The sequence below is a fragment of the Collinsella sp. TF11-5AC genome, assembly GCF_003436775.1.
Lineage (GTDB): Bacteria > Actinomycetota > Coriobacteriia > Coriobacteriales > Coriobacteriaceae > Collinsella.
Window position 1 is genome coordinate 1 of record NZ_QSQO01000012.1, and the last position, 57,671, is coordinate 57,671.

Annotated in this window: 51 protein-coding genes and 1 pseudogene (1 of these 52 running past the window's edge); 31 read left to right on the top strand and 21 right to left on the bottom strand. The window is 58.0% G+C overall.

The window, feature by feature from the left end; all coding sequences use genetic code 11:
• Positions 1-84 precede the first annotated feature (84 nt).
• The 6 genes from DXD16_RS06475 to DXD16_RS06495 all read right to left on the bottom strand — a co-directional run bounded on the left by DXD16_RS06475 (position 85) and on the right by DXD16_RS06495 (position 8,300).
• Positions 85-1,038, bottom strand: coding sequence for a tRNA-dihydrouridine synthase (locus DXD16_RS06475; protein ID WP_117655565.1), 954 nt, complete (start codon positions 1,036-1,038; stop codon positions 85-87).
• A gap of 110 nt (positions 1,039-1,148) precedes the next feature.
• Positions 1,149-1,304, bottom strand: coding sequence for a hypothetical protein (locus tag DXD16_RS10375; protein WP_199408140.1), 156 nt, complete (start codon positions 1,302-1,304; stop codon positions 1,149-1,151).
• 30 nt (positions 1,305-1,334) lie between these two features.
• On the bottom strand, positions 1,335-4,097 hold the full coding sequence (mgtA, locus tag DXD16_RS06480; RefSeq protein ID WP_117655566.1) for a magnesium-translocating P-type ATPase: 2,763 nt from the start codon (positions 4,095-4,097) through the stop codon (positions 1,335-1,337).
• Positions 4,098-4,369: 272 nt separating this feature from the next.
• Positions 4,370-4,852: a winged helix-turn-helix domain-containing protein gene (locus tag DXD16_RS06485; RefSeq protein ID WP_117655524.1), complete on the bottom strand. Its 483-nt coding sequence runs from the start codon at positions 4,850-4,852 to the stop codon at positions 4,370-4,372.
• A 9-nt stretch (positions 4,853-4,861) separates the two neighbouring features.
• A complete protein-coding gene (locus tag DXD16_RS06490) occupies positions 4,862-7,306 on the bottom strand; it encodes an HAD-IC family P-type ATPase (protein WP_117655525.1) in 2,445 nt (814 codons plus the stop codon).
• 112 nt (positions 7,307-7,418) lie between these two features.
• Entirely contained in the window at positions 7,419-8,300 is an 882-nt protein-coding gene (locus DXD16_RS06495; protein WP_117655526.1) for a LysR family transcriptional regulator, read from the bottom strand.
• A 138-nt stretch (positions 8,301-8,438) separates the two neighbouring features.
• Between DXD16_RS06495 and DXD16_RS06500 the strand changes: the two genes are divergently transcribed.
• From DXD16_RS06500 to DXD16_RS06520, 5 genes are all read left to right on the top strand, one after another.
• A complete protein-coding gene (locus tag DXD16_RS06500) occupies positions 8,439-9,458 on the top strand; it encodes an aldo/keto reductase (protein WP_117655527.1) in 1,020 nt (339 codons plus the stop codon).
• A gap of 4 nt (positions 9,459-9,462) precedes the next feature.
• Positions 9,463-9,696, top strand: coding sequence for a hypothetical protein (locus tag DXD16_RS06505; protein ID WP_117655528.1), 234 nt, complete (start codon positions 9,463-9,465; stop codon positions 9,694-9,696).
• A gap of 63 nt (positions 9,697-9,759) precedes the next feature.
• Complete coding sequence (locus tag DXD16_RS06510) at positions 9,760-10,233, top strand: flavodoxin (protein ID WP_117655529.1); 474 nt, start codon at positions 9,760-9,762, stop codon at positions 10,231-10,233.
• 466 nt (positions 10,234-10,699) lie between these two features.
• Positions 10,700-11,227: a DUF3592 domain-containing protein gene (locus DXD16_RS06515; RefSeq protein ID WP_117655530.1), complete on the top strand. Its 528-nt coding sequence runs from the start codon at positions 10,700-10,702 to the stop codon at positions 11,225-11,227.
• A 63-nt stretch (positions 11,228-11,290) separates the two neighbouring features.
• On the top strand, positions 11,291-12,424 hold the full coding sequence (locus DXD16_RS06520; protein ID WP_117655531.1) for a hypothetical protein: 1,134 nt from the start codon (positions 11,291-11,293) through the stop codon (positions 12,422-12,424).
• A gap of 91 nt (positions 12,425-12,515) precedes the next feature.
• On the opposite strand, the gene DXD16_RS06525 is transcribed toward DXD16_RS06520, so the two are convergent.
• From DXD16_RS06525 to DXD16_RS06535, 3 genes are all read right to left on the bottom strand, one after another.
• Positions 12,516-13,781: an MFS transporter gene (locus tag DXD16_RS06525; protein ID WP_117655532.1), complete on the bottom strand. Its 1,266-nt coding sequence runs from the start codon at positions 13,779-13,781 to the stop codon at positions 12,516-12,518.
• A gap of 11 nt (positions 13,782-13,792) precedes the next feature.
• Positions 13,793-14,857, bottom strand: coding sequence for an ornithine carbamoyltransferase (locus tag DXD16_RS06530; RefSeq protein ID WP_117635843.1), 1,065 nt, complete (start codon positions 14,855-14,857; stop codon positions 13,793-13,795).
• Positions 14,858-14,978: 121 nt separating this feature from the next.
• The gene (locus tag DXD16_RS06535) at positions 14,979-16,217 is read right to left on the bottom strand and encodes an agmatine/peptidylarginine deiminase (protein WP_117655533.1); all 1,239 of its coding nucleotides are present in this window, start codon (positions 16,215-16,217) and stop codon (positions 14,979-14,981) included.
• 239 nt (positions 16,218-16,456) lie between these two features.
• Between DXD16_RS06535 and DXD16_RS06540 the strand changes: the two genes are divergently transcribed.
• Positions 16,457-17,020, top strand: a complete 564-nt coding sequence (locus DXD16_RS06540) for a TetR/AcrR family transcriptional regulator (RefSeq protein ID WP_117563584.1) — start codon at positions 16,457-16,459, stop codon at positions 17,018-17,020.
• A 202-nt stretch (positions 17,021-17,222) separates the two neighbouring features.
• On the opposite strand, the gene DXD16_RS06545 is transcribed toward DXD16_RS06540, so the two are convergent.
• From DXD16_RS06545 to DXD16_RS06570, 6 genes are all read right to left on the bottom strand, one after another.
• A complete protein-coding gene (locus DXD16_RS06545) occupies positions 17,223-18,503 on the bottom strand; it encodes an MFS transporter (RefSeq protein ID WP_117655534.1) in 1,281 nt (426 codons plus the stop codon).
• A 159-nt stretch (positions 18,504-18,662) separates the two neighbouring features.
• Positions 18,663-21,914 carry an ABC transporter ATP-binding protein/permease gene (locus DXD16_RS06550; RefSeq protein ID WP_117655535.1) on the bottom strand — a complete coding sequence of 1,084 codons (3,252 nt, stop codon included), beginning with the start codon at positions 21,912-21,914 and terminating at the stop codon, positions 18,663-18,665.
• Positions 21,915-22,135: 221 nt separating this feature from the next.
• On the bottom strand, positions 22,136-23,827 hold the full coding sequence (locus DXD16_RS06555) for an FAD-dependent oxidoreductase (RefSeq protein WP_117655536.1): 1,692 nt from the start codon (positions 23,825-23,827) through the stop codon (positions 22,136-22,138).
• A gap of 226 nt (positions 23,828-24,053) precedes the next feature.
• The gene (locus DXD16_RS06560) at positions 24,054-25,016 is read right to left on the bottom strand and encodes a redoxin domain-containing protein (protein WP_117655537.1); all 963 of its coding nucleotides are present in this window, start codon (positions 25,014-25,016) and stop codon (positions 24,054-24,056) included.
• A 35-nt stretch (positions 25,017-25,051) separates the two neighbouring features.
• Complete coding sequence (locus DXD16_RS06565; RefSeq protein ID WP_117655538.1) at positions 25,052-25,963, bottom strand: 4Fe-4S binding protein; 912 nt, start codon at positions 25,961-25,963, stop codon at positions 25,052-25,054.
• A complete protein-coding gene (locus tag DXD16_RS06570) occupies positions 25,956-26,102 on the bottom strand; it encodes a CD1871A family CXXC motif-containing protein (protein ID WP_199408149.1) in 147 nt (48 codons plus the stop codon). Before DXD16_RS06570 ends, DXD16_RS06565 begins: the two co-directional genes overlap by 8 nt.
• Before the next feature lie 89 nt (positions 26,103-26,191).
• Between DXD16_RS06570 and DXD16_RS06575 the strand changes: the two genes are divergently transcribed.
• Complete coding sequence (locus tag DXD16_RS06575; protein ID WP_117655540.1) at positions 26,192-26,866, top strand: response regulator transcription factor; 675 nt, start codon at positions 26,192-26,194, stop codon at positions 26,864-26,866.
• Positions 26,863-28,038 (top strand): cell wall metabolism sensor histidine kinase WalK, encoded by a 1,176-nt coding sequence (locus DXD16_RS06580; RefSeq protein ID WP_117655541.1) that lies wholly within the window; start codon positions 26,863-26,865, stop codon positions 28,036-28,038. The genes DXD16_RS06575 and DXD16_RS06580 overlap by 4 nt, the downstream gene beginning before the upstream one ends.
• Before the next feature lie 97 nt (positions 28,039-28,135).
• On the opposite strand, the gene guaA is transcribed toward DXD16_RS06580, so the two are convergent.
• Positions 28,136-29,116 (bottom strand): glutamine-hydrolyzing GMP synthase, encoded by a 981-nt coding sequence (gene guaA, locus DXD16_RS06585; RefSeq protein WP_117655542.1) that lies wholly within the window; start codon positions 29,114-29,116, stop codon positions 28,136-28,138.
• Positions 29,117-29,413: 297 nt separating this feature from the next.
• On the opposite strand from guaA, the gene DXD16_RS10380 reads away from it, so the two are divergent.
• Positions 29,414-30,418, top strand: coding sequence for a helix-turn-helix transcriptional regulator (locus DXD16_RS10380; protein ID WP_199408144.1), 1,005 nt, complete (start codon positions 29,414-29,416; stop codon positions 30,416-30,418).
• 155 nt (positions 30,419-30,573) lie between these two features.
• Complete coding sequence (locus DXD16_RS06595) at positions 30,574-34,941, top strand: hypothetical protein (protein WP_147326461.1); 4,368 nt, start codon at positions 30,574-30,576, stop codon at positions 34,939-34,941.
• Positions 34,942-35,031: 90 nt separating this feature from the next.
• Here DXD16_RS06595 and DXD16_RS06600 read toward each other — a convergent pair whose 3' ends face one another.
• The gene (locus DXD16_RS06600) at positions 35,032-35,274 is read right to left on the bottom strand and encodes a hypothetical protein (protein ID WP_147326462.1); all 243 of its coding nucleotides are present in this window, start codon (positions 35,272-35,274) and stop codon (positions 35,032-35,034) included.
• A 145-nt stretch (positions 35,275-35,419) separates the two neighbouring features.
• Here DXD16_RS06600 and DXD16_RS06605 point away from each other — a divergent pair, with 145 nt between their 5' ends.
• The 4 genes from DXD16_RS06605 (at position 35,420) to DXD16_RS06620 (ending at position 42,580) form a co-directional block, all read left to right on the top strand.
• Positions 35,420-36,802, top strand: coding sequence for an ATP-binding protein (locus DXD16_RS06605; RefSeq protein WP_117655545.1), 1,383 nt, complete (start codon positions 35,420-35,422; stop codon positions 36,800-36,802).
• Between the two features lie 152 nt (positions 36,803-36,954).
• Complete coding sequence (locus DXD16_RS06610; protein WP_117655546.1) at positions 36,955-38,952, top strand: type IIA DNA topoisomerase subunit B; 1,998 nt, start codon at positions 36,955-36,957, stop codon at positions 38,950-38,952.
• Positions 38,953-38,997: 45 nt separating this feature from the next.
• Complete coding sequence (locus DXD16_RS06615) at positions 38,998-41,238, top strand: DNA gyrase subunit A (RefSeq protein ID WP_117655547.1); 2,241 nt, start codon at positions 38,998-39,000, stop codon at positions 41,236-41,238.
• 247 nt (positions 41,239-41,485) lie between these two features.
• Entirely contained in the window at positions 41,486-42,580 is a 1,095-nt protein-coding gene (locus DXD16_RS06620; protein WP_117655548.1) for an ATP-binding protein, read from the top strand.
• Between the two features lie 108 nt (positions 42,581-42,688).
• Here the strand turns inward: DXD16_RS06620 and DXD16_RS06625 are convergent, their stop codons facing one another.
• Both DXD16_RS06625 and DXD16_RS06630 read right to left on the bottom strand, forming a co-directional pair.
• Positions 42,689-43,219, bottom strand: coding sequence for a flavodoxin family protein (locus tag DXD16_RS06625; RefSeq protein WP_117655549.1), 531 nt, complete (start codon positions 43,217-43,219; stop codon positions 42,689-42,691).
• 204 nt (positions 43,220-43,423) lie between these two features.
• Positions 43,424-43,978: a TetR/AcrR family transcriptional regulator gene (locus DXD16_RS06630; protein WP_117655550.1), complete on the bottom strand. Its 555-nt coding sequence runs from the start codon at positions 43,976-43,978 to the stop codon at positions 43,424-43,426.
• A 143-nt stretch (positions 43,979-44,121) separates the two neighbouring features.
• Here DXD16_RS06630 and DXD16_RS06635 point away from each other — a divergent pair, with 143 nt between their 5' ends.
• The 3 genes from DXD16_RS06635 to DXD16_RS06645 are packed head-to-tail and all read left to right on the top strand — an operon-like array spanning position 44,122 to position 46,628.
• Positions 44,122-45,087, top strand: coding sequence for a hypothetical protein (locus DXD16_RS06635; protein ID WP_199408145.1), 966 nt, complete (start codon positions 44,122-44,124; stop codon positions 45,085-45,087).
• A gap of 3 nt (positions 45,088-45,090) precedes the next feature.
• Complete coding sequence (locus DXD16_RS06640; protein ID WP_117655551.1) at positions 45,091-45,789, top strand: hypothetical protein; 699 nt, start codon at positions 45,091-45,093, stop codon at positions 45,787-45,789.
• Entirely contained in the window at positions 45,777-46,628 is an 852-nt protein-coding gene (locus DXD16_RS06645) for an NAD-dependent protein deacetylase, SIR2 family (protein WP_117655552.1), read from the top strand. The genes DXD16_RS06640 and DXD16_RS06645 overlap by 13 nt, the downstream gene beginning before the upstream one ends.
• Before the next feature lie 28 nt (positions 46,629-46,656).
• On the opposite strand, the gene DXD16_RS06650 is transcribed toward DXD16_RS06645, so the two are convergent.
• Entirely contained in the window at positions 46,657-47,007 is a 351-nt protein-coding gene (locus DXD16_RS06650; RefSeq protein ID WP_117655553.1) for a TetR/AcrR family transcriptional regulator, read from the bottom strand.
• Positions 47,008-47,150: 143 nt separating this feature from the next.
• On the opposite strand from DXD16_RS06650, the gene DXD16_RS06655 reads away from it, so the two are divergent.
• The 5 genes and pseudogenes from DXD16_RS06655 to DXD16_RS06680 all read left to right on the top strand — a co-directional run bounded on the left by DXD16_RS06655 (position 47,151) and on the right by DXD16_RS06680 (position 50,215).
• On the top strand, positions 47,151-47,351 hold the full coding sequence (locus DXD16_RS06655) for a hypothetical protein (RefSeq protein WP_117655554.1): 201 nt from the start codon (positions 47,151-47,153) through the stop codon (positions 47,349-47,351).
• Positions 47,348-48,024, top strand: a pseudogene (locus DXD16_RS10530) (radical SAM mobile pair protein A). The gene DXD16_RS06655 and the pseudogene DXD16_RS10530 overlap by 4 nt, the downstream one beginning before the upstream one ends.
• Positions 48,012-48,920 carry a radical SAM mobile pair protein B gene (locus tag DXD16_RS06665; RefSeq protein WP_055252675.1) on the top strand — a complete coding sequence of 303 codons (909 nt, stop codon included), beginning with the start codon at positions 48,012-48,014 and terminating at the stop codon, positions 48,918-48,920. Before DXD16_RS10530 ends, DXD16_RS06665 begins: the two are co-directional and overlap by 13 nt.
• Positions 48,921-49,165: 245 nt before the next feature.
• Positions 49,166-49,402, top strand: coding sequence for a hypothetical protein (locus DXD16_RS06670; RefSeq protein ID WP_147326463.1), 237 nt, complete (start codon positions 49,166-49,168; stop codon positions 49,400-49,402).
• 393 nt (positions 49,403-49,795) lie between these two features.
• Positions 49,796-50,215 carry a YjdF family protein gene (locus tag DXD16_RS06680; protein WP_117655556.1) on the top strand — a complete coding sequence of 140 codons (420 nt, stop codon included), beginning with the start codon at positions 49,796-49,798 and terminating at the stop codon, positions 50,213-50,215.
• A gap of 208 nt (positions 50,216-50,423) precedes the next feature.
• On the opposite strand, the gene DXD16_RS06685 is transcribed toward DXD16_RS06680, so the two are convergent.
• Entirely contained in the window at positions 50,424-50,873 is a 450-nt protein-coding gene (locus DXD16_RS06685) for a hypothetical protein (protein WP_117655557.1), read from the bottom strand.
• A gap of 562 nt (positions 50,874-51,435) precedes the next feature.
• On the opposite strand from DXD16_RS06685, the gene DXD16_RS06690 reads away from it, so the two are divergent.
• From DXD16_RS06690 to DXD16_RS06730, 9 genes are all read left to right on the top strand, one after another.
• Positions 51,436-52,065: a class I SAM-dependent methyltransferase gene (locus DXD16_RS06690; RefSeq protein ID WP_117655558.1), complete on the top strand. Its 630-nt coding sequence runs from the start codon at positions 51,436-51,438 to the stop codon at positions 52,063-52,065.
• Positions 52,052-52,657, top strand: a complete 606-nt coding sequence (locus DXD16_RS06695; RefSeq protein WP_117655559.1) for a class I SAM-dependent methyltransferase — start codon at positions 52,052-52,054, stop codon at positions 52,655-52,657. The genes DXD16_RS06690 and DXD16_RS06695 overlap by 14 nt, the downstream gene beginning before the upstream one ends.
• 114 nt (positions 52,658-52,771) lie before the next feature.
• Complete coding sequence (locus tag DXD16_RS06700; RefSeq protein ID WP_117655560.1) at positions 52,772-53,602, top strand: class I SAM-dependent methyltransferase; 831 nt, start codon at positions 52,772-52,774, stop codon at positions 53,600-53,602.
• Between the two features lie 232 nt (positions 53,603-53,834).
• Entirely contained in the window at positions 53,835-54,113 is a 279-nt protein-coding gene (locus DXD16_RS10210) for a hypothetical protein (protein ID WP_129583900.1), read from the top strand.
• Positions 54,114-54,226: 113 nt separating this feature from the next.
• Positions 54,227-55,189, top strand: coding sequence for an Abi family protein (locus DXD16_RS06705; protein ID WP_075844146.1), 963 nt, complete (start codon positions 54,227-54,229; stop codon positions 55,187-55,189).
• Between the two features lie 503 nt (positions 55,190-55,692).
• The gene (locus tag DXD16_RS06710; protein WP_042433139.1) at positions 55,693-56,112 is read left to right on the top strand and encodes a YjdF family protein; all 420 of its coding nucleotides are present in this window, start codon (positions 55,693-55,695) and stop codon (positions 56,110-56,112) included.
• A gap of 738 nt (positions 56,113-56,850) precedes the next feature.
• Positions 56,851-57,069: a helix-turn-helix domain-containing protein gene (locus tag DXD16_RS06715; RefSeq protein ID WP_075844147.1), complete on the top strand. Its 219-nt coding sequence runs from the start codon at positions 56,851-56,853 to the stop codon at positions 57,067-57,069.
• A gap of 78 nt (positions 57,070-57,147) precedes the next feature.
• The gene (locus DXD16_RS06725; RefSeq protein WP_042433145.1) at positions 57,148-57,396 is read left to right on the top strand and encodes an AlpA family transcriptional regulator; all 249 of its coding nucleotides are present in this window, start codon (positions 57,148-57,150) and stop codon (positions 57,394-57,396) included.
• A gap of 5 nt (positions 57,397-57,401) precedes the next feature.
• Positions 57,402-57,671, top strand: the 5' portion of a protein-coding gene (locus DXD16_RS06730) for a hypothetical protein (protein WP_117655561.1). The gene runs 246 nt beyond the window's last position; only the first 270 of its 516 coding nucleotides appear in the window; it begins with the start codon at positions 57,402-57,404; its stop codon lies off the right edge, out of view.

Genomic DNA, 57,671 nt, shown 5'->3' on the forward strand with positions numbered 1-57,671 from the left:
CCCGAGACGGTCCCGGGCTGACAATTTCGACTGTAATGGACGTTCTTAAATGACTAGTCGTTAAAGAACGTCCCCAATGACTGGCTAGCCGTCGAAGCGGGCTATGGGCGCGAGCGGCTGCTCGCGAAAGACGCGCTCGACAGCGGCGCGGTATTCATCGACCTTTTTGGTCTTGCGTACGAGCTTGTGAACGGTCGCGGGATCGGCGAAGGCGCATTTGGCGTAGAACCACCACTCCTTCATGCGGAAGACCGCGTTGCCGCCGATCTCGTCCGCATAGGCCGCAAACAGCGTGTCGTGGAAACGCTGCAGCTCGGCTGCCGTGGCAGCGGGACCGCCGTTGACCATGCGAGCCAGAGCGGGGTTCGCAAGCAGGCCGCGTCCCAGCATTACATGGCGCGTGCCGGGATAGGCCTCCACCAGCGCGTCCATATCCTCAAGATCGAAAATGTCGCCGTTATAGGCCACGGGGAACGGCGCACGCTCCAGCGTCTCGCCGTAAAACTCCTTGCGCGGTGATCCCGTATAGCGGTCCTTTTGCACGCGCGGATGCACGATCAGCTCTGCCAGCGGCATGCGGCAATAGAGGTCGAGTACGCGCTCGTATTCGTCGTCGCTTTCCAACCCCAGCCTGGTCTTGACCGACACCGGCAGCGGCGAGTGCTCGCACACGTCGCTCAAGAACACCTCGAGCTCGTCGAGATTGCGCAAGAAACCCGAACCCTTGCCCTTGGCGACAACCGTTCCCGAAGGACAACCCAAGTTGAGATTGACCTCGCGATAACCCATGTCGGCGAGCACCTGTGCCGCCCACACAAACTCGTCCGCGTTCTTGGACATCAGCTGAGGCACCACGTTAAGCCCCTGGTTATTGGCGGGATCGACCTCTTTAAACGTCTTACCGCCAAAGCGGTTCCCCACGCGCGGCGGCGGCAAGAACGGCGTGTAATAGCAATCGAGCGCACCGAAGCACTCCGCGTGCACGCGACGGAACACATGCCCAGTAATCCCCTCCATAGGGGCCAACGATAGAATCATCAACATCTACTCTCAGATCAATGCGGCAAAGGGACAGTCCCTTTGTCACATCTACAAATCATCATTCGAGTGTTTATTTTGGCACAGCAACGCAAGCGGCCCCATGCACGTTATTCGTCCTTCGGCAGCGGCTTCATGCTCCAAAAGACGACGTTCATAATGACGACGATGATGAGCACCACGCCGTTGGCCACCCAAAAGCCCATATTCAGGCCGAGCCACTCCGAGGTGCCAAACAGGTCAATCCAAATCTGCGTCCAATTCATGCGAACGCTCCTCTCATGTCAAATCCCCTGTTACAGCAACTCGCCATAGCGCCTGACATAGGCCTTCTTAAGGCTTGTTGCCAACGCCATATACAGCAAGATGCACGGGATCAGGAACAGGAAGTACTCAACGGGCAGGGCACCCAGGCCCAACGTAGGCCCAAGCGGGCTAAACGGAATCGCCGTGAGCAGCGCGATGCCCGTCATCGTGAGCAGCATCACCGGCGCCGAGGCACGGCTCTGAATAAACGGCAGCTTGGGCGTGCGGATCATATGAATGACCAACGTCTGACTCCACATGGACTCGACAAACCAACCGGCCTGGAACAGCGCGATGTATGCCAGCTGCATCTGCTCCAGCGCAGCGCCCGAGTAAACGTGCGCAAGATCGTTAAACAGCACGCCGTGGCTCACAAACAGCGGACAGAAGACAAAATACATAAAGATATAGGTCATAAAGTCAAAGATGGAGCTGGTAGGCCCGATCCAGATCATGAACCTGCCGACACTCGACGCATCCCAGGTACGCGGCACGCGCAGGAACTCCTCGTCCACGTTATCCCAGGGAATCGCCAGGCAGCTGCAGTCATAAATCAAGTTGAGCAGAATCAGCTGGATGCTCATCATGGGCAAAAACGGCAGCAGGGCAGACGCGGCAAGCACGCTAAACATGTTGCCGAAGTTTGAGCTCGCGGTCATCTTGATGTACTTGATCATGTTGGCGTAGGTCTTACGCCCCTCGACGATGCCTTCCTCGAGCACTATCAGGTCCTTCTCAAGCAAGATGATGTCCGCCGACTCCTTGGCAACGTCGACGGCGGTATCGACCGAGATGCCGATATCGGACGACTTCATGGCCGAGGCATCGTTGATGCCGTCACCCATGTAGCCCACAACATGCCCGTTGTCGCGCAGGACGGAGACGACACGCGCCTTTTGGTCGGGCGTGAGCTTGGCAAACACCTGCACGTCCTCGGCACGACGAGCGAGCTCCGCATCATCCATGGTGGCAATGTCGCTACCCAGCAGCATGTTGTTGACCTGCAGCCCCACCTGCTTGCAGATGGTGCGCGTGACCTTCTCGTTGTCGCCGGTCAAAATCTTGGTGACGACACCATGGTTGCGCAGCGCCTCGATGGCATCGGCCGTCGACTCTTTGGGCGGATCCAAAAACGCCAGATAGCCGATCAGGACCATATCGCACTCGTCCTCGGCGCTAAAGGCACCGGCCGGCGAAGGATTGGACTTTTGCGCAATCGCCAACACACGAAAACCGTCGTCGTTTAAATCGGCGACCGTTGCCAGGATACGCTTGCGCACCTCGTCGTCCAGCACGCGAACCGCGCCATCGATCTCGGCGTGCGAGCACACCGAGAGCATTTCCTCGACAGCGCCCTTGGTGACCATCTGAGTCTTACCGCTGCGGTCGCGCACCACGGTGGTAAGGCGACGGCGCGTAAAATCAAACGGCACCTCGTCGACCTTTACATATGCCTCCGAAAGGTCGGTGAGACTCGGGTCGTTGTGCTCCTCTTCCTCGGTGCACTTGATAATCGCCAGGTCCATGAGGTTCTTGTAACCCGTCTGGAAATAACTGTTGAGATAGGCATGGCGCAGAACGCGCGAATCCTCCTGTCCATTGATATTCCAGTGATATTCCAGCACCACCTGGTCCTGTGTCAGCGTGCCGGTCTTATCCGTACACAGCACATCCATGGCGCCAAAGTTCTGAATCGAGTTGAGGTTCTTGACGATGGTCTGCTTTTTGCTCATGGCAACTGCGCCCTTGGCAAGACACGTGGTGACGATCATGGGCAGCATCTCGGGCGTGAGGCCCACGGCGATGCTGATGGCAAAGAGGCCGGCATCGAGCCAATCGTCCTTGGTAACGCCGTTAATCAAAAAGACGAACGGAACCATCACCATCATAAAGCGGATGAGCACCCACGAGACGCCATTGACGCCTTTGGAAAAGCTGGTCTCCACGGCGTCATCCGAAAGGCTCGACGCCATGGAGCCAAACAGGGTCTGCTCGCCCACGCTAAAGACGACTGCGGTCGCGCTGCCCGAGATCACGCTGCTGCCCATAAGGGCGATATTCTCGAACGACGTTGCCGAGTCGGATTCTGCGCAGGTCGCGGGCACCTTCTCGACAGGCTCGCTCTCGCCCGTCAGGCTGGCCTGGCTCACAAAGAGATCCTTTGCCTCGATGATCCTCACGTCTGCGGGGATCATGTCGCCAGCGGAAAGGTGCACGATGTCGCCGACCACCACGTCGTCGATGGGAATCTCCTTTTTGGGAGCATCCTTTCGAGTGGCCGTCACGGTCGTCGTGATCATGTCGAGCAGCTTTTCGGCCGCGTTGCCGCTACGCGCCTCCTGGATATAGCGCAACGTGCCCGAAAGCACCACCATCGTGGTGATGATAATCACGGTCAGCGGATCGAAATCTTCCGGCGTGCTTCCCATAAGCGAAAGGGAGGGAAACACCATGTCCGTTGCCGCCGAGATAATGGCCAGGAAAAACAGGATTGCCGTAAAGGGGTTGACGAAGGCATCTGCGAGCCTGCGGGCTAGCGACTTTTTCTTGCCGCGCGTGACCACGTTGCGCCCGTTGTCCGCCTCGCTGTGTGCGACCTCGTCGCGGTCCAGGCCACCCAAGTTGGACCCGACCCATGCCAAAGCATCGGTCAGCGGAATGGTCGCCGCATACTGAATGCGCCCCTCCGCACGATGTCGAATCAAATCGTGCCGCGCTTGAGCCGTCGATGCCGCGCGGTGCATGGTTAACATCTTCACTTATTACGCTCCGTTCTATCGATTGCGTGCAGAGCAACTTAGCTGCGGCGGTCCTTAACAAGATGGGCCCGCGGCGGCGCACATCGCCCTGCGCTTCCGGTACTGTCACTGCCGCTCAAGGTCCTCACCTCTCCTTCGCGTCTGCGACTGTTCACAGAATAGAAAAGCCGCAAGACCCAGCACATGGCTGGTTTCTTGCGGCTTTCTTGCGATTCGGCAAGGATTGTTCTGCTGCCTTCAATCGGCAGCGGCAATAGGCCAAAGCGTCATTCGGCCATCTTGTAGCCCACGCCCCACACGGTTAACAGATAGCGCGGGTTATCGGGCTCGGGCTCAATCTTCTTTCGTATCTTTCGGACAAAGGCCATGATGTTGCTGTCGTCGAGCAAATACTCGTCCCGCCACACGGCCCGATAGATTTCTTCTTTGCTAAAGACCGTGCCCCGATTGGTGGCCAAAAAGGCAAGGATGTCAAACTCCTTGGGTGTGAGCGAGACGGGCGCCCCCAGGACTTTCACGGTGCGCGAAGCCAGGTCAATCGACAGCCCATCGATAACGATGGGTTCTGTGCCCGAACCGGGCTGCGAGCCCGCGAGCATCAGTTCAACGGACGTGAGCCTGCCCGACGCGATATCGGCAAATATGGGCGCAAGCTCAAGGGCGGCGGCACTACCGGACGAGAACAGCGCACCGCTGAGCTCGGCGGCCTCGGCGGGCGTGATCGCTATGTTGGTTCTGTTCGTTCGCATAGAACCACCCTAGAACAAGCTGCTCGCACGGGACAGATAGACCCGCTTGATGACCGAAACGACAACAAGGTACAGCACGCTGAGCAGCGCGACGACGCCCAAATACCACGCCGGTAAAGCGGCGAGGCCGATCAGCCGCACCGCCGGGCCAAGTGCGAGCAAGGCAGACACGACAAGCATGACGCCAACCATCATCACGAGCAGACGGCGCGGACGGTCCGCCCCGCGAGCGCATCGTGTTCGCAAGACCAAAAGCACCAGAGACTCGGTCCATGCGCACTCCAGCAGCCAACCGGCTTGGAACGTGGCGATAAAGGCCGCCCTACCCGCGGCATCCAGTGCCATAAAAGATGCGCCGCATACAGCAGGGCACACGCCAAAGAACAAGATGGCAAATGTGATGATGTCAAATGCCGAGCTTGCAAAACCAAAATGGAGCATAAAGCCGCCCAAGCCCTTGCCCGACCATGCCTTGGGGCGAGAAATCTCCTCGACGTCAACGTTATCCCACGACAGCGCCAGGCAGGTCGCGTCGTAAAGCAGGTTGAGCAGAAGCAGCTGAGTGGCGGTCGCCGGCACAAAGGGCAAAAAGATGCTGGCGGCAGCCACCGAGCAGATATTGCCAAAGTTAGAACTTGACGCGATGCGGATGTACTTGGAGGCATTGGCGAACGAGGCCCTGCCCTCGCGCACGCCCTCGGCAACGACGTCCAGGTCGCGCTCGAGCAGCACGAGGTCGGCGACCTTCTTGGACTCGGCGGCGGCAGAATCCACGACGATGCCGACGTCTGCCGCCGTGAGCGCCGGCACGTCATTCACGCCGTCGCCGATATAGCCGACGGTATGGCCCGAAAGCCGGATGAGCCCTACGATACGCGCCTTTTGCGCGGGCGTGAGTTCGGCAAAGACGCGAGTGCGTCCCACCTGGATAAGCGCCTCGGACTCCTCCATGGCATCGAGCGTGGCGCCCGTGATGACATTACTGGCGGGAATCCCAAGGCGCGCACAGGTAGAACGAGCGACCGATGCCGAGTCACCGGTCAGTACGCGTACCTCGACAGACAGATCGGACAGCGAGCGAACGGCAGCGCGGGCACTGGTCTTTGGCCGGTCGAAGAAGCCCAGAAAACCGCACAGCACCAGGCCGTCCCAGCCTGCCGCCGTCGTACTGTAGGCGACAGCGAGCACTTTGATGCCATCGGCACGCATGTCCTCGGCAACCTCGTACGCACTCCGGCGCCCTTCTTCGTTCATGGGAACGAGCTCGCCTTTAAAGTTCGCCCAGGCGCAATGCGCGCAAACGCTCTCGACCTCGCCTTTAACAATGGTCAGGTGACTATCGGGACGAGCCGGCAGCCCCAAGCACCCAAGTGCCTCCGGCGTAGCGTCGAGCTTGACGCCTGACGCTTTGGTAACGTGGTCAAAGGGATCGGACGCATGCAGGATAAATGCACGGCCAAGATCTTTGGCAGCAAGGCAAAGCTCGGGTGCGGCACACGCATCGGCAATAGCCCGGTTAAGTTGATTGGCGGCAACTCCCTGATTCGCACTCTCGAGATACGCTAAGTTGAGGGTCTGCTCGCTCTCGTTGCCCAGGATATCGGTGTAGTACTCCAGCACCGCGGCGTCTTCGGTCAGCGTACCCGTCTTGTCTACGCACACCACGTCCATGGAGCCCAGCGACTCCATAGCGTCGACGTTTTTAACGATGACCCGTTTGCTTTTGAGGCGGCGGGCGCTGCCCGACAGACAGACGCTCGTAACCACCGGAAGCATTTCGGGAACCAGACCCACGGCCGTTCCCAAAGCAAACAGCAGCGCTTGCGTCCAGTCGCCCAGCACGACGCCGCGAATCATGATGACAAACGGCAGCACGATCAGCATGCACTTGACCAAAGCCGCGCAAATGCTCTGGGCCCCGGCATTAAACTGCGTGGCAGGGCAGACGCGCCGACGCGGCACGGCCTCCTCCTTGTCGGCACTCGCAAGAACGGTTGCCGAGGCCTTGCCGTCAACAATCGTCGTCCCCGCGCGAACGGCATCGCCCTCACGCTTGGCAGTCTGGCCGCTCTCGCCCGTAAGTGATGACTCGGAAACAAGAATGTGATTGCCCTTGGCAAGAACCGCATCGACCGGACAGAGCATGCCGGCGTACAGGCGAATCACATCGCCGGGTGCAAGCCGGTCGGCATCGACTTGGACCCAGCATGCGTCGACACGTTTCCAAACGGCCGCATGGCTCGCCTTTAACATATGGCGATCAAAGCTGCGCTTGGCCTCATTTTCGTAGAACAGGCGCACCAAGCCGCCGGCCAGCCACATTACAAACAGCACGGCAGGCGCAAACACCCCCGTCTGGCCCTGCGCCTGCGGAACGACATCGACCAAAAAAGCCAAACCGGCCAGCGCAAGCAGCAAGGACGAGAACGGGTTGAAGAATGATTTTCTAATCATCGAAGCCTCTTTCTAGCGTAGCTTCGATTGTATCCGAGGTGTATATCGGCACCCCCGACCCAGACCTTGCGACTTCCTTGCTTTTACATGTGACAAAGGGACAGTCCCTTTGTCACATCCCATTCAAGCGGTTCAGGAACTCTTCGCAGGCGCGGGAACGCAGGCGATATTTTTTCCATACCAGATACGATGCAATGGTAAGCGGCGGCTCAAATGGGACAAAACGCAAATCGCTGCCTTCATCTATCTGCAGCAAGCTTCCAATGCTAACCGCACACGCAGCACCCGAACGCACCAGATGTGACGCGTTGCCGATCAGATCGAAATGCCCCACGATGTTGAGTTCATCGACGCTAAGGACGCCGCTCGACCACACTTCCAGGTCCAGCGCTCGATTCGAGGTGCGCGAACTCACCAGCAGCGGCATCTTCGCCACGTCCGTAGGCGTCAGCACGTCAAGCTCGCCCCATGGACCGCTCGCGGCGACAACGGCACCGACTCGATCCGCCTCGGGCATACGAATCCATTCGTATTTCTCGACGTTAACAGGCTCCAACAACAGCGCAAAGTCGAGCAGGCCACGCTCCAAGCGCTCCTCTACCGCATCGGCATTACCGGTATAGAGTTCTATCGTCACTCCTGGATGATCCCGATGCAGCTCCGCAAAGATATCGAGCACCGGCCGCATCGATTTGGTTTCACCGGCGCCAATGCGGACAACGCCCGCAATGCCGAGCTCCCGATCCGCCAACTCCAGCTCGGTCTGCTCCACCAGCGAGACGATTTCCTCGGCGCGCTGGCGCAGTCGCATGCCATCGCTCGTAAGCACACATGATCGATTGGTGCGCTCAAAAAGCTCGACGCCCAGCTCGCGCTCAAGATCGGCAATCTGACGTGACAGCGTAGGCTGCGTCACGTGTAGCACGTTTGCCGCCTCGGTCATGTTTTCCTCACGCGCCACCGCCAAAAAGTAACGTAAAGTCCGTAGCTCCATTGCACCCTCAACTCAGACAAGGTATTCCACTCGCCAGCCATTTGGTATTCGTATACCTAGCTAGTCGATATGAGCAATATACATTATTAACCTATCAACGTACGCTATAGCCATCCCCTCAAAGATAAGGAGAACACCATGCAGTACACCACCCTTGGACATTCCGGCATCAAAGTCTCTAAACTCTGCCTGGGAGGCATGAGCTTTGGCGAGGCCAGCCCCGACTTTCACCAATGGACCATCGGACCCGACGATACGCGCGCCGTCATCAAACGCGCACTCGACACCGGAATCAACTTTATCGATACCGCGAACTGCTACAGCTTTGGCACGAGCGAAGAGTACATTGGCGCCGCCCTGCGCAATCTGGGAATCGCTCGCGAGAGCGTCGTGCTAGCTAGCAAGGTTCACTTCAACGAAGGCGGCCTTTCCGCCGACGCCATCAAACGTGAGATCGAAGGCTCGCTCAAGCGCTTGGGCACCGATTACCTGGATCTTTACATCATCCACCGCTTCGATTACGACGTCCCCATGGAAGAGACCATGGAAGCGCTCAACGATCTGGTGCGCGAGGGCAAGGTCCGCGCGCTCGGCGCCAGCGCTATGTATGCCTACCAGCTGCACAACCTGCAGATCGTCGCACGCGACCACGGATGGACGCCCTTTACGAGCATGCAGTGCCACTACAACCTGCTGTACCGAGAGGACGAGCGGGAGATGATTCCGGTATGCCGCCAGTTCGACATGGCCCTTACGCCATACAGCCCCCTGGCGTCGGGACACCTCTGCCGCCCCACGTGGGAAAGCTCGAGCACACGTGGCACCACCGACACGACCATGGCCAATAAGTATGACCATAACCGCGCCATCGACATGCCCGTCGTCGAGCGTGTGGCCAAGGTTGCCGCCGATCATGACGTGTCGATGCCGCAGATTGCGCTGGCGTGGCACTGGGCGCGTGGAGTCGAGGCGCCCATCGTGGGTTGCTCCAAGCCCGAGCGAGTCGACGACGCCGTAGCTGCGCTCGACATAACGCTCTCCCCCGCCGAGATCGACTTCCTCGAGGAGCTTTATCAACCGCATGCGCTCGTTGGTCCCAAGGCCCGTCCCGGCGAAAAGCCGCTTGCCGGCACCACCAAGGTCAAAACCACAAAGTGATGCCATGGACGACAACATCATCGACGGCCTACGCGACGCCGGCTGCAACGAAGAGTTTATCGAGCTGTACGGTACTGCCGCCAGCGACTGCGCGCGCATTTGCCTACTAAAACGGCATCGCCGCGAATTGCTCAACGATATACACGCGGGGCAACAGAAGCTCGAATGCCTTGACTATCTCATCTATCGGCTACGCAGTGCCTCGACCGGATGCTGTTCAAGCCGCTCAAGATTGTGAGCATGAGGCAGCGCCGAATAGCAACTCGGCACAACCACAACCGTAGCAACAAAAGGAGTTCCAATGGCAAAAACACTTGTAGCATATTTCAGCGCATCGGGAACCACGATGGACATTGCGAGTCGCTTGGCTCGCATGACGGACAGCGACCTGTTCGCCATTGTGCCCGCCGATCCATACACAAGCGCCGATCTTGACTGGCGTGACAAGCAGAGCCGCAGCACGCTCGAGGCAGCCGACCCCTCCTGCCACCCTGCCATAACCTCTAAAGTCGAGCACATCGAAGACTACGACACCATCTTTTTGGGATTTCCCATCTGGTGGTACGTGGCGCCGGCGATCATCAACACGTTCCTTGAGTCTTACGACCTGACGGGCAAAACGGTCGTCCTGTTTGCCACCTCGGGCGGAAGCGGAATGGGCAAAACGGCGTCGGTCCTTAGGGCAAGCGCTCCAGGCGCAAAGATCGTTGACGGCGGCATTCTCAACAACGCAAGCAACGCCGACATCGAGAAGTTCGCGGCAAGGTACCTCTAACGCGCCAAAGACCTAAGCGGACAATCTACTCCAGGACAGAGGAGCTCGCCCGACGCTCCCAACGAAGAAACGCACGGGTTTACGCTCCAGTTGCCGCTCGCGAACGCCGCCCATATTTCGAGGTCTAATACTTTTCCCGAGAAGTGAACGGCTGTATTTGGACCCCCGAAGCATTGACTTTTTTAGGCGTCAAAACCGCAGGATTTGACTAGTAAAACCGCGGGAAATTGCACGCCAAAAGTGTCGATGCTTCGGGGGTCCGTTTTCACTCGTTCACTTCTCGGGAAAAGTATTAGACCTCGATTTCCGCAGTCCCCAATGTGACAAAGGGACTGTCCCTTTGTCACATTCCAACGAGCGCCCAGGCGGAGAGCGATGAGAATTCAAACTCCCTGCAGCAGCTCATCGATGGCGGGATTCTCTATACTGGGTCACATATGACGGTATCGCGCCAAAGGAGAACGCCATGGCCACGTCACAGATATCCCTGCTTGCGCTCATCTTGGTTGGGGGCATCGGCATCCTGTTTATAGGAGCGAGCATGCTCATGAAGGCCGCCGCCCGCAAGAAAGCCAAGGCCTGTACCGCCGTGACCATGGGGACGGTCATCGACCATCGCTTGATGGGTGAAGGCAGAATGCATCCCGTTTTGGAATACACCGTCGACGGCACGCAATACCTCGCGACAAAACAATTCCGCGGCATAAAGACCAAAAGCTTGTCGGGACTCCCCATCCGCACACAAGCCGCCGCCCACGAAGACCCCAAGGGCTGGCTGCACGTACAGACGGGGCCCATCGCCCGCCTAGACACCCTTGCAGAGCAGCTTTGGCCCCTCGGCAGTCAAATGACCGTACACTACAACCCCAGCAACCCAGGCAAAAGCTATGTCGAACGCCCCATCGTGGGCAACTTTGCCACGCTGATGTTTAACATCGCAGGCTTCTTGCTCATCGCGATGAGCATCTTGCTCTATGTTCTTATCCAGCGCTAGCTCAAACTGATGCGCCCCGCGCCCTATGCGCCGCAACGACCGTTACGACACCAAGGATTGACTATGGCAACACTTTCCGAACAAGAACGTAAGCGCATCCAGCGATACTGCATCTGCCCCAAGGTTGCCGGCGCGGCGCTTGCCATGGCATTCGTGCTGCCCTTATCGATTATTCCTTTCGAAATGATCGACGACATCGTCTTCCATCACGAAGGCTTCCAAGAGACGGGAATGATGACCGCCTTGGTGCTCACCGCCATCGAGCTCGTCATATTCTGTTATTGCGCTCTCGCCCCGCGCTTTGGCATGCGTGGCAAGCAGTGGAAGGAAATGCAGTACCGGCTCGCCGTCGAGCAGAGCGAGAAAGACCGCTCGGCACAGATCGCAGGCGTTGTTGGTACGCAGGCCGCCGCGCGCCTGCTCAGGAACAGTGACAACGAGACCGCGCGCAACCTAGGCGGCGCGGCAGAGGTCGCCGCTGCCGTAGGCGCCGTCGCCACCGCGGCAGATGTGCTTGCCGAGAGCTTCGCCAACGCAAAGGCCGTGGCAGAGGCCTGTGGCGTGCCTATCCCCCGTGCAAAAAAGTGGGTCGTCGCGCTTGTGACGCTGCCCCTCGCAATCGTGTGCGGCGCCTATATCCCGCAGCTGGCGCAGGGAAACATCGAGATGCAGGAGAATGCCGCGGCTGCAGCCGAGCAGATCTCCATCGCCCGTAAGGCGCTGGAGCCCTCATGCGAGTACGTGTCTGCCGATGACCCCTACGAGCGATATCAAGATTACGGCTATCACGTCCGCGGCTATCTGCACGACGGCGACTCCGATGCCCAAAAGACCTATACGTACCTGGATTTTGACAACAAGGGAACGCTCACGGAAGTGAGCTACGCGGCAGAGATCGACCCCGACGCGAGCCTCGAGGACAACCTCGCCCGTATCGAGCTCGACCTTGACGAGCTTTCCTCTGTTGTCCAAACCATAGACATCAAGACCGCAAGCCCCGAGCTCCTAGCACCGCAGAAGCTCCCCGAAGAGTTTAGGCAGGCTTTTTTGAGCGGTTCGCTCTACGAGAGAATCTCTATCAGGACGAGTGACGACCCCGTCAAAACGTATTACTCGTTTGATACGGATCCCGAGGATGAGTTTGACGAGTACACCCATCCAAGTATACGCATCACGTTGATGGGCAAAACGAGCTAGGCGCAGAATGTGACAAAGGGCACCGACATTAGTCGATGCCCTAAGGTTACTGCATGTTAAGTCCTACAGCGTATATCTAAGACGAATCGAATTATTCATCCCAGGAGAGATTCTTGCCAGTCTTCTTTGCCAGCAGCAAAAACAGACCGATGATGACGTTGCATGCAATGCAGAAGATGAAGACGCCCTGGAAGGAGCCAACGAGCTCGTATACCTTCATCATGACGGGCATGCCAAAGGCACCGACGATATAGCCCACGGAGCAGATGAGTGCGAAGATGCGACCAAAGTCACGGGAGCCAAAGACGTCCATCACCAAAACGGTCAGAGCGGTGCCGGCAATGACGTACATGACGTCGTTAACACCGGCAGCAAGAATGCTGAGCGTCGAGTTGCCGCTGCTCATCATGAGCATGACAAAGGAGAGAATCGAGACGGCGAGCCAGCTCAGAATGGCCTTGGTGCTGCCAAACTTATCGCAAGTGGTACCGACGATCGGGTTGAGGAACAGGTCGAACAGCGATGCGGCGGAAACCATGAAGCCACCCACCATGGGGCTAAAGCCGACCTCGGCGGCATAGGTGGGGAACAGTTGGTTCATGCAGCAAGTAAGCTGAACGAGGCAGAGGAAGCCGATGCAGAAAAAGAATGCAGGCGACTTAATAGCGCGTGCGTAGCTAACGCCACGTGCACTATCCTCGGTCGTTTCCTCGGTCTCAGCGACCGTCTCGCCTTCGACATAGCCATAGGGCAGCATGCCCTTGTCCTGGGGCTTATAGCGGATAATCAGGATGGAAGCGGGAAGAATGAGCACGGCGGAGACGCCAGCGAGCACCAGATAACCAGTCCTCCAGCCAGCAGCCTCAATGACAGAGGTGATGACGGGGCTCATGATGAGCATGTAAATCGAGTTCACTGCCCAAGCGAGGCCAATTGCCAGGCCGCCAGATTTTTTGAACCACTGGTCAATAACATCGGACATGGCGACGCCGGTAGTGAAGGCGAAGCAAACGCCAATCAAGGCGCCAGCTGCGATGAACATCCAGACTTCGGTGTAGAAGGCCATGCCTACGCCAGCGGCGAGCAGAATAAGCTCGACGACGGGGAGCCAAAACTTGCCAACAACCTTGGGGATGAGTTTTCCGACAAACGGAAGAGCTGCCGCAAGACCAATGAGCGTTGCAGTGAAGTAATACGAGAAGATGGAGTAGTCAAATCCGAACTCCTCGCACACGGGCGCGACGAAGGAGCCAGCGATTACGCTATAGGATCCGGTCGTACCGGCAGACATGAGGCCGAGCGCAATCACGAGAACCCATGCGTAAACCTTGCTGCTCTTTAACTTTGCACTTTCCATTGATACAGCTCCTAGAGACCCAGAAGGGCGCACATAACGGCCTTGATGGTGTGCTGACGGTTCTCTGCCTCACGAAAGATGACCGACGCGTTGGCCTCAAAGCACTCGTCCGCAATCTCAAAGCCCTCGGTGATGATTTCACGATGCAGGTCGTTCTTGCACTGGTCGAGCAACATCTTGCCAACGCGGTGATTTGCGTTGTGAACAGAGGGGAGCTCGTGCATGCAGAAGATGTCGGGGTTGTTGGTGCGCTTGCACAGCTCACTGGTGACGCGATAGGGGTACAGGGACTCGGCGTCGCCAAGCCAAGAGTTGTAGTCATCGGGGTCCAGAACCTCATCGCCGCACTCGGGGTTGATGTAGCGCCACTCCTCGGTAACGATTACGTCGACACCGTCCAGAGCATCAAGGTCAGAGGTGATGGTGAAGGTCCTGTTGGGCGCGTACTTGGCGTAGCAGGCCTCGACCTCCTCGATCATTTCCTTGCACATCTGGTGACGGAGGTCGTCGGGGCCGATGGCGAGGAAGTCCATGTCGAGCATCGCGCACAGACGGCCATACCACACGGGGGCACCGGCGCAGTTGCCAACGAAGGCCATCTTCTTGCCACGGCTCGTGCGCAGGCCACCCCACTGCTCCTCCATCGTGAGAGCGTCTGCGAGCATCTGGGTCGGGTGATCGCCGAGAGTGAGGGCATTGATGACTGGAATATCGACCAAGTCGGCGACATCATAGAGGAACTGCTCGTCCTTTTGTGCACGATAGACAATGAGATCATACATGCCGTTGAAGACGCGCATGGCATCCTCGATGGTCTCGCAATCACCCATGTGGGAGTTGGTCAGATAGGTGAAGCCCATGCCCAGGTCGTTGCAAGAGGTCTCAAAGGCGCAGCGAGTGCGGGTCGAGCCCCACTCAAAGTTGGCGAGAACGTTCTTGCCGGGGAAGTAGCGCTGGTCGACACCGGACTTTTTCTGGGCCTTGAGGTTCCAGGCAAGATCGATGAGGTAACGGAAATCCTCAGAGGAAAGATCGTGGATGTTGAGGTAGTCGCGACCGCGAAGGCTGTTGTTCATGCCTATTTCCTTTCAATTGTTTGATGGGTAAGTGTCGAATGTGCCCCCGAGGGAAACACGGATATCCCTCGGGGACTGTAAATGTGGCGCCTGGATCAGGCAGCGCAAGTTTAAGAACTTGCTAGCAGCTGGCGGCCACGTCCTTGGTCCAGCAGTGCACGCCGCCGCCGGACAGGTTAAGCGCGAGAGAGTCGATCATGATGACCTTGCGATCGGGGAAGCAGCTCTCAAGAACCGCCTTGGCCTGCTCATCCTTCTCCTTCACGACTTCGCTCATGCCTTCGTGGTAATAACGCTGGCCAAGAACGACGCCATTGCAGATGAGGAAGTTGCAGTAGCTTGCTGCGGCATAAAAGTGAACGGGGCCTTCGGGCCAAGGGGTGCCATCCATGAACTTGCCGCCCATTTCGTCGATGAAGCCTTTATACAGCTCGTAGTCCTCGTCGCCGGGGGCGATGACAACCTCGATCGGCTCGGCAGTGGGCATGCGGACGATTTCGAAGGGCTTGCCCTCCCAGTCCGTCTCAGCGCGCAGGATCTCGTAGGCGGCGTCGATGCGACGACGCGACTCCGCGCCCGCCTTGCTCGACGCGGCCTCCTCATCGGATACCTCGGCAAGAAGAATCTTGTTCGGGGTGATAAAGCGGCACATCTCATCGATGTGGGCGGCGAAGCTCATGCCGAAGACAGGAGTTCCATCTTCCTTCTCGTCGAGGATGCCCAGTCGATAGTCGTCGTCCTCAAGCATAGGCTGCGGCAGCCAGATAACCTTGTTGAGGTTGTAGATGCGCTTGTACTCGGCCTCCACTTCCTCTTTTGAGAACTCGGGATTGCGCTTGCGGCATTCCGTGTCCTCGATGGCGATCAGGGTGCCGTGACCGTCAAACTCGCGGTCGCCGCCCTCCGAAACCATTTCGGAATTGACGATATCGAAACACCCGAGCGCAACCGCCATGTGAACAGCTGCCCTGCGTGCGGACTGGCACTCTGGGGAGTTCTTGTCCCACACGCCGTAATAGGTCCAAGCGGGGTTGACCATATAGGAATGGCCTTCGTCGTCGACCATGATGCTGGGGCCGTTGTCGCGAACGTAGAAGTTGGAATCTTCGAACTGCGTAATCTGGATACGGTCGAAATCCACCCCTTCCTCTTTAAGGCGCGAGCAGGCTTCCTCGTAGGAGCCGGGGGTGCCACAGTTGAGGTTGACCGTAACGTCGCCATACTCAAGCAAAGCTTTAATTACGTCAACGCAGGGCTGGCGATTATCGAAGCCCTCTGCGCGAATGTAATCGGGAAGCCATGTCACATAGACGTTGGAGCGCTTCTCAAACTCGCCCGGCATACGATAGTTCTCGTACATGGTTGGTCCTTCCGTCGGGTTTCCCGCAATGCTGTCCGGCCGCGACAATAGCGGGGTTACACCAGCTATAGTACTACTATACCTACCGTTCGGTAGGTGATTTTGTATAATTGCCATTCGCCTGTCGATACCTACCGTTCACCGTTTATAGTGGTCGTGTTTGGACACGAATTGATGTTCCGTTGCCATTCTTAATAATGTTGGCAATGCGGAAGTGATTTGCAATGGAGAAGTGAAGCGTGAGCACAAAGGGAAAAATATTGGATGCAATGTATGATCTTGTGGCAGAAGTCGGTTACGACAAGGCGTCCATTGGAAAAATCTGCGACCGTGTCGGCATATCCAAGCCATCGGTGTACTACTACTTTCCCTCTAAAGAGGATATTTTCACCACGCTCTTAGATAGTATGTTTCCGACTATCGACTATCAGCGCGACTACTCGCTAATAGTCGATAGGGACGGATTCAAGGCGGCGCTTATCGAGCTCGGCAATTCGGTTATAGGTGGCTATCGTAGTGATGAAAAGCGCCGTCGCGTGCTGGCCGAGGTCAGTATTCAGGCAAATCGAATCCCTGCAGTTCAGGAACGTCAGGCAACGGCGATCAACCGAACTATGGACGCGCTTAAAGACATCCTTCTCCATGGCCTAGAAATTGGCGCGTTTTCCGATGAAACAGACGTCATGCTGTACGTGCAGATTCTTTACACCGTACTTGAGGGAGCGAGCAATACCGTTGCCCAAGATGAAGACATCGATGAAAAGGCTGTTTGGGCAGGGATCGTCGAACTCATGTTTAAATAGGCGCGTAATAACAGAGGCACCTTGGCAAGCGCGATGCGACGACTTGCGGGGTCGCGGAATGGTTCGAAACCCGTGTTCGCGATGATTGCAAAAGTTGTTGAATAGAAATTGGGGCCGATTCCAGCTATGTTGGAATCGGCCCCAATTTCGTTTTAACTTGCGGAGACAAATGACAGGGCTGAAGGGCAGTTCGTTGGTCAGGTTATTTCGCGGTAGTCTTATTGAGGAGACCGGAAACTAAAGCAAATGTCGCAATCAGAAGGTTGCAGATGATACAGAAGACGAATACTCCTTGGAAAGACCCTGCCATACCGTAAACCTTCATCATGACTGGCATTCCGAAAGCTCCGACAACATAGCCCGCTGAGCAAATAATCGAATAGATCCTTCCAAAATCGCGTGATCCGAAGAGCGAGAGGAGAATCATCGGCATTGCAGTTCCAACGATGGCGAACATGACGTCGTTTACGCCGGCCGCGATGATGGAAACGGTCTCGTTGCTTCCGCCAAAGATGAGAAGTAGGAATGAAAGAATGCTGACTCCCGTCCATGCGACCGTTGCTTTAATAGCACCGAGCTTGTCGCATGTTTTGCCTACGAAGGGATTTAGGAAAATATCGGAGAGCGAGGCCGCCGAAACCATTAGGCTTCCCACGATGGGATTGAAGCCGACCTCGCTTGCATAGGTCGGGAACAGCTGGTTCATGCAGCAGGTGAGTTGCGCCACGCAGAGCAGAAGGGCACAGAGAATAAAAGATGGCGTTTTCGCGGCATCGCGGAGCGCCATGCCCGAAGAGACATCTTCCTTTTCATCGGCGCTGTAGCTCTCATGGGTTTCGGAGGTAGTCTCTCCGTACGGAAGCATATTGCGATCAGAAGGCTTAAGGCGAATGATAAATGCGCTTGTGGGCAATATCATGGCTGCAGAAACGGCCGCAAGTACGATGTAACCCGTACGCAAGCCTTGCTGCTCGATGACCAGTGTAATGACAGGACTCAATAGCAGCGTGCAGAGAGAATTAACGCCCCACGCAAGGCCGATGGCAAGACCAGACGATTTACTGAACCATTGGTCAATGACATCGGACATGCAGACACCCGTTGTGAACGAAAAGCAGATGCCGATCACTGCGGCGGAGACGATGAACATCCAGACCTCGGTGTAGAACGCCATTGCGGCGCCGGCGGCAATAAGGACGAGTTCAACGCAAATATGCCATGGTTTGCCGATTACTTTTGGAATGAAACGACTCAAAAGCGGAAGCCCAAGCGCAAGGCCAAGAAGAATCGCGGTGAAATAGAAAGAGAAAGAAGTGTAGTCAAAGCCCAGGTCTTCACATACAGGAGCGATGAATGAGCCGGCAATGATGCTGTAGGTGCCGGTTGTTCCCGCAGACATTAAACCGAGCGCAATAACGACAATCCAAGCAAATGCGCCGCTCTCACGGGGGCGGTCCTTTTCGGCTGGTGCGATGAGAGTCATGGTTACTCCGTTTCTATCGGCAATGCAACCTATATGCCTACCGATAGGTATATAAAGATGGAGATTCTTCGTCAAGTGTTAAGCGGGGAGCGGGGACCCTTAACGTGCCGAACGGTAATTGGGCCCCCAATGTGACAAAGGGACTGTCCCTTTGTCACATTATTCGGAGCGTAGGGCTTCCACAGGGTCTTTCTTGGATGCGCTGCGAGCCGGCAGCAGGCCGGCAACGACCGTCAGCAGCACCGAAATTACAATGAGCATCAGCGCGTCTTGAACGGGCAGGCTCATCAGGTTGGGCACCTGCTTGGCCGCAAGCGCCCAGGCATTAACCGGAAAGCTCACGGCCACCACGACGACAATGGCAAAGACGCCGGCAATGAGGCCTTCGATAAAGGTCTCGGCATTAAATACGTTGGCCACGTTGCGCTTTGACGCGCCGATCGCGCGCAGGATGCCAATCTCCTTTTTGCGCTCCAGCACGCTGATGTAGGTGATGATGCCGATCATGATGGAGCTCACCACCAAACTGATACTCACGAATGCGATGAGCACCAAGCTGATAGTATTCACGATGTCGGTCACCGAGCCCATGATGATGCCCATGTAGTCGGTGTACGAGATTGCCTGCTCATCGTGGCCAGCAGCTTTGACCTGCTTGTTGTACGCATCGATGTAATCGAGCACGCGCTCCTTGGCCTCAAAGTCGCGCGGGAAAATCTTGACCGAAATGGGGTCCGCCTCGTCCGCATAGCCCAACGTGGTCAGATTGTTGTCGTAGGTGAGCTTCGACGCCTTGGCATAGCTCATCATGAGCGAGCTCAGGTCCTCGGCGTCCATGTTGAAGTGGATGGCACGAGCAAAGGCGCCCGCATCCACGCGCATGGCGCTCGCCAGGTTGGCAAAACTCGAAGACATCTGCGTCGCCATTTGGTCCATGAACCCTGCCGCACCCGCCTTGAGCTGGGTTGATACCGTCGTCGCAATCTGCTCGCTGACCGCCTTCATCACCTGATCCATAGACTGCTGCAAATACGGAGCCAGCTGCTTTTGCACATAGTCGCCCATCGCCCGCTGCAGGCGCTCGGCCAAGGCATCGCCGCCCAACGCCTTGAGCTGAGCCAGGCATTGCTGGGCTGCGGCATCATTCTCAAGATACGCCGAGAATGCGGCAGCAAGCTTTGACGCGTCCTTAAGATCTTCGGGCGACAGCGCCTTAAACTGATCAGACTGCAGAAAGCCCTCAAACAGCTGGTTGGCAAGCGTTCCTACCTGCTGCATCTGCTCGGGCGTGAGTTCCAGACCGTCAAAGATGCCCGAGAAATCTGGGGCCGGCGCTTTGGCCATGATGTCGCTGAAGTCAATGCCCTTCCCAACGCCCGAAAGGTCAAGGTCCAGCCCGGACAAGTCGATACCAGAAAGGTCTATACCGCCGGCCGCACCCGAGAGCGCCGACGAATCGAGAGAGAACGCACTCTTCAGCGCCGCTTCGTCCACACTGAACATGCTGCCCAGTTCCACGCTCTGTTTGGCCTCGCCTTGCAGTTCATCGAAAGACTTGCCCGTAAAGACATCCGTCTCGGGGTGGGCAAGCTGCTCCTGCACGATTTGCGAATCGGCAGCACGCTCCATAAGCTGGCGAGTCAGCGCATGCGTATAGGCAATGCCCGGGGACAATGCGCTCGCGTTTGCCGCCTCGTTGGGTCGCACCACGCCCACAATGCGCACGTCAATACCGTCGGCAACCTTGGCCGCCATAAAGTCGGCATCGCCAGACATGTCAGTCCACATGCCGGTCTCTTCGTTTTTGCGATAGGCATCGGACGGCGACAGCACCTTAAACGTCGTGGACAGCGCATCGTCGTAGGTAAAGTCGGTGCCGGCCTTGGGCGTCTCGACCTTGCCGTCGGCCGTCATGGCGCTGTTGACCAGGTCGTTAAGCTCATCGATATCCAGCGCACCGATGCTATAGAGGGTGTAATCGCCCACCGTGCCGCGGCTCGAAAGCACCATCACGGCCTCGTTGGCAGACGTAGGCCAATGGCCGGCAACGACATCGTACTGGCTGTCGAGCAGGCTCTGGTCGTCAATCATCTCGTTAAAGACCGAGGTCCCCATGGAATCCATGCTCACCGTTGCCGCCGAACTTGCGCCGCCGCTCATGGCCTCGGTCATGGCGTTGGGCACCAGCCGGACAGGCTTCTCATCGCCCTTGCCGGCACGATAGACAACCGGCGATACACCGTAGCCGTACTGAATGGCGTTGACCTCTTTATCGATGCCGTCGCCACCGGCATCGAGCCATGCCTTAAAGCTCGTCATGTCGTTGGACTTAACGCTTGCGAACATGTCTTTTACGGCCGTGACCACAGGGATCTTATCGGTTCCCTTATCTTTGCCACCGGTGGCGTCGGATGAATCCTCGCCCTCGGACACCTCATCATCCGTAGCCCCATGCCCGCCCATCATGGACGACAGGTCATAATCTTGTTTGGAAATCGTCAGCGGGTAGCTCGAGAGCGTGTCCTCCTCGACCTTTTTGATGTAGTCGTTTACGCCGTTGGAGAGCGCCAGGATCGCCGCAATGCCGATAATGCCAATCGAACCTGCAAAGGCCGTCATGGCCGTGCGGCCCTTCTTGGTCATGAGATTTCGGGCAGAAAGCCCAAGCGCCGTCACAAAGCTCATCGAGGTTTTGCGCGTGGGCTTGGCCTCGCGACGCGCGGCCTCGGCAGCATCAAAGGGATCTGAATCGTCGGTGACCTTGCCGTCCGCCAGGTTGACAATGCGCGTGGCGTACTTGTACGCCAGCTCGGGATTGTGCGTGACCATGATGACCAGACGGTCGCGCGCAACGTCCTTGAGCAAATCCATGACCTGGACGGACGTCGTTGAATCCAAGGCGCCGGTCGGCTCGTCAGCCAGCACAATCTCGGGGTCATTGATCAGGGCGCGGGCAATGGCCACGCGCTGCATCTGCCCGCCCGAAAGCTGGCTCGGGCGCTTGTCAACGTGCTCGCCCAGACCGACTGCCTCGAGCGCCTTGCGCGCACGTTGGCGGCGCTCGGCATGCCCCACGCCCGTGAGCGTAAGCGCCAACTCCACGTTTTCCAAAATGCTCTGATGCGGAATGAGGTTATAGCTCTGGAACACAAAGCCGATGCGATTATTGCGATAGGCATCCCAATCGCGGTCGTTGAAGTCCTTGGTCGAGATGCCGTCGATCAGCAGATCGCCCGAATCGAAATGATCGAGTCCACCGATGACGTTGAGCATCGTAGTTTTACCCGAACCCGAGGGACCCAGAATGGCTACGAACTCGTTATCGCGAAAAGACAGGCTTACGCTGTCGAGCGCTACCTGCGTAAACGACTGCGTAACGTACCTTTTGCAAATAACTCTGAGATCCAGCATGGACGGCAACCTCTCTCGCGCGGGCGCGCTCGCCCGCTCCCCCGCCGTTCACGTTCGGCGCGTTTGTCCTACTCTATCCTCATTTTTGGCCGATACCAGTGAGAAGTGTAACGAACCGCGCCAAAAAACGAACGGGACAGCACGCCGCATGGCGCACCATCCCGCATATAACATCCCCGATGCGACAAAGAGGCTGTCACTTTGTCACATTCCAATGCGCGCTACTTTTCGAGCCCGCACGGCATAACGTTAGCGCTGCCGCGGCGAGCCACAGTCACGGCTGCAAAGAAGCGATAGCCGCCCGAGAAGTTAAAACACTCAAAGCCATACTGCGCCAAAATGCGGCAAGCAATGTAGCTGCGAATGCCGCTCTGGCAAATCACGTAGACCGGCTTGGCCCGGTCGAGCTCGCCCAGGCGATTGCGCAGATCATCGACGGGAATGTTTACGAAACCATCGATATGCCCGCGCTCGTACTCCCCTTCCGTACGAACATCGAGCAGCTGCACGCTGCCATCGCGTGGCAAGTTGGGCTCATCCTCCCAATGCCACTGCGCCAGTATGCCGCGATTGAGGTTCTCGATCATAAAGCCCGCCATATTGACGGGATCCTTTGCCGATGAATACGGCGGCGCGTATGCTAGGTCCAAATCCTTAAGCCTATCGCCGCACATGCCTGCCTGGATGGCAGTCGCCAGAACGTCGATACGCTTGTCCACACCATCGATGCCCACGATTTGCGCACCCAGCAGGCGCAATCCCTGCTTCTCGAAGACAACCTTCATGGTCATGGGCGTTGCACCCGGATAATAACCCGCATGCGAACCGGGCGACAGGACCACGCTGTCGCAGTCAATTCCCGCCGCGTGTGCTGCCTTTTCGGATAGTCCCGTGCTTGCCGCCGTCAAGTCGAATACCTTGATAACCGATGAGCCCAACGATCCGCGGTAGCAGCTGTCCATGCCGGCTATGACATCGGCGACGACACGCCCCTGCTTGTTGGCGGGGCCGGCGAGCGAAATGACCGCGTCCTCGCCGGTCACCTGATGCGTGACCTGCACGGCATCGCCCACGGCATACACGTCGGCAGCAGAGGTCTCCATGCGGTCGTTGACCACAATAGCCCCCTTGATGCCCAGTTCGAGCCCCGCCTCTTGCGCCAGATGGCTCTCAGGTGCCACGCCAATGGCAAGCAGCACCATATCGGCTCCGATAGGGTCATCGCCCGCAACATGGGTGACAACGCGGCCATCAACTTCCTCAAAACCTGTCACATCGGCCTTGAGGCGCAGATCGATACCGTGCTCACGCACCTCGGTATGCAAAAGGGTCGCCATGTCGTAATCCAGGTTGTTCATAAGCTGGACGGGACGCTGCAGAAGGGTCACCTGGAGCCCCAGCTCACACAGATTCTCCGCCGTCTCGACGCCAATGAAGCCGCCGCCGATCACGACGGCACTGCTCGGTCGCCGCTCTCGAACATAGCTGTGAATACGCAGCGTGTCCTCAACGGTGCGTAGGCTAAAGATTTTATCCGAGTCGATGCCCGGCAACGCAGGGCGAATCGGCTTTGCACCCGGCGACAGGATGAGCTTGTCATACGTCTCGACAAATTCCTCGCCCGTCAGCATATTGCGAACCTCGACCGTATGCGAATCGGGATGGATGGCAAACACCTCGTGACTCGTCTTGACCGCAATGCGAAAGCGATCCCAAAAGCCCTTGGGAGACTGCAGCGTCAATGCGCTCTCTTCTTCTATCACGCCGCCAATGTAGTACGGAAGCCCACAGTTGGCATACGATACAAAACCCGTGCGCTCAAAGATGACAATTTGGGCCTGTTCGTCGAGTCTGCGCAAACGTGCCGCCGCCGATGCGCCGCCCGCGACGCCTCCAACGATAACCACCTTCATAGCTAACGCACCACCTTTCCCGTGTAGCCGCTTATGCCGCCGATATTCTTGACACTGCCATACCCAGAACGCTTAAGAAAACTCACAGCTTGGTTGCTTCGCGCACCGCTCAGGCAATGCACGAAAAGCTGCGTGCCCTTTCGACGTATACCCATGATGCTACCCCGAAGCAGAAAAAAGAGTCGCTGTTTCCAGCGACTCCCCTTCAGTTGTCTGTCCCACGGACTTACTGTTCGCTCTTCGCGAGTGCCTGATCGATCAGTTTGTTGAGCGCCTCGCGCTGCTCAGCGGAGTTGATGCCGCCCATGATCGGCTCTCCCACAATGTTACCGTTCTGGTCGATCACGTAGGTGGTCGGGAACGAGTACAGGTTGGAGGTGAACTTTCCGGCCTCGCTGTCCGACTTAAACCAGATGTTCTTATACGTCACGCCCTTCTTGGAAAGCACGTCCTTGGCATCGGCCACCTCGTCTTTGTTGCCATCGAGCGTAAAGGAATTAACGCCCACGACCTGGCCGCCCTTCTCGGCAAGCTCCTTGTTGAGCTTCTCCAGATCGCCCAGCTCTCCCACGCACGGCTTGCAGGTGGTAAACCAGAAGTTCATGACGGTGACCTTGTTCTTGGAGAACAGCTCGTCGCTGTTTACATCGTTGCCGTCCAAGTCCTTGCCCTTAAAGCTGGGGAACTTCGTCTCCCCGCTCTCGCCGTTGGTCATGCCCGCGGTCGAGGCATCAACACTCTCCCCCTCGCCGGGCGTGCTGCCACATCCGGGGAACTCCTTCTCCAGCGCCATGAGCTTGTCCTCGATCTCCTTGACCTGCTGCGCGCCGGCCTTAAGCGTCTTAAGCTCGTCAGCCGCAAACTGATCCTTGGCGCCCTCGATGGTATCGAGCAAGAAGTCACCGTAGTTCTTGCCGTCCTCAATCATGGGAGTGTCTTTGTTGGCCGCAAGGAACACCTTTTCCCATAGGGCGTTATCGCTCGCAAAGATCTCGTTTTCCTTTTGCAGCAGCTGCTGGTACAGCTTGGCCGCCTCCTCGGCGCTCGACGGCTTTTGCGCTATGAGCTCGGCAATCTGCGCATCGCCGCTCGTAGCATCCTTCGCGTCGCCCTTGGGGGCAGAGCACGCCGCGAGAGTCAGCGCCAGCACGGGCAGCATCAACAGAGCCGCAATTTTTGACAGTTTCATGGTTCCTCCGTTTATATCGAAACTTATATAGGTACCTATTTGTTTTCGCAGGCTTGCGTGGACTGCGCGGGTTTGTCGCCCGTCACACCCAGCCCGTAGCGAAAGCTAATAGCATCGACGGGGCACGCGCCCACGCATTTGCCGCAACGAATGCACTCGGCATGGTCGGGCGTACGCGTAACGTCCACGTCCATCTGGCACACCTTGGCGCACTTGCCGCACGAGACGCATTTACAATGATCGACCCGAATTCCCAGCAACGACACCTTGTTCATGAGTGCATAAAATGCGCCGAGGGGGCAAATCCATTTACAGAAGGGGCGGTAGAACAGCACGCTCAGCACCGTAACCGCAATGAGGATCGCGAGCTTCCAGGTAAAGAGCTTTCCCAGCGCGGAGCGGATTCCCACGTTCATGATGGACAGCGGAATCGCGCCCTCGAGCACGCCCTGCGGACAGATGTACTTGCAAAAGAACGGGTCACCCATGCCCACATCGTTTACCACCAAGACGGGCAGCAGCACCACGGCAAACAGCAGCACGGCATACTTGATGTACGTGAGCGGCTTGAGCTTTTTCGTGGAGAGCTTTTTGCTGGGAATCTTATGCAGAAGCTCTTGCAGCCATCCAAACGGGCACAAAAAGCCGCATACAAAACGTCCCAGCAGCACGCCGATCAGAATGAGCGTTCCGGTGACGTAATACGAAAAGCTAAACTTAGACGATCCCACCACCGACTGAAACGACCCGATGGGGCACGCACCCGAGGCCGCCGGACACGAGTAGCAGTTGAGACCCGGCACGCAGACGGCTTTGCCCGCTCCCTGGTAGATGCCGCCCTTGGCAAAGTTGGGCAGGTGAATATTGGTCGCAAGCGTCGCCGCTGCCTGAATCAATCCGCGAAATCGCGCCAAAAGATGCGATACGGTATTTTTTCTTTTAACCAATTCCGATACACTCCAAGCACAGCCTGATTGCCTTGGCCAATACGGCGTCTGCCTCGCCGCGCATGATGCCAAAGCACACCATGGCAATCCCTGCGATCAGCAAAGCCACCTGCGCCACAGGTTTAATCGCTTTGAACAATCTGACCACTCCTTTCGTTTCGCGACCCATTGGACCATACCGACTATAAAATCCGTGTTAAGCGCGAATGACTATGCAAGGAGAACGTTATGCGCATCTTGGTCGTCGAGGACGAGCGGGCACTGTGCGATGCAATCGCACGTAGCCTGCGCAACTTGGCCTATAGCGTCGACTGCTGCTACGACGGACAGCAGGCGCTCGACCTGCTCGATATCGAGACCTTCGATCTTGTGGTGCTCGACCTTAATCTCCCCCATGTCGACGGCATGACCGTACTCAGGCAACTCAGAATTACCGATTGCGAGACCAAGGTGCTCGTGCTGTCGGCCCGCGGCGAGGTCGCCGACAAGGTAGCGGGGCTCGATGCAGGCGCCAACGACTACCTCACCAAGCCGTTCCATCTTGACGAGCTGGCGGCACGTATCCGCAGCCTCACGCTCAGGCGCTTTACGCAAAGCGATGTTGTCCTGACCTGCGGATCGCTGAGCTTTGACACCAAAGCGCGCGTCGCCTCTGTGGGCGACGAGCCTCTATCCCTCACGCGCAAGGAGACCGGCATCTTGGAATATCTGATGCTCAACCAGGGGCGACCGGTAAGCCAGGAGGAGCTCATCGACCACGTATGGGATAGCAGTGTCAACAGCTTTAGCAACGCGACCCGCGTGCATATCTCGTCGCTGCGCAAAAAGCTACGCGGCGCGTTGGGGCACGACCCCATCCGCAACCGAATCGGCGAGGGCTACGTTATGGAGGACGACGAATGAAGCGGCTGTCCCTGCAGTGGCGCATCACGTTGATGACAGCCCTGCTGGTATGCTCGACCTGCGTACTTATGAATTGCCTGGTTGGCTACTCCGGCATGCGCTACATGGACTCAATCGGTACTGAAATGTCGGAGCATAGCAAGGCGGAGGCGGCCTCGCCCAACTCGTTCGACCCGACGAGCAAGGAGCTCGACGACGATCTGACCATCGTCGTGAGCGACGCCCAAGAATCGTTTGGTGCGACGAGCTGGTACATAACCGCAGCGGTGACGCTACTCGGTGGCGTGCTGGCCTACTTTGTGAGCGGGCATGCGTTGCAGCCGCTGCGTACCTTTGCAGCGCAAGTCGAGAGCGTGCGGCCCGACAACCTCGCCGACACAAAGATCAGCGAAGATGTGCCCTCTGAGCTTAGGCGTTGCAGCGCGTCGTTTAACGACATGATTGCCCGCCTTGACGAAGGTTTTTCTGCACAAAAACAGTTTACGGGCAATGCGGCGCACGAGCTGCGCACGCCGCTTGCGCTCATGCAAGCTCAGGTTGAGCTATTTTGCGCCGAGCACCCCGACGCCGATGCAGATACAGCGCGTCTGCTCGGGCTGCTGCAAGAGCAGACCGAGCGAATGACGCACATGACAAAGACCCTGCTCGAGATGAGCGAGTTGCGCAGCGTCCCCTGCAACGATGCGATTGACCTGGCGCCGATGATCGAAGAAGTGCTCACCGACCTGGCGCCCCTTGCCGAGCAAAAGGGCATCGCGCTCGCAAGCGAGGGCGACGCGCAAACGACCGGCAGCGACACGCTGATCTATCGGCTGCTGTTCAACTTGGCCGAAAACGCCATTCGCTACAGCACGCCCAACTCGACCGTGCGAATCAGCGCCCGCGTCGAGGGCGACCGTGTACTGCTACGGGTGCACGACCAGGGACAAGGCATTCCCGAGCAATACCAGACGAGCATCTTTCAGCCCTTCTTTCGCGTCGATAAATCGCGCAGCAGGGCATATGGCGGCGTGGGGCTGGGGCTTGCGCTGGTCTGGGAGATCGCCGCACTCCACGGCGGTTCCATCGAGGTCGAAGAGAGCTCAGAGAGGGGAACGACTATGCTCGTGACTCTTCCCGCGCATAACATCGAAGATGCGACAAAGGAACTGCCCCTTTGTCACATCTGTTAGTTCGCAGGATACGTGAGGCCCAAGATGCACGAAATTGGGCGAAGCGCCAGCAAAAAGCCCCCGCTTCCAAGCGGAAACGGGGGCTAGGTGAGTTAGCTTACTCCCACTCCACCGTGCCAACCGGCTTCGGCGTGAGGTCGTAGCACACGCGGCAGATACGGGGAACCTCGGCGGTGACGCGAGCGGTGATGCGCTTGAGCAACGCCCAGTCGAGCTCAGGCACCTCGGCGGTCATAACATCGACGGTGTTGATGCAGCGAATGATGCAGGGCCAATCGTAGGCGCGCTTGCCCTCGCGCACGCCGGTGGCGCGGAAGTCGGGCACGACGGCAAAATACTGCCAGATGGTCAGACCCGCCTTGTCGATCTCCTCGCGCACGATCGCGTCGGCTTCGCGCAGCGCCTCAAGACGGTCGCGGGTGATGGCACCAAGGCAGCGGACGCCCAGGCCGGGACCGGGGAACGGCTGGCGCTCGACCATGTTCTCGGGCAGGCCGAGCTCGCGACCGACCACGCGGACCTCGTCCTTGTACAGCAGTTTGACGGGCTCGCAGAGCTCAAACTGTAGGTCCTCGGGCAGACCGCCCACGTTGTGGTGAGCCTTCACGCCGTCTTGGGACTCAAGAATGTCGGGATAGATGGTGCCCTGGGCGAGGAAACTGACCTCGTCGCCAACCTTGCGGGCCTCCTCCTCGAACACGCGAATGAACTCGGCGCCGATAATCTTGCGCTTTGCCTCGGGCTCCTCGACGTCCACGAGCTTATCCAGGAAGCGATCAGTAGCGTCGACATAGACCAGGTTCGCATCCATCTGGTTCTTGAAGACGTCGACAACCTGCTCGCTCTCGCCCTTGCGCATCAGGCCGTGATTCACATGCACGCAGATAAGCTGCTTGCCGATGGCCTTGATCAGCAGTGCCGCGACAACGGAGCTGTCAACGCCGCCGGAAAGGGCCAGCAGGACTTTCTTGTCGCCGATCTGCTCGCGGATTGCAGCGATCTGCTCTTCGATGAACGCCTGGGCAAGTTCGGGAGTGGTGATTCGCACCATGTCGTCGGGACGCTTGTTGGGATCCATGCAGAGCTCCTTTTCGGTTCGATGGGAGTGCGTTGCATGTATGCAAACGCACCGTCATATGACCTCATTATATGCAGAGCAAGGTCCGTTTCCCATCGCTGCGTCAGAGCTTTTTGCAGGGGTGGCAGTTTTTCTATATTCCAAGGTCAGCTAGGCTTCGACAGCCACCTTGGGAGCATCGCCAATAGACTCTTCCTTTATACGTTCGGCATAATCGTAGGCGATACCCACAAATTCCAGTCCCGAGCAACAGGAGTACAATTGCTGCTAATGTTGCCACCTGATGGGAGATGGAAGATGGACTGCGATGGCTACCCATGCGTTCCCATGCCATTGATGTGTACCGCCTTTGTGCCGGGGCAGATTGACGCTGCGGTTGCAGGCATTTCCGACCCCGATTCGCGCGCCATTGCCACGGCAGAAGCGCTGTACTTTCGCGGACAGGCCACCCTCGCCGCCGAGACAGCACGCCCCCATCTTGACGCCACCGACCCCGCACTGCGCTATTCCGCATGCTTTATCTGCGGATATGCCAGTCTGTCGCTCAACCGTATCGCCGATGCCCGCCGTTGCCTTGCGGGCATCCTCGATACGCCAACTGACGAGGAATCACCCGCCGTCCACGCCACGCATATCCTGTTCGCCTCGGCCGCGAGCGTCCTGCTGCACTTGCCTTCCCCGTATTCCGCCGAAGAGTTTTATCCGCTTGCGGCGCATCTGCCCGAAGGCCTGCGCCTGTTCGCCAGCTACGTGATGGCGCATGCCCTGTACCTGCGCGGCGAATATGGCCGCAGTCTGGGCATGGCGGAAAACGCCCTGATCATGAAACAGGGAAGTTATCCGATCTCGGAACTGTTCCTGCACCTGGCAGCTTCCATGGCATGCATGAGCCTCAAGGACATCGACGCCGCAAAAACGCACTTCGGAGCCGCTTGGGACATTGCGCGCCCCGACGGCCTTATCGAGCTCATCGGCGAGCACCACGGCCTTTTGCAGGGGCTCATCGAGGCATGCCTAAAAACGCAATACCCTGACGACTTCGCACGCATCATCGAGATCACGTACCGCTTCAGCTACGGCTGGCGGCGCATCCACAACCCCGATTCGGGCGAGGACGTTGCCGACGATTTAACGACCACAGAGTTCACCATGGCCATGCTCGCCTGCCGCGGATGGACCAACGCTGAAATCGCACGCCATATGGGAGTATCGCCGGGCACCGTCAAAAACCGCCTATCCGGCGTATACGCAAAGCTTGGCATCGGCACACGCGCCGAGCTGGTCGCGCACATGTTGCGTTAGCGACCGGGCTGCCAAGCGCATCGAACGCGTTCCGGAACCCGGCGCTTCGCTCGATCAATTTGGACATTTTGACCCTTGAACGGCACTACCGCCACGAAGCGTCTTCTCGCAAAATTGGATTATTTCCACCGATATTTGCGGGATGGGAGCCCAAGATGCTTGATCGCCGTTCGTTACTTGTTGCCGGAGCGTCCTCACTAGCGAGCATCATGTTGCCTCGCGTGCCGGGAAGCGAAAATGCCTTCCTGCTGCCGTTCGCGCCCACCGCGGCCTATGCCGACGAAAAAGACCCCTTCAGGGTGCTCGTTCTCTCGCGTACCATGTTTGGTGTGGTCGTGGTCGACGTCGCCAACAAGAATATGCCCATCAAGGGAGCGCAGGTCACGCTCACGTCGCGCTACGCCGCAGGCGAGCAGCTCGCCGCCACGACCGATGACGAAGGCACCGCCATCTTTGAGATTGCCTCGCTTTCGGAAGGCTACGTAGACGAGGCAAAGCTCCTTGACGCGTACGACTTTAACGGCGGCATCTCCATTAGCATGGCGGGCTACCGCGATGTCGAGATTCCCCTTGCGCGTATCCAGGGCGGCACCGCCATAACCGCGCCCACGCGTCCGCTTTCCGACGGCGAGCCGTACTTCCGCCAGCTCACATTCGACGAATGGGACATCCAGTACGCTGAAGCCACGTTCATGGCATTGCCGAAGGACGACACGGCAAACGAGCAGCCCGATACGCACGCATTTACCGTGCAGGCTCATCTGCCGCAGGGCGGGCAGGCAACATTGCATATCAATAAAGTGATGCCCGCTGCGGGCAGCTCAACCGAAACCGTCACGCAGATTGGTCAGATCAAGGCCAGCGCATCGAGCGCGGATAATCTGGCGACGTTCACACTCGAAGACAAGTTCCTCGATGCAGCGTCGAGCCTTCTGGAAGAAGGATGCAAGCTGCGCTTTGTCCTCGACTACCAGGACAAAACCTACACGCTCTCCTCCCCCATGGCCGTTGTTACCGCGCCGGCGGCAAAGGCGGAATCCGGATCGACCACTATCGTCCCCACCACTATGGACCAAGAGATCACTCCGTTTGATTTCCCCGCATCGTTTCCCGGCATCGGTGGTAATAAGTTCACGTGCTGGATGCCCTCGTTCCCCATTCTGTTCGATTTCTCGTTTGCCGGGTACGTACTGTTTGGCGGAGGATACAAACCAGCCAGCTATATGAACGATTCGGGCAACCCTGATCCGGAATACTGGAAGAAATCGCCGCGTGAGTCGGGCGCCAAGCAGGCAAACCGCTACCTCGACGAGATGGAGGGGAAGTGGAATCAGTACAAAAGTATGAGTGCCGGTTCGGGCACCGATCCAAGAAACACCAAGCTCCTTCGCCACCATTGCACGCCGCTGTTCACGATGGATATCGCCACACAGCTGTACGGCTCGCTCGCCTACGATTGGGTGGGCAAAACCTGGGGTAACAACAACGACCCTGCATACGGCAATATTAAGGCCCTCTTCCAGGTAAGAACTGACCTCAATTGGACCGAGCAGTTTACCCTAGGACCGGTGCCATTTTTCCTAAACGTCAACCCTTGGGTGCTGGCGAAGCTGGCGCTCGCTGTGGGTGCCCACACGCACGGCAGCGGCGCGGCGTTTTTCAAGAACATTTCGCTCGACTATTCCAACACGTCGGGCTCGTTCACCATCCAGATCGGACTTGCCGTCACCTTTGGAGCCGGCGTTGCAGGCGTCGCTTCGTCTGCCGTGCGCGGTGCCGCATCCCTCACGCTGTTCATTGGGTACGAGAAGGCAGATGGACACCAGCTTCCGCGGCTGCGCGTGGGTGCAGACGTCGATGTCGATGTGATACTCCAGTTCGTAATGTTCAAGTGGACCACCAAGGCTTGGTCGGGGTCGTGGCCCACACTCATCGATTCGTGGAATATGTCGGTGAACAATGACGACCGGTATGTGCCCCAACGCTCTGAGCTGGCATTGGGTGGAGATACGCCTTACACGCTGGATGCCTGCTTCGGCACGCCCGGCAACACCGAGGCAGGTGGTGTGCCGCAGTTTATCGCGTCGGCCACCATCGTCACCAATTCCGAGCTGCTCGCACGCGCCGAGGTTGCAGCCGCCGCGATAAACGTCGCGCCTGTCGTGCGCGATTGGGATCAAGCGGTCACGCGCATTGAGCTCGAGGCGGATGCAGAAAGCGACGACACGGGACAGGTCGAACATTTCGTCCATGCGCTGATGGAGAACGACGAAAATGCCGCACCGATGTATGAGTACACCTACATCGGTCAGTCAACGAACGCCGTTGCGGACCCGAACGCCAATTCTGCCAGCGTGTCGGAGGACGAGCGTGGCGGCATAAAACCCTCGAGCGACAACGTGCTGTTTTCCGGCGTGCTCAGCGAAGCCCACATGAAGCTAACGATGATTGCCGGCGTAGAATGCCTGTTCCGTATCGCCTCGGTGCGCTACGGCGACAATGGCCGCTCGCGCCTGGTGGTGCACACAAAGGCAAACGGCACGTGGTCCGCTCCCACGCCCGTGGACTTTCCCCTTGGGTTTGGCGAGGGCGACGTGGAGCGCGACGGCATATTCGATTACGACTTCGACGTGGTGGAATATACGGACGGAAGAGGAAACCAGGACGCCTACGTGCTGCTGGTCTCGGGCGAGCGCCCCGCCGGCGACAACACCCTTTTCGATACGGCAAGCACAGCCGGCATACTGTCCGTTGTGCGCCTGCGCATAAGCAACGACGGAGTTCGCGTGATATCGCACACGTCGTGGCGCAGCATCTCGCGCGGCCGCCTTCAGGAGGATGGCTACCATTGCCTGCAGTGCCCGCGCATCACGGTAGGCAAGACGCTGGTCGACGGACGCCTGTCGGGCGCCTACCTCCACCGCCGCGGAACCACCGCAGAGAAGGCGCTCGGCAGCGAGGCCGAGGTTGCGCTGGAATGCTTTACCCTGTGGTCGGATGATTTGGGCGACAGCCTGACGTTCCGCCAAGTTCTTCGCTTTCCGCAAGCACCGTCGAGTATCGAGCTGAGCGAGCCCGAGAATATCAACGGCAAAATGGTGGTGCCCGTTGCGTACGAGACCGCAGACGGTTGCGGCTGCGCATCGTACGCCGTGATCGGCCAGTCCATTGCGGGCTGGGGCGTTATGCCACCAGACGCCACGGTGCCCCATGCGGTGCCGTGGCCACAACATTCGGGCTTTTTGGCCACCGTCAACGAGCAGCTGCAGCATATTACTTGGACGCGAGGCGCATTGGCATTTGCAACGCAGCCCGTGGGTGCCGCAGGCTGTGGCCCGGCATCGTTTAGCGTAAGCAACAACGGCAGGTGCGCGCTCTATGTAGAGAACACCGATGGCAAGGTGGGGCAAACCTACGACGAAGAAGGCAACCCGGTAGCAGTAATGGGCAAGCACTTCCGCATCTTCGTCAGCACCTTGGCAGGCGATCTGTTCACGGAGCCGTTCGTGATGTGCGAGCTGGACCATCCCGTCGATCAGATAACGACATTTTTGACGTCGGGAGGCATGCTCTCCGCGCTCGCCACGCACATTGTGAGCGCGGAGAAGAGCGAGGCAGAGCTGCACGGCATCGAAGTGCCTCTGGTGGCGTGTGCCACTCCGACGGGCGCGGTCGCCACCTCGGGCGCGGTGGTGCCCGGAGCAGCAGGCGAATCCTTCATGGTCACGGTGCGAAACGACGGCAACACTTTGCTGACTGCCGGCACAATCGATCTGTACCGAGAGGGCTCCAGCCAGCCGTTCTCCAGCGCATCCATCGGATTCGGAGCGAACGCACGCATGGCTTCGATCTACGATCCAGAGCTTGCCGAAGACGCTTCGGCCAACGACATGGCACACGTAAAGTACGCGCTCGAGACGCTGGGCGCACGTTTTGCAACGCACCCGCTGGTAGCCGACAACGGCAACGCCGTGCTGGCACCGGGTTGCACGGCACAGTTCCGCATGAGCTTCGCCATCCCCGAGAGTTGGAGCGACGAAGTGGGCAAACGCGTCACGCTGTATGCGAAGGCGCGTAATCTGGTGGCGCTCGATCCCGTAACGCTCGAGGAGATCCGACCGGGCGCAAACTCGGCGCTGAGTGCCGTTCTGCACGAGCTTCATGTGCCCGACGCGGCATGCGAACGCTCAGAAGTGCAGGTCGGCGTATGCGATAGCGCGGATACGACAGGACTTCACGACGCCCCGATGCCGGCGGACGGCGATGGTGGCTCAAGTGGCGGCGGTACTGACGAGGGCGGCGGCTCCGGCGGAAGCAGCTCCGGCAGTGGCAAGGACCACGACAATAACAAGCGCTCCGGAAAAGCGGGCGCACTTGCGGGCACGGGCGATGTCAACGCTCCCCTTACGGCAGCCGCTGCAGCACTCGCCGCGGCAGGCGCCGGCCTCGTCGCCTACAGCGCCCGCCGCACGGCGCTCGAAACCGACACCGCCAATGAGGTCAATTCGGATAGGCCTCGCTAGCTCCTACTTACTTTTGTGAGAGGCGCCGACTCGGCTAATCGAACATCAAAATGGGCTGGTTCTGGATACCCAGAGCCGGCCCACTGCGCATTAGATGTCGTCTGAGGAGTCGAGTTCTGCCTCGAGCTTGGCACGGCGTCTTTTCGCCGTGAAAAACGTTGCACACAGGACAGCAAACGTGGCCGCGAAAATCGTCGCACCGCAGAACACGCCCGTGGCCAGGTTCGCCAACCAAAAGACGCTTTCGAGCGGTACGATCTGCGCCTCAGCGACACAGCGCATTGCGGCAATAACAAGCGCGAACGCGGCGCTTATGGAAACCATGTTCGCCATCGCCATGTGGACATAACAATTTCGATTCGCTATTCAAACTTACTCGGACAGAACCGACTCGGTTTTATCCGAGTAAACTCGAGCATAAACTTGTTCATGCGATACAATTAACTCGGACAAAACCGAGTCGGAAGGAACCGAGTAAGTGGAATTCATTGGCAGGGAGCTTGAACTCGCCCGTATTAAGAAAACACTCAATGCGCCCGAGCAGCGCAATGTTCTCATTTACGGAAGGCGTCGCGTCGGCAAAAGTGAGCTCATCAAGCAGGCGCTAACCGATTTATCGGACGTCGCAACGATCTATTACGAGTGCCGCCAAACCTCCGAGGCAGACAACCTCGAGAGTCTGTCCGCCCTTGCTGCTGAAGCGCTAAGCTTTCCTCCGCTCGCCTTCACGGGTATCCGCGAGCTCATCGAATTTCTGTTTGCCCAAGCCAAAGACAAGAACATTACCCTCGTTCTCGACGAATACCCCTACTTGAGAGATGCGGTTAAAGGCTTAGACAGCATTCTCCAGACCTCAATCGACGCTCACAGGGAAGACTCACGTTTAAACATTGTCCTGTGCGGCTCCTATGTTGAGATTATGAAATCTCTCATCGAGCATGAAAGCCCCCTCTACGGGCGAATTGATCTCGCGCTTGAGCTTAAGCCCATGGATTACTTTGACGCTGCAAAGTTCTATCCCGCGTTCTCACCCGAGGACAAGGTGCGGCTCTATAGCGTTTTTGGCGGCATCCCCTTTTACAATCGCCTCATCGATCAGTCCCAAAGCGTACGCGACAATATCATCGAGCTCGTCACAGAACCTGGCGCCCGCTTAGAAAGCGAAGTACCGTCCTATCTCAACGCCGAGATCTCGAAGATGACCAACGCCAACGAAGTTTTCGGGGCTCTCGCACAAGGTTACTCCCGTTGGGGGGACGTGCTGGCACAGTCGCACGTCTCGAGCGGTCCGGCCATGGCAGACGTACTCGACAAGCTCATGTCACTCGAAATCGTCCAAAAGCGTGCACCCATCAACGACCCTACGAATAAGCGCAAGTCTGGCTACTTTGTGGTGGACCCACTTTCGCTCTTTTACTATCGCTACGTCTTCCGCAATGCTTCTGCGCGTCAGCTGCTCGACCCGGAAGTCTTCTATGATCGTCACGTCTCCCAAGACTTCGAGGAAAACTACACCCCACATATGTTCGAGGAGATCTGCCGTCAATACCTCGTACGGCAAAACAGGACTGGCAAGATCGAACCGGCTTTCGATGCCATAGGCAAGTACTGGTACGACGATCCCGCAAACAAAACGAGCGGCGAATTCGATGTGGTAACGCAAGACCCCGAGGGCTACGCATTCTACGAAGCAAAGTTCCGCAAATCCCCCGTCACGCAAAAAATGGTCGACGAGGAAATCACCCAAGTCGAGGCAACGGGGCTCAAGTGCCATCGCTACGGATTCTTCTCCCGTTCGGGCTTCGAAGCAGACGAAAGCGATCGAACCGTCTTCATCGACCTGCCGCAGATGTTTGAATAGGACAGACCCCACCCGCATCCCAAGCATCCATTATCTAATCGAACTATTGTTCGATGGAATTCGTGTTGGTTGGAATCGCCCAAGGCCTGGGCTATGCTACCTTGACTATCTATATGACTTAAACGCAGCAAAGGAGCACCGAGAGAGCGAGTATGGCAAAAAACACCGCAAACTATGGTAACGACAGTATCCGCCAGCTCAAGGACGAGGAGCGCGTACGCCTGCGCCCCGCCGTCATCTTTGGCTCGGACGGACTCGATGGCTGCGCGCATGCTGCCTTCGAGATCCTGTCCAACGCCGTTGACGAGGCACGCCAGGGCTACGGCAAGCTCATCACCCTTACCGCCTTTCGCGATGGTTCCATTCAGGTAGAGGACAACGGCCGCGGCTGCCCGCTCGACTGGAACCCCTCCGAGAAGCGCTTTAACTGGGAACTCGTCTTCTGCGAGCTCTACGCCGGCGGCAAGTACAACAACAACCAGGGCGGCGACTATGACTTCTCGCTCGGCACCAACGGCCTGGGCTCCTGCGCGACCCAGTACGCTTCCGAGTACATGGACGTCACGGTTTGGCGTGACGGTAACAAGTACTCCCTGCACTTTAAGAAGGGCAAGGTCGTCGGCGCAAAAAAGAAGGCTCTCGAGATTGAGCCCAGCGATGAGGACCGTACCGGCACCACCATCAAGTGGCGCCCCGATCTTGAGGTCTTTACCTCGATCAGCATTCCCCACGACTGGTATCGCGAGACTATGCGCCGCCAGGCCGTGGTCAACGCCAGCGTGACCTTCCGCCTGCGCATCGAAGGCGACGACGGCGAATTCTCCGAAGAGGACTTTTGCTACCCCAAGGGCATCGAGGACTACGTGCTCGAGAAGGTCGGTGCCGACTACCTCACCGAGCCCTTCTTTATCGAGGCTGACCGTCGCGGTCGCGACCGCGAGGACCTGCCCGACTACAACGTCAAGATTACCGCATGCATGTGCTTCTCGCGCACCTTCATGATGCAGGAATACTACCACAACTCCTCCTGGCTCGAGAACGGTGGCTCGCCGGAGAAAGCGGCTCGTAGCGCTCTGACCAGCGCCATCGATGCCTACATCAAGCAACAGGGCAAGTACAACAAAAACGAGAGTGGCATCAAATGGCAGGACGTCCAGGACTGCCTGGTTCTGGTGACCAACTGCTTCTCCACCCAGACGTCCTACGAAAACCAGACCAAGAAGGCCATCAACAACCGCTTTATCCAGCAGGCCATGACTGCCTTCTTTAAGGAGCGCCTCTCGACCTACTTGATCGAGAACAAGGACGCCGCCAATAAGATCATGGAGCAGGTGCTCATCAACAAGCGCTCGCGCGAGAATGCCGAAAAGACGCGCCAGAGCATCAAGACCAACCTGCAGCAGAAGACCGACATGGCCAACCGCGTGCAAAAGTTCATCGATTGTCGCTCCAAGGACAAGGACCGTCGCGAGATCTACATCGTAGAGGGCGACTCGGCAGCAGGCGCCATTCGCACCTCGCGCGATGCCGAGTTCCAGGGCGTTATGCCCGTCCGAGGCAAGATCCTCAACTGCCTGAAAGAGGACTACCCGCGCATCTTTAAGTCCGACATCATCATGGACCTCATGCGCGTGCTGGGCTGCGGCGTGGAGATCAAAGACAAGCGCATCAAGAACCTTGGTGCCTTTGACCTGGACAACCTCAACTGGAACAAGGTCATCATCTGTACGGACGCCGACGTCGACGGCTACCACATCCGCACGCTCGTGCTCACCATGCTCTACCGCCTGGTGCCCACACTTATCGACGAGGGCTACGTGTATATCGCCGAGTCGCCGCTCTACGAGATCAACTGCAAAGAGAAGACCTACTTTGCCTACACCGAGCTCGAGAAGAACGGCATCCTCAAGGAGATCGGCGACCAGAAGTGCTCCATCAACCGCTCCAAGGGTCTTGGTGAGAACGATCCGGACATGATGTGGCTCACCACCATGAACCCCGAGACGCGCCGTCTGATCAAGGTGGAGCCCGAGGACGTCACCAAGATGGAAACCATGTTTAACCTGTTGCTGGGCAACGACGAGGTGGGCCGCAAGCGTCACATCTCCGAGCACGGCAAGGAGTACCTGGACCAGCTGGACCTGCAGTAGCAGCAAATCGATAACGACGGCCCACAAGAAGTTCAAGAGGAAATCGTGGCAAAGAAGAAGACGAAAACACAGCCAAAGAAGAAGCAGGTCAACGCCGAGAACGTCATCGGCCTGCACTCCGAGGTCACCGATCAGCCGATCACGCAGACGCTCGAGGTCAACTACATGCCCTACGCCATGAGCGTCAACGTCTCGCGTGCATTCCCCGAGATCGACGGCTTTAAGCCCTCGCATCGCAAGCTGCTCTACACCATGTACAAGATGGGTCTGCTCAAGGGCGAGCGCCAGAAGAGCGCCAACATCGTGGGCCAGACCATGAAGCTCAACCCGCACGGCGATGCCGCGATCTACGAGACGATGGTGCGCCTGGCGACGGGCAACGAGGCGCTGCTTGCCCCCTTCGTGGAGTCGAAGGGCAACTTTGGCAAGTACTATTCGGGCGACCTGAGCTACGCCGCCTCGCGTTATACCGAGGCCAAGCTCTCCCCCATCAGTGCCGAGATCTTCAAGGACATCGACAAGGACCCGGTCGACTTCGTCGACAGCTACGACGGCGCCATGAAGGAACCGCGTCTGCTGCCCACCACGTTCCCCAACATCCTCGTCTCGGCCAACAAGGGCATCGGCGTCGCCATGGCTTCTGACATCTGCGGTTTCAACCTCAACGAGGTCTGCACCGCCACGATGCACTACCTCAAGGATCCCGACTGCGACCTGCTCGAGTACATGCCCATGCCCGACTTCTCGACCGGCGGCGAGATTATCTACCGCCGCGAGGAGATGGAGAAGATCGTCGAGACCGGCCTTGGCAGCTTCCAGATCCGCTCCCGCTGGCGCTGGATTCCCGAAGAGCGCATCATCGAGGTCTACGAGATCCCCTACACCACCAAGACCGATGTCATCATCGAGCGCATCGTCAAGCTCTCCAAAGAAGGCAAGGTCAAAGAGATCGCCGACATCCGCGACGAGACCGACCTTTCGGGTCTGCGCATCGCCATCGACCTTAAGCGCGGTGTCGACCCCGATAAGCTCATGGCCAAACTCTATCGCTCAACCACGCTGCAGGATTCGTTCTCGTGCAACTTCAACGTGCTGGTCGATGGTTACCCTCGCGTTATGGGCGTGCGCCAGATCTTGCACGAGTGGGTCAAGTGGCGTATTGAGTCCACGCGTCGCCGCATTAACTTTGACCTGGGCAAAAAGTCCGAGCGCCTGCATCTGCTGCACGGCCTTGAGGCGATTCTGCTCGATATCGACAAGGCCATCGCCATCATCCGCGGCACCAAGCTCGAGGCCGAGGTCGTGCCCAACCTCATGCGCGGCTTCGACATCGACGAAACCCAGGCCGAGTTTGTCGCCGAGCTCAAGCTCCGCAACATCAACGAGGAGTACATCCTCAACCGCACCAAGGACATTGCCAAGCTCGAGGGTGAGATCGCCGAACTCGAGGAGATCCTTTCGAGCGAGAACAATATCAAGAAGGTCATCAGCGACGAGCTGGCCGCGGTCAACAAGAAGTATGTGATGCCGCGCCGCACGGGCAGGATCGAACCCCACGAGGTCGTCGAGGTGAGCCTGGAGCCCGAGGTCGAGGAGTACCCGGTGACCATCATGCTCTCGCGCGATGGCTACCTTAAGAAGATGACGGACCGCGTGCTCAAGAAGGCCGCTACGCTCAAGTACAAGGACGGCGACAAACCCTTTATCGAGTTCCCGTCCTCCAACACCCACGAGCTGCTGGTCTTTACCAACAAGAGCCAGGTGTACAAGTGCAAGGTCGCGGCGTTTGAGGACACCAAGTCGGCCCAGCTGGGCTCGTACTTGCCGACCGATCTTGAGATGGAGCCCGACGAGAGTGTCATCTGGGTCATCGACCCCGAGGACTACAAGGCCGACGCTCTGTTTGTCTTTGAGAACGGCCGCGTGGTGCGTGTCGCGCTTGCCGGATACGTTACCAAGACCAACCGCAAGCGCCTCAAGAACGCCATCTACGGTGGCAGCAAGCTGCTGTATGCCCAGGTGCTCAAGGAAGATCGCGACATCGCGTTGGTCTCGAGCGACTATCGTTTGATGAACTTCAACACGTCGCTGCTCAAGACCAAGACGACCACCAACACGCAGGGCGTCCAGGCCTTTACGACCAAGAAGGGCCGCTCGGTCACCACCGTCGGCACGACCGAGGAGATTCTTGGCGCCGGCGTCTCAGCCGAGAAGTTCACCGCGCAGAGCCTTCCCTCTGCCGGTGCCCTCATGAAAGAAAACGACATGCCGAGTTTGTTTGACTAGGTACCACGGCAACGAGATCGTTAGATACTTCGCAAAGCGACGAGGCCCGGAACGCAACGGCATTGCGCCCGGGACTCGTCGTTTTTCTTCTCAACTATTTTTTAACGCAGATAAATTGATTTCTGCTTATTTTTCTGCGTAAAAAATGTCAGCGTCACTACTTCGATGCCCTTTGGTCAGTCGTTAGCAAAACTTGCAAAAGTTAGCAAAACTTGCAAAAATTAGCAAAACCTTCAAAGGAGCTACCATGGAGTACAGCAAGAACCCCTTTACCCCAACATTTGGAAGCGTCCCTCCCTTTCTAGCGGGTCGCGAGCATATCCTGCGCGACATCAACCGTGGCTTTATCAACGGCCCAGGAGATCCCAACCTGTCGACCATTTTTACTGGCGCAAGGGGAACGGGCAAGACGGCACTTCTCTCGCTCCTTTCAGAAACGGCGCTTGAACACGACTGGATCGCAGCAAATGTCTCCGCCATGCCAGGCATGCTCGAAGATATTATCGAGCGAACCAAAGAAGCCGCAGATAGCTACCTCTCACAGCCTCACGCGCGCATAAACGGTGTTCAAATTGGCCCAGTGGCCATCGATTGGACATACGCTCAAGAGGCTCAGGGCAACTGGCGCACGCGCATGAATGGCATCTTTAAGCAACTCGAAAAACATGACATCGGACTTCTCATCACCATCGATGAAGTCACCGTCGATCTCGAAGAAATGCTTCAATTTGCCTCTGTTTACCAGCACTTTGTACGCGAAGGTAAAAAAGTTGCCCTACTCATGGCAGGACTGCCCTACAAAGTATCGGCGTTGCTACGTAACGATTCCGTCTCGTTCCTCAGACGCTCCCAGTATCATCAGCTGGGACGAATCACTGATGTTGAGATTGCAAATGCATTTCGTAAAACCATTGAAGCAGGAGGACGCTCAATCACGCCAGAAGCGCTCGAGGATGCCGTGAAGGCCGTCGACGGATTTCCCTACATGATGCAGCTCGTCGGATATCGCACTTGGGATGTTTCGGAAAACTCGCCCCAAATCAGTACATCCGATGTCCAGCAGGGTTCTCTGCTTGCCCGTATGGAGCTGCGCGATCGTATTCTCGAAACGACCTATCAGGAGCTTTCCGATAAAGACATTGAGTTTTTGCTCGCGATGCTGCCCGATTCTGGCCCCAGCAGGGTCTCGGAGATAGCCAAACGCATGGGCGTCGCCAGCAACTACGCAAGCCAATACAAACGCCGCCTCCTCGAGGACGGCGTTATCGGGGAACGTGGACGTGGCCTCGTCGGCTTCGACATCCCCGCGTTCAGGGAATTCTTGAACGAGAAGGCGTTTTAGCACACCGGAATTGTCCGCGGGAGCATCGTTGCATGGCAATCAGCAATCCTCTTGGTAAGGGCAGCAAGCATTTCCGCTTGTGCTGATTGCCATGCGCTCCTCTTGTCCTTAGGCGAGCTTGCGGGCGAGCTCGCGCACCTCTTCCAACTTGGGCGAGGAGGCCATGCTGTCGCGCTCGGTCATGCCGCTAATGGTGACAATGCCCTGGTCCTCCCACTTGCAGTACGCGCAGGTTGACTTGTACATAGCGATCGCCGCATCATAGACACCCTCGCTGTGGCTATCGAGCAAAAGGGCCGTCTTGGTGAACGGGAAACCCATGGCACCGAAGGCGTACAGGCGGTCGATGGCGGTCTTTTCCTGCGCAGTGATATCAAACCAGTAGATAGGCGAAGCGAAGACAACCATGTCGGTGTCTTTCAGCGACTCAATCACGTTGGCCATGTCATCCTTCTGCACGCAGACGCCCTCATGGGCGAAGCAGTACTGGCATCCCAAGCAGCCGGCGATCTTCTTGCTGGCAACGCGGATGACCTCGACCGTATGGCCGCCCTCACGCGCGGTCTCGGCAAACGCCTCGACCATGGTATCGGTATTGGCGCCCTTACGCGGGCTGCCGCTCAATACAACGATATTCATAGGATTCCCTCTCCTTCATGCTGCAGGCGCGCAGCATTTTTTCTTGTAACCAAAACAAATGGGGTTAATCAATCGCCAGCAGGCCATATCTCTTGCTCAAGTTCCCTAAAGAAGCTCAAGGCGATTGCGATTGCCTTATACAACATCGAAAACCAAAGAGGGGCCATAGCAACGTCGCCTGCCTGAAATGGCACGCTGTCAAGATCAACTACGGGGATCGTGGCGAGTCGATACCGCCCGCATGCCTCCTTCGGAATAGGCACTGAGCAGCTCCTGGGCGTGAGCGAACTCGGGTCCCCGCCTCCAACCAAGTAGGCGGTTGACCGCGAGATTTCCCTGGACGTTGTGGACGAAGAGCAGATAGGCGTCCTCGCGCGAAAGCCCAGTCTCCTCCATGATCGAGGGAACCATCTGCTCGGCGCCGCGCTCGACGACGCGCTGTGCCACCCGGGCGTACGCGTCGTCATCCGAGTAGAGCAGATAATAGTCATCGTTTGCCGGCGGACGCTGGCAGAGGGCACCCGCCTCCGTTCCCTCGAGCGGCGGCACCGCCGCCAAGGCCTCGTCGATAAGCGCGTCGAGCAGGGCGAACTTGTCCTCGTAGTGCAGATAGAACGTGCCACGGTTGATATCGGCGCGGCGGCAGATATCCGCTACCGTCATCTTCGCGAAGCCGACCCCGGCCAGCAGCGCGAAGAACGCCTCCCGTATGACCGAGAGTGTATAGCGTCGGCGACGATCGATCTTCCCCGCTTCCATTACCCCTCCAATTGCAACGCTCGACAATGCCCGGCAAACGCTCGTTTATCGACAGCAGGCCGAAGCTGTTCATTGCTCTTAAGCAAATCGACATGGATACTTTTTATAGACACCTGTTTATAATAGCTGAAAGAAGGTATCCAGTGACCCTGTACGAGCAGCTCGTTATCGAGCTCACCAACCGATCGTTTTCCCTTCATGCCGCCTACCGCAGCGGCAGCACGCCCTATGAGCTGAGTGACCGCGAGCCCGAGCCCTACGACCAGCAAATCGAGGACTTCGCCCGTATGATCGAAGAAGCCGATTGCGTGCTGGTGGGCGGGGCCTCCGGGCTCTCCGCGGCGGGCGGCGGCGACTTCTACTACGAGGACAACGCGACCTATCGCAAGCATTTCGGCAAATTCGCCGAGCGTTACGGTTTCAAGGGCGCTTTCGAGGGGTCGTTCTACCGCTGGCCCACCGCCGAGGCGCGCTGGGGATACCTCGCCACCTTCCTCGACACCACGCTCAACGCCCCGCTGCGCAAGCCCTACAAGGACCTCGACGCCATTCTCGCCGAGAAGGATTTCTTCGTGCTCACCACCAACCAGGACACGCAGTTTGTGAAGCTCTATCCCTGGGAGAAAGTGGCAGAGATCCAAGGCGACCACCGCTTCTTTCAGTGCTCCCGCTGTTGCACCGACGCGGTGTGGGATGCGGTCGAGCCGGTCTCCAACATGGTAGAGGCCATGGGAGACGGCCTTGAGGTTCCGACAGAGCTCGTGCCGCGCTGCCCGCACTGCGGGGCAGAGGCGTTCCCCTGGGTTCGCGGCTACGGCAACTTCCTGCAGGGTGAACTCTACGAGGAGCAGTACCGCAAGGTGTCCGAATGGCTCGACGCGCACGCACGGCAGAGGATCCTCTTCCTCGAGCTGGGTGTGGGCCGCATGACGCCCGCGTTTATCCAGGAGCCGTTCTGGGCCCTAACGGCGCAGTTACCGCAGGCCAGCTACATCGCCGTAAACAACAAGACGCAGTTTCTCCCCCGCGCGATCGAGGATCGGGGGCTCGCCGTTCGCGCCGACATCGCCGACGTGCTTGCCGACGTGCGCAAGACGCTGGGGAGGTAGCGCATGGAGACGGCGAAAGCAGTTCGCATAGGCAGGGCGCTAGCCGAAGCGGATCTTGTCATCATCGGCGCTAGCAACGGACTCGACATGGCGGAGGGGCTCAACCTTTTCTGCGCCGATGCTCATTTCCAAGAGGCGTACGGGGACCTCGCCCAGGCAGACGGCATCGGCTGCATACTGCAGGGGCTCGCTTCCCCGGATGCCAGCGTGCGACGCCGATGGGCCGAGCGGTTCCATCAAAAGGAGTATCTCGAATATGAGCCCGGCTCGCTCATGAACGGGCTGCGGCGTCTTACGGAGCACGCCGACACCTTCGTGGTCACATGCAACATCGACGGGCACTTCGCGCGCGCCGGGTTCGACGAGGAGCGCGTGCTCGAGACTGAGGGGAGCACGCGCACGTCGGTTGACGAGCGGTGCCTCGCCCATCCAGACGCCCTCGCCATGACCCAGCTCGACGAGCTCGCGCGTCTTGTGCAAGCCCATCGCAACGGCAGGGTCACCATCCTCGAACTTGGCGTGGGACTGCACAACGGCGTCATAAAGCGCATGCTCGCCCAGATCGCGAACGCCTGCGAGCACGCCACCTACATCGTGTTCAACTACGGCCAGGCCATGGCGCCCGACGCTTCGTGCGAGACGATTCTCGTTGACGGCGATATGGCCCCGGCTTTCGAGGAGATCGCCCGATGCCACCCCTAGAAAGAGAAGCGCGTAGGCTTCGAAGCCTTATCGACGATGCCGACGCCATCATCGTCGGCATCGGCTCGGGCATGTCGAGCGCCGCCGGGTTCAACCATTACAACCGCGCGGGCATGGCGCGCGCAGGAATGGCGGACTGGCAGCAAGCCTTTGGCTTCAAGAGCCTTTTCGACGGCTTCTACCACCTCTACCCCAGCCTCGAGCAGCAATGGGCATACTATGCGCGATACATCGACTTCATGCTGCGCGAGCTGGCCTCGCAGCCCTATCTCGACCTACGGTCCCTCATCGGCCATAAGGACTACTTCATCCTGAGCACCAATGTAGACACCCAAGTCGAGAAGACGTTTCCCGCCGAGAGGATCTGCAACTATCAGGGAAGCTTCGCGCACCTTCAATGCAAGCAGCCATGCTGCGACGAGCTCTTCGATGCGAGCCCCTACGTCGAGCGCATGCTCGCGGGCATGGCGGGGTTCGAGATCCGCAGCGAGGATGTCCCCCGATGCCCGAACTGCGGCTGGCAGCTTGTGCCGTGGGTGCGCGACGACACGTTTCTGCAGGGTGCGGCATGGCGCGAGAGCCTCGGACGATACGAGCGCTTCGTGCGCGAGCGCGGTAGTAGCAGCAGCATGCTGTTGCTGGAGCTCGGCGTGGGCGAGATGACCCCCGGCATCATCACGCTCCCGTTCTGGAGCATGGCCGCGAAGCTGCCGGATGCGCACCTGCTGAGCGTGAACATCTCGAGCGGCTCCGCTCCGTTGCAACTTGGAAGCAAGGCGGAGGCGATCCAGGCCGATTTGGGCGCCCTGCTCTCGGTGGCGCGGGCAGGTGGCGAGTAACGCGGAGCGGTAGACGCGCAATGAGGTTTTAGCCGCAGCCTCCGAACGAGAGGGCTCGGAGGCTGGTATTCCTGAATCGCAGGTCACGATGGGTTATCGGAATCGTGAAGAGCGGATACCGCCAGTAAGCCCCCTTCGGAATAGGCGTTGAGCAGCTCCTGGGCATGGGCGAACTCGGGGCCTCGTCGATAAGCGCATCGAGCAGCGCGTACTTATCCTCGTAGTGCAGATAGAACGTGCCACGGTTGATATCGGCGCGGCGGCAGATATCCGCTACCGTCATCTTCGCGAAGCCGACCTCGGCCAGCAGCGCGAAGAACGCCTCCTGTATGACCGAGAGGGTGTAGCGCCGCCGGCGGTCGATCTTGGTTTCTCCCATCGCCTCTCCAATCTGAGTCGTTTGACAATGTCCAGTAGCTGTTCGTTTATCGACAGGTGCACGCGTTTGTTCATTGCCCCTGCGAAAATCAACAAGGATACTGTTTATAGACACCTGTTTTTTATAGCTGAAAGGGAGCACGGATGACCCTGTGCGAGAAGCTCGGCATCGGGCTTGTCAGCCGATCGTTTTCCCATCGGGCCGTCTATCGAAACGGCGGCACGTCATACGATTTGAGCGATTGCGAGCCTGCTGCTTGCAAGCAAGATATCCAGGCTTTTGCCCGCAAGGTGGGGAAGGCTGATTGCGTGTTTACGGGAGAGGCAGGTAGGCAGGCGTTATGAGCATCTGCATCAAAAATCAGATTCAGAATATGAATATCGTCATCGGCTGCACGGTGGGGTGTCCATATTGCTATGCCCGTAACAATGTGAAACGTTGGCATATGATTGACGACTTCGCTGATCCTGCGTTCTTCCCGAGCAAGCTCAAGATGATGGAAAAGAAACGCCCGCAGAACTTTCTCCTTACCGGCATGAGCGATCTCTCCGGGTGGAAGCTGGAATGGCAAGACGAGGTATTTGCAAAGATCCATGAGAATCCACAGCATCAGTTCCTGTTCCTGACCAAGAGACCCGATTTGCTGGATTTAGATACCGACCTGGAAAACGCATGGTTCGGCGTTACGGTGACGAGGAAAGCGGAGCTGTGGCGTATCGACGCCCTTCGGAAAAACGTCAAAGCAAATCACTTCAGCCGCTATTCGACGATCCCGGTACGGTCGACCTTTCCGGAATCAACTGGATCGTCGTCGGTACCATGACCGGGGCGCAGAGCAGGAAGGTTCATACGGAACCGGAGTGGGCATGGTCTTTGACGGACCAGGCGCACGCGCTTGGCATTCCAATGTTTATGAAGGAAGACCTCGTCTCTGTCATAGGGGACGAAAACATGATTCAGGAATTGCCGGAAGAATTCGAAAGAGTGCTGGAGGTGCAGAGAACATGGCGGAAGTGATCGATGGAATCCTCATCAATGAGGTGGAAGCAAAGAACATCATGACCAAGTCCAGCCTGCCGGTAGGCGGCTACTCGGTCAATCCCTATGTAGGCTGCACGCATGCCTGCAAGTATTGCTATGCCTCCTTTATGAAGCGCTTTACCGGACACAAGGAGGAATGGGGCACCTTTCTTGATGTGAAGCATTGGCCGGAAATCAAGAATCCGAAGAAATACGCTGGACAGCGGGTGGTTATCGGTTCTGTGACGGATGGCTACAATCCACAGGAGGAGCGATTCGGGAATACCAGGAAACTCCTGGAGCAGCTGATTGGCAGCGATGCAGATATTCTGATCTGCACAAAGTCCGATCTTGTGGTACGGGATATCGATCTGCTGAAGAGGCTTGGACGAGTGACCGTTTCATGGTCGATCAACACGCTGGATGAGAACTTCAAGAACGATATGGACTCCGCGTCGAGCATCGAGCGTCGTATCGCTGCTATGAAGCAGGTGTATGACGAAGGTATCCGTACGGTCTGCTTCGTGTCCCCGGTATTTCCCGGCATCACGGATTTTGAGATGATTTTTGAGCGAGTAAAGGATCGGTGCGATTTGTTTTGGCTCGAAAATCTCAATCTTCGGGGTGGTTTCAAAAAAGCGATCCTGGATTATATCGCCGAGAAACATCCCAATCTCGTACCGCTTTACGATGAGATCTATAACAAGCGCAACCGTAGCTATTTTGAAGCGCTTGAAGTAAAAGCCGAGGAAATGGCCAAGAAGTACGATTGCCCCTTTGTGGACAACGAAATGCCTTATGGCAGAGTCCCCCAGGGGCATCCGGTGATCGTGGACTACTTCTATCACGAGGAAGTCCGAGGGTCAGATAATAGCGGAAAAAGAAATCGTTAAACGGAAACCGACGACGATTCGCTCGAGCGATTAGCGTCCACGCGTGGCTTCTGCCGATTGGCGCAACGGGCGACAGATTAAGGGATCGCTCGGGCGGATGATCCCGCTGCAGTACAGGCGGTCGCTCAATTTAGCGGCATGAGCGTTTTCGCACGGAAAACCAGTATCTTGTACCGTGGGTGCGCGACGACACGTTTCTGCAGGGTGCGACATGGCGCGAGAGCCTCGGACGATACGAGCGCTTCGTGCACGAGCGCGGAGCTGGCCGCGTGCTGCTGCTGGAGCTTGGCGTGGGCGAGATGACCCCCGGCATCATCACGCTCCCGTTCTGGAGCATGGCCGCAAAGCTGCCGGATGCGCATCTGTTGAGCGTAAACATCTCGGGCGACTCAGCCCCCTTGCAGCTCGGAAGCAAGGCGGAGGCAATCCAGGCCGATTTGGGCGCACTGCTCTCGGCGGCGCGGGTGGGCGACGGTGCTTAAGCCTCTTTGTTAGTCGCTTTGAGATAATCCTCGTCGTTCACAGGCTCCAACCACTCGTTGGAGGTCTCCTCGCCCGGAACCTCCAGCGCGAGATGGGAGAACCAGCCGTCGGGCGCGGCTCCGTGTCAATGCTTCACCCCCGGGGCGATGTTGACCACATCGCCCGGGCGCAGCTCCTGTGCCGGCTTTCCCCATTCCTGGTAAAACCCTCGACCAGTCACAGCATGCCGGCAGCGAGGTCAATGCGCATTCGCTCATGCTACAATCCAACCACCAGAGATGAAAACACAGTCCCCGTCGGGTAGTCGTGGGCGTGCGGGAGTCCGCATCAGTAACCTGCCTCCTTGGTTGTCCCTTCTCTGCATGGTCATCTACATAAAGGAGGAACCAACCATGCAGATCAGCGTGTCATCCACCCTGACCGTATATCATGACGGCCAATTCTGGGTCGGGCTGGCGGAGCATGTCGAGGACGGCAGATACGGCGCCGCCCGCATCGTCTTCGGCGCGGAACCGTCCGATGAGGAAATCCTGCAATTCGTTACAAGCAAATGGGCGAAGCTCGCGTTCTTCGGTGACGAGGCCACGGAAACAAGCAAGCCCGCGAAGAATCCCAAGCGACGCGCTCGCGAGGCAGCGAAAGCCCTTAAGCGGCCCGCGGTGAGCACCAAGGCACAACAGGCGCTCGCAGCACAGCGGGAAGCGATGAAGCGGGAGTCGGCTCAAGCAAGAAGCCAGCGTCGCGCGGATGAGGTGGAGGCGCGCTTCGAGCAGCGAAAGCTGAAGCGCAAGCAGAAGCATCGCGGGCATTGATCGCCATGTGCAGCAAGGCAAACCATATACAGCAGTGGGGCCAGTTCCACTTGAAGCCGACGCCGCGTAGACGCTAATGGTGACGGCTATGCACGGGCACGGGCGAGCCACTGCACTTCACAGCTTGTTTCTCAAGTATTTGGGACGCACACGCGGCGTTCAAAAATGCGGAGCGACTCCACATGGCTCGAGACTGAGCCGAAGTGCCCTACTTCTCGCCCTCCAGCAGCCCCACGATACGGTCGATGTCGACGGCGAAGTGGGGCCTTCCCTCGCGCTCGTAGCGGTCGAGGTACGCCTGGCACTCGGAGACAATGCGCTTGGTGTTGCCGTCGATGATGCGCTGGAGCGTCTCGTAGTAGGCCGAGCCCTCGGTCCTGAAGCGGCGCTGGTAGGACTTGGTTATGGGGAACATCTTGATGTAGTGGATGCCGTGGCGACAGCCGGGGCTCGTCGTGGGGCGGGGTGGCAACGCAAAGTACTGGTCTTTGGGCACGTTGGGGGCGATGTTGGAATGCAGCGGCACGGCGAAGTCCCTGCGCTTCCCGCGGAAACGCAGCCTCACCACCACGATGCAGGGGAGATTGTGCTTAAGCATGAGCTCGCGGTCGCCCTCGACGAGGTCGAAGAAGTCCTGGGAGATGGATACGATCTTCATCGGTTGCGCCCCCTCATACGAAGCGGGGCCCGCATCGCTGCAGGCCCCTACAGGTGGGCAATATTCTACGCCTTGCGGCACCCCGTCGCCCACGGAGGTTAAACGTACACGTAAGCCGTACTCTGAAAGCCGCGGCTTCCAGCAAGTAGTTTATGCCACGAAAGGTCGCTTTCAACGCGCATAGCTCGCAAAATAACACTCGCTGGGCCGTCACCCCTGGCCGTTACCCTCCAATCTTCATTGGAGTCAGCAGGTCAATTCATATAGTTATGGGGGGTATCCTAAAGGAAATCAAATTTATACCCCCATAACTAAGGATTTTTCTATTCCCACTCAATGACTAGGGCCCTGGTGTAATTGGCTGGACCACCGTTCCGGGAACCGGTATCGACCTACCTGTCCGCCGAGCTCTTTCTTCAGCTCCAGCCTAGTATCTGATTCGCGCCGTTATAAGCGAAAACCGAAGAGATGCGTCTTAGCCAAGAAAAGAAGGTTAGCCTCATCTTACTGCATGATTCGTGTGTTATAGTTAGACTGCTCTAACTGTTTGGGGGCGACAGCCATGCACGAACGCGAGGGTTTCTGGGACAAGAACGCCGGTCGGTATGACCGTTTCATGCGAAACGACCGGGCGGCGTATGAGAAGATGTATGGGGTGATCCGGCCGGTGGTGAAAGCAAAGACCGTGCTGGAGGTTGCCACCGGCACGGGGCTTATCGCAAAGAGCGTCGTGGATGCGGCGGCGCGCATCGAGGCTACGGACGCCTCTGCAAAGATGATCCTTGAAGCAAAGCGGGACAATCAATCCGCAAAGCTGCACTTTTCCGTGCAAGATATGTTCCGCCTGCCCTATGCACGGAAGTCCTTCGAAGTGGTGATCGTGTCCAACGCGCTTCACATAGTGCCGCATCCGGAAAAGGCCCTGCAAGAAATCAGGCGGGTGCTGAAGGACGACGGCGTGCTCATCGCGCCAACCTTCACCCACGCGGGGAACTCGGTTTCCGGCAAGGCAAAAGCCTTTTTCATGAGTATGGCGGGATTCCCCCTCCACAGCAGGTGGACAAGCGAGGAATACCTACGTTTCCTGCGTCAAAACGGCTGGGCGGTGCAGAGAAGCGCGGTGCTGAAGGCCTCGTTCCCGTTGACCTATGCGGAATGCACGAAATCGGAGGGGCCAGATGTCGTTCTTTGAAAACACCCGCAAGCCCGTGGGCCTCGGCGGAAAACTTATGGTTGCCATGATGAACCTGGGGCACAGCCCTGTGGCGCGGTGGGGACTTCGATTTCTACGACTTGCGCCAAATGCCAAGGTGCTGGATTGCGGCTGCGGCGGCGGGGCGAACATAAAACGGCTGCTGAAAAAATGCCCGCATGGCGTCGTCAAGGGCGTCGACTATTCGCCCGTCAGCGTGGAGAAGACTAGAAAGCTCAACCGAATTGCAATTCAGGAGGGGCGTTGCGCCGTTCTGCAAGGCAGTGTGGCGGATATGGTGTTTGAGGATAGCTACTTCGATGCCGCCACGGCCTTTGAGACCGTCTATTTTTGGCCTGATTTGCCCCGATGCTTCCGTGAGGTCTGGCGGACGCTGAAGCCAGGCGGGACAATTCTCATCTGCAACGAGAGCAATGGCGATACGGACAAGGACGAGAGGTGGACGCAGATCATCGGCGGCATGACCATCTACAAGGACATTGAATTAAAGGCGTATCTGGAGCAGGCGGGTTTTCACGAGGTGCAGATACGCAAAAAGAAAAAGTGGCTCTGCGTCACGGCGCGGAAGTAAGGGCATCAAGCACGGGCATTTTTGCATCCATCCTGCACATGAGTTAGGCATGCCGGTCATAGCGGCTGTGCTGGCGGCAATTATGACAGTTTTTATTCACTGAGGAAGAAACCTATGAAATGTAAAATTGAGAAAAACACCGTGCAGGAGACGCTGATCCTCCCGCTGTATTCCCGGAAGCTGTGTACGGAGTTGTACCCGACCCTTTACAGGGATGAAACAGCGGTTCGTCTGCTCGGCCAGATCGACTACGACTTTTCAGAGGCAGAGAAAAACTCCCGCAGCCTGATGCAGCGCTTTGGTGCGCTGGAGGTGGCCATGCGACAGGGTGATCTTGCTTTCGAGGTGCAGGATTACCTGAAAGACCACCCCAATGCGGCGGTGGTCAATCTGGGCTGCGGGCTGGACAACACCGGCAGAACCTGCGACAACGGTAGATGCAAGATCTACAATCTGGACTTCCCGGATGTGATTGCCTTGCGGCAGCAGCTGCTGCCCGCCGGGGATCGAGAACAAAATATCCCCTGCGACCTGAAAGACGCCGCATGGTTTGGCAAAATCGATGCCTCCGGCGGGGCGGTGTTCTTTGCCTCCGGAGTGTTCTATTACTTTCTGACCCAGCAGGTCCGGGAGCTGGTGCGGGGGATGGCGGACGCTTTCCCCGGCGGTGTGCTGGTCTTTGATGCTGCCAATCGGACGGCAGTAAAGATGATCGCAAAAACATGGCTTAAGACTGCAAAAATCAAGGATGTGGGGGCATATTTTGCGGTTTCGGATGCCGCCAAGGAAATCGGCACGTGGAACAGCCGTCTGCAGGTCACAAGTCGCGGCTATATGCTGGGTTACAACGATTTGAGAGACCCTTCTGTCAGCAGCTTTTTCCGGTTTCTCGCAAGGGTCGGTGACAACGGGATGAAAATGCAAATCGTGAAAATTGGATTTTAAAAGGCAAAAATGAAGCCCATTCACTTTGACGTTGAAGAAGACGGCTTTTACGGCACATATTGGGCGTGCAAGGACACACATACAGCAGCGGACACGGATTCGATTGAAACCGTGTCCGCTATCTAATACTATATTATTTTATCGAACGTATGTTCTATTCCCACTCGATGGCGTCGGTTCTGCCGTCCCGTCACTCCAGTTATACCCAGTTTTCGGCATCGACACGGAACGCGTGCCGCCGAATGACGCGATGTCGCGTTTCGTCGGCTTCGGGGACAAAAGCTGGGACAACCTCAAAAACTTTTTTCAAACTCAGGGCTTTGAGTTTTTGTTTTTGTCCCAAAGTGCGCGGCGGGTCGCCTTTGGAGGCTCGATGGCGCCGAAAACGCCCGTTTTGAAACTCAACCGCCCTTTTGCCCGCAAGCCGCCAGCTGCAATCGCAAGTGAATTAACGCGGGTGGCTTGCGCGCCATTTGCAAAACCCCAGGTCGCAGGTCTTCGCCATTCGTGAACAAAGTGAGTAGTCTCAGGTGGCTTGCTTATGAGTTGGCGAACGGGCCTTCAGGATTCAGGGCAAACATGCTGGTAGAATAGGATTCTCAAATCAATGACAGGAGACCGAGCATGGCCGAACCCCACGATAGGAAGCCGATCCTCACGATCGAGCAGCAGATAGAGCACCTCAAGCAGAAGGGCGTAGCCTTCGAACTGTGTTCCGAGGAAGAGGCCGCGGACTACCTGCGCGACAAGTGCAACTTCTTCAAGCTCGCATCCTACCGCAAACTCTTCTCGAAATACGAGGGAGGCCCGCGCGACGGCCGCTACGTAGACCTCGACTTCGGCCAGCTGCGCCTGCTCGCGGCGCTCGACCAGGAGCTGCGCCACGCCCTGCTCGGCATGACGCTCGACATCGAGCATTTCCAGAAGGTGACACTGCTTCGCGAGATGGAGGACCGTGGAGAGGACGGCTACGCCATCGTGGCCGACTACATGGCATCGCTTACCACTGCAAACAGGGAGTACCGCCTGCGCGAGCTCAAGATGAGCGGCCGCAGCCCCTACAGCTCGAGCCTCTACGCGAAGTACTCCGGCGACATGCCTGCCTGGGCCTTCCTTGAGCTCACCTCGTTCGGCACCCTCATCGACTTCGTGCGCTTCTGCGCCAGGCGATGGGGCGACAGGCGCCTCGAGGCCTCCCACTACGACCTCAAGCGCGTGAAGTCCGTCCGCAACTGCGCCGCGCACGGCTCGTGCCTGATCAACTGCTTCGCCGAGAGGGGCGCCGCCCGGGGCTCGGCGTCCAGCGGCGTCTCCCGAAGGGTCGCCGCCGTGGGGATTCCCAAGGCGACCAGGAGGAAGTGGATGGGGAATACGGCCATGCAGGAGGTCGCGACCGTGCTCGTGGCGCACTCCGGCTTGGTACCCGAGGGCTCCTCGCGCTCGCGCGCCGCATCCGAGCTCGCCGAGATGTTCGCCAGGGCCGACGGCGAAACCGAGGCGCTGCCCGACAAGGGGCCCGACGCCGCAGCTCGCTCCGCGCTCGAGTTCCTTCGCAGGTTGACAGAATCGCTCGGGTTGGTAGAATAGCCTGCAGATAGCAAAACCTTCACGGTTTTAGGGGCGGACTTGCGCAAGCGACTCTGCCCTATTTTTATATTCACTCGCTATAGGAGACGGATGATACCTGGGTCAATGACAGAACTGAGAAGCCCGGAATAATGGAGCCAGTTAGAAACCCTCGGGTTTGCGGGGCGGGATCGTGAGAGCGATTCTGCCCTATTTTTTCCTCCGTCTGCCCCAACCAAGTAGTTCGAAGATAGCCTGTAGGTGTCCTCGTGGGCGCCTTTTATTTTCAGGGAATCGGCCGCTTCATGAACGAGCGACCGGCTTGACCTAGATCGAACCGCCTTCATCTCCGTCTAGGCGCCGGCAATCAACATCGTGAATCCGCGCGTGCTACAATGCGGGCACCAGAGATGAAAACACAGTCCCCGTCGGGTAGTCGTGGGCGTGCGGGAGTCCGCATCAGTAACCTGCCTCCTTGGTTGTCCCTTCTCTGCATGGTCATCTACATAAAGGAGGAACCAGCCATGCAGATCAGCGTGTCGTCCACCCTGACCGTATATCACGACGGCCAATTCTGGGTCGGGCTGGCGGAGCACGTCGAGGACGGCAGATACGGCGCCGCCCGCATCGTCTTCGGCGCAGAACCGTCCAATGAGGAGATCCTGCGATTCGTTGTCAGCAAATGGGCGAAGCTCTCGTTCTTCTGCCACGGTCCGGCCGAGGCGAGCAAGCCCGCGAAGAACCCCAAGCGACGCGCCCGCGAGGCGGCGAAAGCCCTCAAGCAGCCGGCGATGAGCACCAAGGCGCAGCAGGCGCTCGCGAATCAGCGGGAGACGATGAAGCGGAAATCGGCTCAAGCAAGAAGCCAGCGTCGCGCGGATGAGGCGGAGGCGCGCTTCGAGCAGCGAAAACTGAAGCGCAAACAGAAGCATCGCGGTCATTGATACCACCATCAACCCATATATAGCAGCAGGCGTAGCTTCGATTGAAACTACGCCTGCCACCTGGTGCTATAACGTTATACAGAACGTATGTTCTATACCCACTCGATGACTAACCCAGTCCGAGCACTACCGATGCGTGTCGCGTCATACCGCCTAAGAGCTGATTCGTTCAGAAAAGGTTCAGGGGGATCGTCGAGTTTATTGCACCCTCGCGTTTTACAAAAGAGAGTACAAGGCCCTTTAGCTCGAATTATTGCATTTAGAACCCCGCCGCTCATCCATCCTAGCTTGCCCAAACAGCCCTCCCGCGATGTCCATGTTCCAACGGATGGGTACCATTTATCCGGGTGCACCTGGGGCAACGGGCCAGCAGGCCCGCGCAAGGTCGCTCGCATAACACGCAACATCAAACACGACAGAAGAGGCGAACGACAGATGCCGGACCCCGGACGACAGCACCGCGGAAGACGAGCATTCCGACCACAACCGAACAACTCCAGCTACTAGGCAGGCGCCCGCATGGGCGCCTTTTACTTTTCAGGGACATAGCTGCGGGCTAAGGCACGCGGCTCATGGCCGTTTCGTGAAGGCACGACCAGCTCGACCCATCTCGACCCGTCTCCGCTCCCGCCGTGCTCACCAATCGACATCAGGCGGTTCAATCGTCGCGCAGACGAAAAGGGACACGGTGCCGTGCGGTGTGCTCGCGCGGTGCCGCACGGGAAGATTGGAGGAACCATGGCACACACAGCCGAATGCGCCGCGCCCGAGGGAAGCCAAGATCGCGACGAATGGATGACGGTAATCGAGATGCAAGAGTACATGAGGGCGAGCCGAAACAAGGCATACGACCTCATCTGGTCGGGAGAGATCGACTCGTACAGGCTCGGAAGGAAGCTCCTGGTGTCGAGGGCGTCAGTGGACGCCTACATCGAGTCGAGGAGCGGCAGGAAATGACGGCGGCGACCGCCCCAGGAGCCGCCCGCGGCCGGGCACGCGAGGGAGCCTCGAGACGAAAGGAGCTCGAGGACGACCATGACCAAGAGCATTAGCAGGAGCCAGGTGAGGCTCATCGCATCGACCAACGCGATATTCGGCGCCGACGAGGCGTGCGCGATGCTGCGCATCAGCCGCGACGCCATGTACCGGCTCGCCAAGGACCCCGACGACCCGTTCCCGATCCGCTACATCGGCGGCAAGACTCGCGACGGCATCGTGCTGCACGACGAGCTCGTCGCATGGGTCGAGCGCAACAGCGTCGTCGGCTCGCCCAGAAGGGGCTAGCGCCGATGGCGGCCACAGGCCCGAAGGGGCGCGACGGCCCCTCCCCGCGCGAGTTCACGACGGTACGGCACTTCATGATGGCGGACCTGGGCCTCTCCGGCCTTCCCCTGCTCGTCTACGCGCGCATCTTCGGCTTCTGCGACGCCGGGTGCGGCTACTTCGAGAGCAAGGGCGGCCTGGCCCGCTTCCTCAACGTGCAGGAGCGCAGCGTCCACCGCGCCATCCGCGACCTGCTCGACCGGGGCCTCATCGAGGAGTGCGGCGTGCACGCCCCG

What these genes read in the sequence shown, in the direction of transcription:
- DXD16_RS06690 (WP_117655558.1), top strand. Translation starts at nt 51,436, where the DNA reads ATGCACGAACGCGAGGGTTTCTGGGACAAGAACGCCGGTCGGTATGAC.
- DXD16_RS06505 (WP_117655528.1), top strand. Translation starts at nt 9,463, where the DNA reads ATGGACGACAACATCATCGACGGCCTACGCGACGCCGGCTGCAACGAA.
- DXD16_RS06600 (WP_147326462.1), bottom strand. Translation starts at nt 35,274, where the DNA reads ATGGCGAACATGGTTTCCATAAGCGCCGCGTTCGCGCTTGTTATTGCC.
- DXD16_RS06555 (WP_117655536.1), bottom strand. Translation starts at nt 23,827, where the DNA reads ATGAAGGTGGTTATCGTTGGAGGCGTCGCGGGCGGCGCATCGGCGGCG.
- DXD16_RS06495 (WP_117655526.1), bottom strand. Translation starts at nt 8,300, where the DNA reads ATGGAGCTACGGACTTTACGTTACTTTTTGGCGGTGGCGCGTGAGGAA.
- DXD16_RS06545 (WP_117655534.1), bottom strand. Translation starts at nt 18,503, where the DNA reads ATGACTCTCATCGCACCAGCCGAAAAGGACCGCCCCCGTGAGAGCGGC.
- DXD16_RS06680 (WP_117655556.1), top strand. Translation starts at nt 49,796, where the DNA reads ATGCAGATCAGCGTGTCATCCACCCTGACCGTATATCATGACGGCCAA.
- DXD16_RS06700 (WP_117655560.1), top strand. Translation starts at nt 52,772, where the DNA reads ATGAAATGTAAAATTGAGAAAAACACCGTGCAGGAGACGCTGATCCTC.
- DXD16_RS06485 (WP_117655524.1), bottom strand. Translation starts at nt 4,852, where the DNA reads ATGCGAACGAACAGAACCAACATAGCGATCACGCCCGCCGAGGCCGCC.
- DXD16_RS06530 (WP_117635843.1), bottom strand. Translation starts at nt 14,857, where the DNA reads ATGAACAACAGCCTTCGCGGTCGCGACTACCTCAACATCCACGATCTT.
- DXD16_RS06550 (WP_117655535.1), bottom strand. Translation starts at nt 21,914, where the DNA reads ATGCTGGATCTCAGAGTTATTTGCAAAAGGTACGTTACGCAGTCGTTT.
- DXD16_RS10380 (WP_199408144.1), top strand. Translation starts at nt 29,414, where the DNA reads ATGGACTGCGATGGCTACCCATGCGTTCCCATGCCATTGATGTGTACC.
- DXD16_RS06610 (WP_117655546.1), top strand. Translation starts at nt 36,955, where the DNA reads ATGGCAAAAAACACCGCAAACTATGGTAACGACAGTATCCGCCAGCTC.
- DXD16_RS06705 (WP_075844146.1), top strand. Translation starts at nt 54,227, where the DNA reads ATGGCCGAACCCCACGATAGGAAGCCGATCCTCACGATCGAGCAGCAG.
- DXD16_RS06725 (WP_042433145.1), top strand. Translation starts at nt 57,148, where the DNA reads ATGACCAAGAGCATTAGCAGGAGCCAGGTGAGGCTCATCGCATCGACC.
- DXD16_RS10375 (WP_199408140.1), bottom strand. Translation starts at nt 1,304, where the DNA reads ATGAATTGGACGCAGATTTGGATTGACCTGTTTGGCACCTCGGAGTGG.
- DXD16_RS06620 (WP_117655548.1), top strand. Translation starts at nt 41,486, where the DNA reads ATGGAGTACAGCAAGAACCCCTTTACCCCAACATTTGGAAGCGTCCCT.
- DXD16_RS06510 (WP_117655529.1), top strand. Translation starts at nt 9,760, where the DNA reads ATGGCAAAAACACTTGTAGCATATTTCAGCGCATCGGGAACCACGATG.
- DXD16_RS06595 (WP_147326461.1), top strand. Translation starts at nt 30,574, where the DNA reads ATGCTTGATCGCCGTTCGTTACTTGTTGCCGGAGCGTCCTCACTAGCG.
- DXD16_RS06715 (WP_075844147.1), top strand. Translation starts at nt 56,851, where the DNA reads ATGGCACACACAGCCGAATGCGCCGCGCCCGAGGGAAGCCAAGATCGC.
- DXD16_RS06490 (WP_117655525.1), bottom strand. Translation starts at nt 7,306, where the DNA reads ATGATTAGAAAATCATTCTTCAACCCGTTCTCGTCCTTGCTGCTTGCG.
- DXD16_RS06500 (WP_117655527.1), top strand. Translation starts at nt 8,439, where the DNA reads ATGCAGTACACCACCCTTGGACATTCCGGCATCAAAGTCTCTAAACTC.
- DXD16_RS06575 (WP_117655540.1), top strand. Translation starts at nt 26,192, where the DNA reads ATGCGCATCTTGGTCGTCGAGGACGAGCGGGCACTGTGCGATGCAATC.
- mgtA (WP_117655566.1), bottom strand. Translation starts at nt 4,097, where the DNA reads ATGTTAACCATGCACCGCGCGGCATCGACGGCTCAAGCGCGGCACGAT.
- guaA (WP_117655542.1), bottom strand. Translation starts at nt 29,116, where the DNA reads ATGGATCCCAACAAGCGTCCCGACGACATGGTGCGAATCACCACTCCC.
- DXD16_RS06625 (WP_117655549.1), bottom strand. Translation starts at nt 43,219, where the DNA reads ATGAATATCGTTGTATTGAGCGGCAGCCCGCGTAAGGGCGCCAATACC.
- DXD16_RS06640 (WP_117655551.1), top strand. Translation starts at nt 45,091, where the DNA reads ATGGAGACGGCGAAAGCAGTTCGCATAGGCAGGGCGCTAGCCGAAGCG.
- DXD16_RS06665 (WP_055252675.1), top strand. Translation starts at nt 48,012, where the DNA reads ATGGCGGAAGTGATCGATGGAATCCTCATCAATGAGGTGGAAGCAAAG.
- DXD16_RS06560 (WP_117655537.1), bottom strand. Translation starts at nt 25,016, where the DNA reads ATGAAACTGTCAAAAATTGCGGCTCTGTTGATGCTGCCCGTGCTGGCG.
- DXD16_RS06580 (WP_117655541.1), top strand. Translation starts at nt 26,863, where the DNA reads ATGAAGCGGCTGTCCCTGCAGTGGCGCATCACGTTGATGACAGCCCTG.
- DXD16_RS06520 (WP_117655531.1), top strand. Translation starts at nt 11,291, where the DNA reads ATGGCAACACTTTCCGAACAAGAACGTAAGCGCATCCAGCGATACTGC.
- DXD16_RS06525 (WP_117655532.1), bottom strand. Translation starts at nt 13,781, where the DNA reads ATGGAAAGTGCAAAGTTAAAGAGCAGCAAGGTTTACGCATGGGTTCTC.
- DXD16_RS06695 (WP_117655559.1), top strand. Translation starts at nt 52,052, where the DNA reads ATGTCGTTCTTTGAAAACACCCGCAAGCCCGTGGGCCTCGGCGGAAAA.
- DXD16_RS06685 (WP_117655557.1), bottom strand. Translation starts at nt 50,873, where the DNA reads ATGAAGATCGTATCCATCTCCCAGGACTTCTTCGACCTCGTCGAGGGC.
- DXD16_RS06535 (WP_117655533.1), bottom strand. Translation starts at nt 16,217, where the DNA reads ATGTACGAGAACTATCGTATGCCGGGCGAGTTTGAGAAGCGCTCCAAC.
- DXD16_RS06655 (WP_117655554.1), top strand. Translation starts at nt 47,151, where the DNA reads ATGACCCTGTGCGAGAAGCTCGGCATCGGGCTTGTCAGCCGATCGTTT.
- DXD16_RS06515 (WP_117655530.1), top strand. Translation starts at nt 10,700, where the DNA reads ATGGCCACGTCACAGATATCCCTGCTTGCGCTCATCTTGGTTGGGGGC.
- DXD16_RS06630 (WP_117655550.1), bottom strand. Translation starts at nt 43,978, where the DNA reads ATGGAAGCGGGGAAGATCGATCGTCGCCGACGCTATACACTCTCGGTC.
- DXD16_RS06475 (WP_117655565.1), bottom strand. Translation starts at nt 1,038, where the DNA reads ATGATTCTATCGTTGGCCCCTATGGAGGGGATTACTGGGCATGTGTTC.
- DXD16_RS06645 (WP_117655552.1), top strand. Translation starts at nt 45,777, where the DNA reads ATGCCACCCCTAGAAAGAGAAGCGCGTAGGCTTCGAAGCCTTATCGAC.
- DXD16_RS06710 (WP_042433139.1), top strand. Translation starts at nt 55,693, where the DNA reads ATGCAGATCAGCGTGTCGTCCACCCTGACCGTATATCACGACGGCCAA.
- DXD16_RS06650 (WP_117655553.1), bottom strand. Translation starts at nt 47,007, where the DNA reads ATGGGAGAAACCAAGATCGACCGCCGGCGGCGCTACACCCTCTCGGTC.